A 57,671-nucleotide genomic window follows, 5' to 3' on the forward strand; every position below is an offset into this window, starting at 1 on the left:
GTAATTCATGAGTAACGTAGCAATATTTTGCGCTTACCTTATATATTTCAAAACTTTTCACTTTTTTTATAATAATTTCTTTTTTCTCCGGATCATACTGCACCTGCAGCTGACCTCCCTGCTTTTCATAAAGGGTTGCTGCATTACGACCAGAAAATTTCACTTTCACACTGTTCCCATAATTTTTCTGGACCCACTGCATGATCCGGAACTGTCCCATAGTCTGAGTACCTGTGATAGACTGCTCCGCGCCTTCCAATTCCTGATACATTTTTTGATATCGGTAGTAGGTAGCTATGCTGATCTGCATCGCAGCCATAATCTCTTCCCGGGATTTTCCTGTATTGATCAACGCCCGGAACCGACCATATTGCTGTGCCATTTTTTGGTCAAAGCTTTTCTGTTATCTAAGTCACCCAAGCATTACTACATATTGGAAACTTGAAACTTCCAATGTTGAGTTTTCTGGGGACAGGATAGGCGTTTACTTTAGTTTTATTTATGGTTCATTTCAAGACCATGCATGGGTATATTTTTACCTAAACTAAAATTAAGTTTTACAGTTATTGCTTAAAGCGCAACGCATTTTTTCGTATAATCTAGCATAATTTATAATCATCAAATATATGGTGTGTCAAATTGACACACCATATATTGTTGCTACTACTATATGCAAATAGGCTCATCTTTGAGCTGCTTATCCTTTGCCATACTTCCCTCCCCATTAAGCTACTCTATTATAGAAAGCGCCGTAATGTGTCAATACATTTTTTTTACCTTTTACCTAAAATAACAGGTGCTGACCTCTCTGTCAACACCTCTGAATGCACTGCTTTTTTGTATGTTTATATTTCACCCTCCTCTTCTCCTCTCTGACCTTAAACTTATCAATGAAGTTTTTTTACCTTTTTTCATTAAATTATAACAGGCTCTTTAACTATTTTTCTTTTCCATTGCTTAAAAAAATATTTTTGTATGTCAATTTATTCTAAATTAGCAACACCCCACATTTAATAATACGGTTTAGAGGTTATTTTGTTACATATATTTTTATATCTTTTTTATTTTCTATCTTTTTGATATTTTCTACTGTTTTTTTTGTCTACTTTTGTGAATTGACATTTTTATAAATATATTTTATTATTTCTTTGAACACTTTAAACCATAACAATATAAATAGGTAAGCGATGAAAAAAAAAATTACAAAGTTATTTTTTATATTTGTTTTTGTTTTTCTTATATTCGAGCTTTTTATTATTATATACGGAGTTTCTACAAATATAGAAGTTTGTTCGACTGATAACAATACATATACTCTTCTTTCAGAAAATATTGCTGTTAGCGGAGAAATTTCTCCTCAAGATGGAAACTATTATATTTTTTTCAATATCATATCAAAAAATGTGATTCCTTTTGCCCAAGATGATTATTCTGTTTATTTTGGTTCTGAGCTTTTCATAGACTCGTTTACAAAAACTCAATTTTATAACCTCCCTATTGATTACTCAAATTTGTTTTCTACAAGTCCGGACTCAGCCTATTTTGGTAAAATTGCCTGGACAAACACTAACACTGTTTTTACCAAAACAATTATCACCCAACTGGTATTCATTTATAAAGGAGATCAAAGCACATTCCCTGAGAATATACCAGTTACTCTAATTATTAATGAGCAGTATTATTCAATAAATCTCAAATGTTGTACCCAAAGTAACCATGTAACTATAAACTCTATAAACCCAAAGTAAAGGAGCTTCTTGTATAATTCAAATATAGGGAATTCCGAGAAAGAAGAATGAAATCTCAAACATATCGTTGGGATTTAGGCGATACAACTTTACAGTTAATTATGATGACAGGAGAAACTATTAATCCGTCTGCTACATTGGGTATAGCTGAATTTTGAATTTCAAACGAAGGGAGGCACTATTATGAAAATAAGATATGCCACAGTTTTGTTACCATTGATTCTTTTGGCTGGATGTGCATTCAATGGGGAAAATCAAAGCAGAGAACTGGATTTGAAAGGACTTTGTACAGAAGAACAGGTTTTTCAGTACGAAGATTTTAGTTGGGGAATAGATGCGGAAGAAGTTTTTAAACAAAGTTCTTTAAAATTTGATGAGAAAGATTTGGGGCAGACCAAGGATAGCGCAAAAACATATACAAGTGAAGAGGAATTTTCCCTTGAAAATGAAAAAGCGAACATGGATCTGGAATTTTCCGATGATCAGTTAAATCAAGTTTCATTTACTTTTGAGATTGAAAAAGATGCGAAAGAATGGATTCAGAAAGAAGTCGATGAACTGAATTCTTTATATGGAAGCGGAGAGACAACAGGGTTGGGTAATCAGATTTACCAGTGGAAGGGGGAACAAAATACCGTTCTGCAAGTGACTGCTTTTTCAAAAAATGATGAAAAGGCTACGGTTATTTTGAGTGTAGCATCATTCGAATATTCCGTTGGATCATAATGATGAAGAAGATGTTTCATTATGTGGCCAGTACAATTGTAGATTTTATATAAAATTATTGATGAACAAGAGAGGCATAAGCTGTCGCATTAACGTGCGGCAGCTTATTTTATTCTCCTCTCCGCCTCGAAGTGTTTGCGGGGAGTTTCTACTAAATTTAGATAACAAAAAACTGAAATCACATTGTCTACAGGAAACGGAAAAGCAGTAAACCCTAAAAAGGTTTGCTGCTTTTCTGCATTCGTTTTTAAAACTTTGGCAAATAGCGCCGATGGCTTGCAAACGTCAAACGTAAGCGCTTAAATTTCCGGTATATGTGGGATTAATAAAAGAATAGCCATAAGAAAAGGAAGCTGCCGTCTAGCAAAAATATTTGCTAATGCGGCAGCCCTTTTCTATAGTAGAGGTTTTTTGTGAGAGCTTTTTTTCGGTTGTTTAGTTTGAACTACCTTTTCCGGGGAAAAAAGTTTTTCTAATTTTGGATATGGTGGTTTTGAAAACTGTGAAAGTTCATTCAAGTATTTTTCAGCATTTAAATAAGGAATTTCATTCGTACAGGGGGGCTTTAATTTTGTGATGCAAAACTTCGAAACAGGGAAATGCATGTTTCCGGAAGGTTATCGGATATCGTTCCCTGCTCGTAAGCAATATTTAAAGAAAATAGATGTGAGCCATCCCATATAAGGCATTCGACAATCTGCATTTGCACAGAATCTACAACATACGTAGCTTTTGCAGTGGCTTTTGCATCAGAAGCCTGAAAGCTATTCATCATAAAACTTTGCTTGTCGCTTCCAATTAACTGTGCCATATCTGTTGCGGTCATAGAGGACAGACTGCTGTCATAATCCTGCATCGTTATTGTCATAGACGCATTGCTCGATTGATCCATTGCGACGATCGAATTAGATGATGTTCCTAAGACCCATGTGTCCGGGTATGCAAATTCAAATTGATCTGCTGATAAATACTGCAATGCGTAGCCGTCCGGAATGGGATTTTCTGCGTTCCAGGAAAAAGAATTCAGCATTTTTTCTATATAAGGAAGGATTTTTTCGTAAATTTCATCGTTAAATATGCAGGATAAGCGTATAATATGCTCCCGGTCCCAATAAACTTCTTCAATATAATCGTAAGTGCTATTTTTAAGATCTTGATACATCACTTCATAACTGGATGCGCTTTTTCGTGTAAAATTTTTAAAAGTTTTTCCATCTTGTGTGATTGACGCGGAGAGAGTATCTGCGGCAACGTTATTAATCGCGGGATTATACGCGAAAACCTCCATGCGTATCGTAGCTCCAGAAGGCTTGTGGATGTAAGATACAGTATCGTGGTCTATAACCTGTGTCCAATCTTTCGGAATGCTGATTGAAAAATGATATGTATTATCTGCGTAGATTTGCGTTTCGATATTGTCTTCTTCACTTGAGCTGTCAGAAAGCGTTTCCTGTTGGACGACATCTGTCGAAGTGTATACGGCCAGAGTATTGTTTTGCTTGTTTTGCCCAATGACTGCAGCAACAATAGATATGCCTAAAAAGGCGAAAAGAATTACCTTTCCATAGGTTTTGAAAAAGCCATTCTGCATAATCGTTCCTCCTCATGGCTAAATAGAGTGTATGTTTAAACGTTTTGTAAATACAAAATTCAATTTTTTAGCAGTTAAATTTTGACTTCTAAAATTGCTATTGTAATATTGTTATATTGTCATGTTTTAGTGTAATAATATATAATATATAAATTTTAACTACTAAAGTTGTTTTTTTAATTTTAAAAGTCGATTTTAGCAGTCAAAATTCGACTTCCATTCTGTTTCACTTCTTTTTCTCAAAAGCATAACTTTATCACGTTATATCATTAAAGCGAAGCTTGGATAGAAAGATACACGAATCTTAATCATCTGTTAGCGGTTAAAAGGAGCGATTCCATGTATCCCATGTTATATTGTCTCTGGTAGAAGTTGTTGAATTTATTGCTCTCATCAATGCAATCCTGAAGTTTATATTCTATTCCAGTAATAGCTGGCTGCTCTGTCTCTTCAGTACCAGACGAAGCAGTTTCTTTTGTGGAACAATCACTGTCGTTTAAAGTATGAACTGTAGTGTCTGCTATGGCATTATCCGTGTTGCTTCTTTTGGTATGTTTTTTCGAATGACGGCGGCGATAGGCATTATAATCATTTGCCCATCTGGAAATTATTTTGAGATTCATATATGTAGGTGGATATTTTTTTCGGATTTTTTCAATCTGGTATTTTATGACTTTTGCACCGTAGATATCTACCAGCATTTTGTAATCCTCCAACGGCAAAATATGACCATCGTTGCCAATTATAAGGTTTCCATCAAGAACAGGATATTCGTCAATTTTGGTGATATCCGAGTCCTGTTGTTTTACAGGTGTTTCTTTTTGAATTTTGGGGTTAGATGTTGTAGAAGAATACAATTTTTTTGAAAAAGTTTCCATAAAGGTTTGAATGAAAGCTTGCATAAAATCTGCTTGAGGTTGTTGCAAAGACAAACAATTTTTCGTGGCGTTTGACACTTCTGTAAAGTTTTCTGAGTGAGAGCTTGCAGAATCCACTTCTATGTTTGCCTTTGAATTAGTCTCTGCCAATGTGGATGGTAAAATATCACCTTGGGGTTGAATCGGTTTCCCATCAGTGCCATAAACAGAAATTAAGGTTTCTTTTCTGCGTGCCACGAAACGTTCAATTAATCCTATATCTTGGAGGCTGCGAAGCGCTTTACCGGCAGTGCCTTCTGTGCAGTGTAATAGTTTGGCTGCGTCTTTTTGCGTGCATGATATGTATTCCTGACCTGTAAGGGCTTGTGTATACAAATGCGCATACAGCAATTTTGCATCGGAAGTTAATTCACAATACGGTGCTTTGAAATAAAATTCACTAGAAATAATAATTGTTTCCATAGATAAACCTCCTTAGTACCTTTAATTTTGAACCGAGAATGTGTCCGCAAGACAAATTCATAGTTATAGTATTGAAAAAAAAGTTGAAAAAAGAATTCTCATGTACGAAAAAATTATTTAGAAGCAAATTTACCATTCTACTAAGTGTACGGAGGTGATAGATATGGCAGATAATAAGATAGAGATCCTTACTTCAAATGCCAAACAAGTTATCAATGATTATGTGCTTGGTACAGATACCGATTTTCAGAAGGTTGAAAACGCAATTCAAGAGCTTGCAGAGAATGATATTTCTACGCTTAACTGGAATTCATTGGAAAACTATCCGGATAGATCGCATGATTACCAATTTTCATATAATAATTCAGACGGAACTATAAACATATGGGATACCGAATCTGAAAGCTATCTAAGTCCATCTGAATTTTTACTAAGTGAACACTCAGATCGTCAGATGGCATGTGATCAGTATGCCCAGCATCGTCTGCAGTTTCTTGAGAACACACCTGAAGCATTAAGAGACTGTGTTTCTAACATATTTCAGACTTTAAAAGATTACCATTTGGACGTAACTATTTTGTCTGTACCTAATAAGACAGGCTCTTTGGACGGAAAGGATTTTTTCGCATTTGATGTGAGTGGAGGACGGGAACAGATTTTTCATAGCCAGACAGGTACATCGATCGGACTGAAAGAATTTCAGGAAACATTGGAACAACTGCAATTTTGGGATCATGAAGAGGATTCTACATCAGATGAGCGAATTAATCGTATTCTTGATGCAGCAGCAGATAATCCTGCGCGTCTGCGTATGGAAGTGAATTTCCTTTTTGATGATAAGATTCAGCCGAATGGAGTTGATTTTGATGAAAATGCATCAATTACATGGACAATTCGTGGAAATCATGAAACAGAGACATTTATTTTGACACGAGATCCTGATACGCATGAAATAACGGCATATGAAGCGAACCATGGAGTCTTGAATATCGAACAGTTACAAGAAGAAGCCTCCCGGATTGGCGTTGCAGATGTGTCGCTTTCCAATCGTGTTACTTCAGATGAATACACGCAGTTAGATCATATGCAGACTATGGAAAAAGCGTCAGCCAAAGCAACTATATCGGCGGTAACAATGGAACGTGGTTTGCGCGGAATGGGATCGCTGACTTGGCATATGCATGGCACAAACGGGCAGGAAGATTTCTCCTTAGATGGAAATAGAGATGGATCTCCCATTATACGGGACAAAGCTGGAAAAGAATATGATATAGATTCTATGTATAATAAGCTGGAAGACATCGGATATTTTAAAACAGCAGATCCAGCTCCCGTCGATATGTACGCGCTGCCAGCAAGAGAAGAGTTACCGACTTACAATTCGTTATTTAATTTTTTCCCTCCAGAAGTTCGGAAGAATATGGATGCAGATGAAGTAAAAGAAATACGAGCGTCCAATCCTTATTATGGCATAGTGGATGGAATTGATATGACACGTAAGACAATTCCAATCCATGTGGATAATGCAACGATTCGAAACCTCTTGGGAGAATCCTATCAAGATGCCACTATAGATCGTATGTCCGTGTCTACTCAATACGGAAATTATATCTCAATAGAAGGCGTAAAGTTCGGTATTACAGACCGTATTTATCTTGATGGCGACATCACGAAAAAGGATGGGGAAAAAGAACATATCAATGCTCAATATGCTATCCGGGCAGATGGTGTGTATGTGTATTCAATCGGTCAGGATCAGGTATCAAGTTCGCACAAAATCAGAATTGTTACTGGAAATGATGCTCCTGAGAAGATGGTTCCGTTTGATCGCCTAAGCTTATCACATCGAAAAAATTGGTTTGCAAATGATGTAAAGGCTAGGATAGAACGGTTAGAAAAAGGATCACCAGAGCGGCTGGACCAATTCAAACAAACGCCTATGTATAAAGGCTATGAAAATTATCAGAAAATACAGGAACTATTAGAGGAGTCAAAAACACTCGTGGATTCTGCAAAAGCAGATGGAGATAAGGCTATTGAAGAGTTATCTCCGGAAAAGCAGAAAGAATATGCTTTGGCCGTGCATGATTATCAGGAAGCAGTTTCTGCCGTTGAAAAAATTGTAGAAACAAAATTTGCAGCAGCGGTTAGAGATATTGTTAATAATGCGGTCGATGAAATAAAAGAGAGTGTTATGCTCGGCGGAAACATGGAGAAAAAATTTGATTTCTATCTGGATCAGAGAAATCAAACTATGGATATCCGTGATAAACTGACCGAATATCGAAACACAAAGCTAGATCGAATCCATGATTTTCAAGAGCGTTATACAAATCAAGGAAACAATATCATTGACAGTCTTGATTTTGGGCGTTTTGAAGATGCAGAAAAGGCAGTTGCAGCCTTTGGCGAATTGAGAGAAGAATACGCGGCATATAAAAAAGATTGCGCGGATGTGGAGAGAGTGCAGCCAACGATAGAAAGAGCTGAAAAATATCTTGACTTGTGCGATGCAATTATATCAAGTGCAACCAAACAGGATGCTTTTTCAAAAAGAGATATGGGACAATTTTTGGCGGATCATGGTCCGATGCAGACTTTGCGGGAATATTTATATTTTGAGGCTCGTTTCCCCATGGGATGTGATATGAGAGATTATGCTTCTGCATTGAAAGACTCTTTACGCGATGTGGACAAGCTGGAAGTACAAGAAAAGGTAGATGCTTATAACGAACGGCAGACAGATTCTGCGTATAAGCTTCATATTGGTGATGACGGTGGTATATATACCAGTTTTGGCTATCGTATCAGTTATGACTATCATGATACAACCAGAAATGTAATGCACTATTATACAGAGCGTGAAGACGGCAACACCTATATGCAGATTGATGCGCCAACATACTACTACAAAGAATCAGAAAACAAGATAACGACAGATGTCAGCAATGGACATATTCCCGTCTCTTCGAATGCCCCGCTAATTGGAAGAGAGGTCGGCGTTGATTATACCAATGCCTGGAATGCGCTGCGATATACACTTCCGGAGAGCGGGAATACTACAATGGCAGATATTTTAGAGTCTGTAAGAAGAGATTTTCTGGGAAGTAAATCAGCAAATCAATACGATTACATTCGTAAGGATATGGATGTTATTGGGCATCCGGTGGAACGTTATCGCCCGATAATTGACGATATACTAAAATCCGAAAAATCGTATACATTTGACGAAATCAAAGAAAAATTCATGGACTTAAAAGAAAACACCATGGATAAAGTTGAAAAAAATACACCAGAAAATTCCACGGCGGACTCCGAAAAGAGTGAATCTGGCATAGAAAAAAACAGACAGTATAATCTGATGACGCGGGCTGAGGTGAATTTGGAAGGTCAATTACATTTGACGCAAGAGAAAGTTGAAGCGTTAGAAGTTCAGGCAGAGAAAATAGCATCGTCCAAAGGAACAAGTATTGAAGTAGAAAAAGGAAATTTGATTCAGGAAACGTTCGAAAAAATAAAGCCGTATTTGTCCGGGCTAAAAGAATTGCAAGGGAAAATGGAGGGAATGCAGGATCGAATTGGAGATTCCCGTTTACTCCGAAGCAATACTTTTTACCAAGATTACAAAATGCAATATGATTTTTGTGCTAAAAAGGCACTTGACCTTGGTGCAGCCTATGGAAAGGATCAGGTTATTAAGAATTATATATCCAATAATGACTTAAGAATGGATCGGCAGGAGTATTATAAAACGAACTACTATACCAGTCTTGAGCAAAGAATTCTTTCGGGTGGACAAGAGGGGCTTGAAAAATATGAAACCGAAAACGGAAAGTCCTATACATATGGCACTAAATATGATCTTAGTGCTTGGGAAAAGGTAGGAAACTTTTTTGCATCTACGATATTTCGCCCGTATTTTCGCAATATTGAGAAAACGATTGATCGTGATCCTCATGCAAAAGTTGCTTACGAAACAGTCCCTGCAGTTGAAAAGCCCGAGGAAAATCCCGTTGATACTTCCTCAATGGTAAGCGGAGGAGCGCAGGGAGGCGTTACGACGGAGAATCAAGCTGCTGATGGTATGGACTCGAAAAATTCAGAAGAATCTGGAGCTTTAGCGGATGAAAAGAAAGCAGAAGAGGAGCAGCATATGGATTTAAAAGATGCGATTGAGCGTGAGAATCAGGACACAAAAGACGATGCTATGGTTGCGGAGCAGACCAGAATGGAAAGTCAGGATAACGATCAGGACAATATGACCGAGGCTGCAAATTCAAAGGATAATAGCGAATCCGTAGTGAACGGTGAAGAAGTTCATGAAAACCCGGAATCTGATGTATTGGAAACTGTTGAAATAAGCAGCGCGGATGAGGATGTGACGGCAGATTTCGAAATAAGTCAGTCAAGAGATAAGCCAGAATCTGATTCTGGTGCAATGCCAGAAAGCCTGGATGTTCAAGATAGACAGGAGGAACTGTTAATAGGGAGTGTTGGTGAAGATCATTCAGATAGTGATTCATTTTCAACGGCGGATGCTAAAAATGACACGTTTGAACCAACAACTGATGATGCAACATTAGAACGTGGGGAATCACAGGCGGAAAGCCCAGCGATAGGATCTGAAAATGCAAATAGTTTCCATGAAGAGTACAAAGCACAATTTTCTGACTGTCTTAATGCGGCAAATGCATTAGATGATGTCCTTTCACAAGCAATAGAAGACGTTTTTTCAGATGAAAATCTTGGATATATGGATATTGTAAACGCAGCCGCGGATGCAATCACAGATCATTATAATTCAGATACGCCGTATTCCGAAGCTGCTGAATCGAGTGCAGATCTCGTATATGAGGTTACTGATTTGGACGGTAAGCCAATGGATAATATGGATACGATGGCTGAAAAATTACAGCAAAATGGACTTTCTGCAGAACATGTCGATCATTTATATGAGTTGGCAAGCGACCGATATGCATCTCCAGAAGAACCGTTTGAGCAACCAGATCCATATGAAGGCTTTATGGATCTGGATTCTGGTGTGACAGATTCAGTAGATAGGGTAGATATGTCGCAATCATCATCCGTAGATGCACAGCAGAAACTGGACTTTTATGAACCAAACCAGTTTTTAGATCAAATGAGCAATGATTTGGATTCCTATGTTCAGGCTATTGAGCATGCGGAAAATATAGGAACAGATGTTCCGGATACCGCGTTATCGGATATTGTTGGCTCCAGTTTTTCCGTAGATAGCCTGAAATCAGCAATTGATTTAATAGAAGCGGAAGTCAAAAGCACGGCGGATGATGATAGAGATGCCCAAGAGACTATGGATACAGATCCTGTTTTATCGGAAGATATCCCTGAAAGTTCCATAGAGCCAGAGGTGGATGATAGTTTGGATGCAGACGAGTGGAGGCGATATTTATGATGATTCAGATTCTCTTTGTACTTGTGTTTCTAGTGTTTTTCTTTATTGGCGCAGGAATCTCTATAAAAATAATTGCAGATGCGAAACGATTTAATATTCATTTTGAAAAATGTAGAATGGAAAAGCGAAAACAAAAAGAAAAGGGATACCGAAATAAGCGAGGATCAATACATAACCGTTTTACACGCCGGGAACCATATACTGATTTTATATGTATGACAGAAGGAAAGAATTCAGAAGCTCATGTGAAACATGCTCGTGAAAAAGAAGATTCTGCATATCATTATCCTAAAAAGGATGACTAAAATAGAACTGGGCCAGCATTGTCTGGTCCAGTTTTGTATCTAATTTTGAGAACAATTTTCAATACTATATATATCGGAATAGAAAGGAGGAAATGGTATGCAAAACATTAAGGTATCAAAAGATTGTTATATTCCAAAAGATAACATCAAATTATACATAGCATATGATAGTAATGCTGTGCGGAAAGATGTTCGTATCAAAAGAAAACAGGGGCTTATATACGACTATACAAATGGGAAAAAAACTATGTCGGTTATATATCTTAAAAACGGGGAGCTGGTATTAACCCCTGTTTCCGTAGATACATTGAATCAGCGAATGGAAAAGGAGTGATTGATTTGAATGATTTTTCAACTTTGATTGCGGCTGGCGCGGCAGGTCTTATGCTGGGAATTGTGTCTCCAGTGGCATACTTAAAAGTTCGAAGAAAAAAGAAAAAATATCAGTTCAAGTCAGAACCTGTTTCTAAGAAGATTACGGCGGACCGCAGGTATCTGAATGGCAGGCGTGATCACTCAACAGAGGAATACTAGAAAGGAGTTAAAATGCAGAAAAAAATTGCACGCAAAATAGCATCAATAACGGCAGTCAGTTTGGCTTCTGGACTAATAACTGTTCCGGCAGGGGCCAATGCGGATCTCACGCCAAATTTGCAGATTATGCAGAAGACAGAGATAATAAGCGACGAAGCGTTAGATCAATCATATCAATATGATTATCAATCAGATGGGAACGATCAAAAATTTACGCAGGTCGAAACGTCGTGGGATAACGCTTTCGTGGCTAAGAAATTAGTCGTTGGAGATTGGAAAAACTACGATGGAGATGTCGTTGTTTCGATTCTTAAAGATGATGGAATGGAATATCAGCTTCAAACGACCGAAAACGCTCAAGTCGAACTTTCTGATTATGGAGAAATTTCAAGCATCAAATTGCAGCCGGCAGGTGAAATTGCAAATTCAGATGCTTCAATGTCAGGGATGGTAATTGATGGCGACATTGATATGTCACAAGCGTCTGATACTGTAGAATTAAAAGGGACTATTCGGGAATCAGAAGACGGGGAGAACTTCACATCAAAGGTAGACGAAACAGTCTCAGCAACGGTTTTGAAAACGAGTTATAAAATTGAAACACCAGTATGGAAAACAGAGCAGGACAAGCTTTCTTACGGTCAAACAGCCAAGGTGACATTGGATGGTTTGGCTGGAACCGGAACAGCAGAACTTTCCAGCTATGAATGTCAACTGATCATCCCAAAAGGAACAGAAATTGAGCAGATTGATCTTCCAGAATTTGAACATGCAACAAGTACACTATTTGTTGATGGGAAAGAATATACGGAAGGAATCATTACCTCTGATTCCAAAGTTCTGTTACAAATTTGTCTCGAAAAGGACAATAATAGTTTGATTGAAGACGACAATAGTCAAGATGAAGACAACAATAGTCCTGCATATGACTTCAAACAAACAAAAAGTTTGTCACTGTTATTAAAAAACATTCAACAGGATGCAAAAAGTGAGGATGTTTTGATCCAGGCATACGTAAAAGCGGTCTATGGTGATGATCAGGAAGTAAAAACAGAAGCCTCTCAAAAGATACAGCTTATTTGTGAATATCAGATGGAAAGTCCAAAAGTTTCCAGCTCAGCCACAATAATTCCTGGACAGGATGATGTACAACTTACATTTAATAATATGAATGCAACAGCGACAACATCTGTCACGGGTTATGTGGTAGATTTTTATATTCCATCTGATTTGACAGTGGAAACAATACGTGTCCCGGAATTTGTTGATTCAGAGGGAAACTCCGTAGAACGTTTGATTACAATTAATGGTCAACATCCCAGTATCTTGAACAAAACCATTTTTTTATACGATAAAATAGGTTCTTTTCAAATGGTCGTATATACAAAAGATGGCACGTTTTCGCAAAGCAGAGATATGGTAATCACTGCAAGCAATCAAACTTCTTCTGAAAAAGAGATTGAAATCAAAGCTGTTGCAAATGGATATTATGCAAATAATCTTGTCCAAACGGTAGAATCTAACATTCAAAAGTTGACCTTACAGAAGGTTGTTACCCCGCCGGCTCCAACACCAGAGCCGACAATTGAGCCAACGGTAACACCAGAGCCAGAGCCGGAACCAACACAGACTCCGACACAGGCTCCGGAACCTTCCCCAAACCCGACAACTACACCGATACCAACACCAACGATTACGCCGGAACCAACAACAGTACCAAGCGAAAGTGATTCTGTCAAAAAAGAGGCTGCAAACCTGAAGCCACTCACACCAAATGTATCAGTTTCAAATACAACATCGGGTGATACGTTAAAAGCTGAAAAGAAGCAGGAAACAAACGATATTGTGGATAAATTGCGTCCGACTGCTACTACTGCGGTACAGGAAACTGCAGTTACAGATGATTTTTCGAATAAGCAAACTTCTGAAAAAACTGAAAGTTCTTCTGACGCTGCAAGAGTTACAACAGCCCCGGCAGAAAAAATTGAAAAGACAAGCCCAGAGAAAGTAAAAGATGCTGTAGAAGAAACGGTAAATGAAAACAGAGGAATACAAGTATTATTAATATTACTTGTGATTATCGGCTGTGGAATTGCAGTTCTTATAGGCATGTTTTTACACTTTACTCGAAAGAAGAAACATCTTTTACATCTCGAAGAAAAAATGAATGACTCGAAAAATGTAAAAGGGGATTCTTAATATGCCAAAATATATATGTGGTGCGACATCAGACATTGGGGTTGGACGAGAGCAGCAGGAGGATTTTGTGCAATTCTGCGAGCTTGATGAGGAAACATTGTTGTGCATCGTTGCGGATGGAACAGGTTCTATGCCGCAGCGACCGCAACCAGCATCTATTGTTGCTATGGACATAATTGAAAACATCAAGGATTCGTTTGGGAAAAAACCGGATTTGCTAATAAAGTATCCGAAATTTTTCCTCGAAAAGGCTATGAATGATGCGAATCGGATTTTGGGAGCATTTCAAATGGGAAATGAAGAATTGTTTTCCGGTTATTCGGCAAGTGTAACATGCTGCTTGTTTTTGCCGGACCGCAAAATAGCAATTGGACATAGCGGTAATACCAGGCTGTATATTATCCGCAATGGAAAAGTCAATCTGATTACTCATGATCATACGCAAGCGTACGAACTATTACAGGAAGGGAAGATTGATAGCGAGACATATTATGTGCATGACGGAAGATTAAAGCTAACCAGTGGAATTGGAAAGATCATTAACCCGCGGATTGACACAATTTCCGGAAAATTGCAGGAGCAGGATTTGGTATTGATGACTACAGATGGAATCCATTATGCATTGCGCCCGGATGCAATGTCTGAGATCATCCTAAATTCGCCACCGGAGGGGACGGAAGCTACCAATGCACTTGTTAATGCAGCTAAAAATATTGTTAAATATCCTGACAATATGTCCGCAATGCTGATTTACATGCCATCTGGTTTTCTGTAAATGGATAGTAAAAGAAAAGCTCCCTACGCTTAAATTAGGGAGCTTTTCTCTACTATAGCTATCCATCAGAACATGTTTCTGACGTAAAAAAGTCATATGGCATTATTTTTGGTACTTTTTCATGATTTCCTGTAAATCTTTCGGGTCGAACGTTTCCAAAAGTTGTTGAGACATAATATGCATAATAATCAGAACCGTAAAGTAAAAGGAAATTTGGCCTGTGCGTTTTGATGCCGAACTTACAGAAGTGATGAAACGAGAAATTAACTTTTTGGCTGCCCGCACTTCACTTGGATTAAGCTGTATAGCCGTGTCCTTGAGATGAATGATCATATATTTCCTCCGTTATGTTCCACTATTCAAACTGTATTGGTACGAATAATACTCATAGAAAAAGTCGTTCTGCATTTCACTAGGAAGTGTATTATGAAGAAGTTCTACGGGATTTTCGTATAGATTACGAATAGGCTCTATTAACTTGTGTTCTTTGGCAAAATGGCAGAATTTGCGTTTGTCTGCGAAAAAACCATACAGTTCTTCCACTGAATGAAAGTTTCCAAAGTGATTTAACGCATAGGCAAGGCAAATTTCCAAATTGTATTCTGCGTCTCCAGATAAGAAAAAATTTTTGGGAAATTTTTTGAGTTTTCCCTGTAATACTTTTTCGTAGACAAACAAAACCTGTTTCCGTTTGGAGATACGAATCTGTTCTGGATACACAAAAGCAGCAAGGTAGAAAAGATCTGTCTCTGGATTGCATTCGGATGGAAAGTCGATTTGATGAACAATTCTGGTTAAATGCAACTGTTCGGCTATCTGAGGGGTTAAATAGTCACGGACTTGTTCAGGCGTCCATTCTAAAAGCTCTTCAAAGATGAAACGTAAAATTTGTTTTGCTGTAGTCTTTTCTCGCAAACGGGTTAGGGATAATTGAGAAAATTTTTGAGTATTCCCTAATAAAATGCCTTCATACTCAACAAAAAGTGCATAATTCATAGTTTATGAAACCTCCTTCGTTTTTTCCCTTCAACTTATAGTATTAGAAAACAAAAAACAAAAAACGAATTCACGTACGACAGAAAGGAAATTTGAGTAATGACGAAAAAGAAAATTATTTTATGTGTCACAATAATCGCATTAAGTATTTTGGGGATTTTTGCATTTAAAAGTTTTCAAAAATACCAGAAACAATATACTGGAAAACAATGGTATGAACGGCAAAGCGACTATATTAATGATTTATCTGTATATGCGGGTGAAATGGATGACATTTTTTCTCTCTATATTGCCGAAAGCATTTCTGAGGACGATTTCTTGAATCATGTTAGTTTGCTGCAAAATCAATTAAGCGTAATTCAGGTTAGCTATCAACAGGAAAAGGAAAATCATCCTGTAAGAACTGGATCTTATACATATAATCAGAAATATGCTTGTGAAGGTGTTGAGGAGACATTGACGCATCTTCAGGAGATCTTAGATATGGCTCGTGAAAATAGTGGAGATGTTACCACACTCGCGTACAAATATTTGGCGTTACACCAAAATATCATTGATTCCATGTCAAAATATACAGCAGCACAAACGGCCATTGCCGCCGGAAATCCCTAAATTGTTATGGGATTGATTTATGATACTATAATCGAAAAGTGTTAACCGCGGTATAGTAGTTTAGGAAAGGGGAAGATTTATGAAAAGTACGAGGATATTGCCTTCTGTATTAATTATTGCAACGGTGTTGCAAACATCTAATGTGTATGCACTTAACCAAGAAGCTTCTGCTAATGTATCAAGTGTGGATAGCACTGAAATAGCACGAACATTGCAGACGTTAAAGGCAGACTATATGGATACTATTGTGGATACGGATGATTTTCAGTCCATGTATCAACAGGTTCAGAATCAGATGGCTTCGACAGAACAGCTTGATCTTGCTGAGTATTATGCTCAAAATTATGAAATTACATTTCCAACCGAGAATCTATATGATTTATCGGATGTAGATATCGCAAGTGGCTATGATAGTTCGGCCACAAATGCGCAGTATATTTCTCTGGCTTCGCAATGCATGAATACGTATAGTGATTATGTGGATGCAAGCGGGCAATCCGGAAATAGCATGCAACTCTTTCAAAGTCAATTTGGAGATGTAACGAAAGAATTATCTTTATCAACGCCTACCTTGCCAGAAGGCTATGATATGTCACATCTGGTTAGTAGTGCAGCCTCCAATGTGAGCGATATCTATAAGGATGCTTTGTCAAGTTCTGGTGTTTCTAGTGTCAAAGACAGTATCAATACACAGTGGATTTTTCAAAAGGCGGCTTCTGGACCCGATGCGTATTCAATACAATCATATTCAAAATTGAGTAAAATGAATAGCGGCGGACAGGAAGCACAGAAAACCCAGAAAGATTTATTCGACAAGGCGACAGAAGCCAATCAGAACATTTATAACAATCTGAATACCGATTTGACTCAGAAAACCCAAAAAGAGCTATTAAAGATTGTAGATACCGATTCGTCGGTGTTGTTTGCCGGATCAGACAAACAGGCAGCTAAAAATCAGCTAAAACAAATCAAGCAGGCTACCAATGCCAGCGGTAAGATTACACGAAAAGTCAATGCGATTACAGATGCGGCATCTGATTCTTGGAATAGACTAAAAAATAATGTAACTGCAAAATCCGAAGACGAGATAAAAGAAGCACTGCAATCAAATGTAGAAGCAAACAAAAAAGATAAGTGGGGACTTTGTGGAAAGAAATCCATCACAGGTTTTATTAATTAAGGAAAAGCGCTAACAGTCGATTTGATTGTTAGTGCTTTTTTTTCGTACGTGAAAATTGGAATTTGATAAATTTTGTAATTCTAAATTAAGGAAATAGCTATTTTCCTTTGAATTTCTCATTCTAATAGGGAGGTGTAAAATGTCAAAAATTGTTTGCACGTATGAAGATTACGATAAAATGTGCGAAAAATTTCGAATCATGAGGTTTCAAGCAGAAGATTACGCTCCGACTTTGTGGGATTTTTCAGAATACATTGAAAAAAATCCAGCAAAATATATTGATTTTCTGATCTGGATCGATGTTACTGGCATCACAACAGAAGAAAATAAAGAAGCTCGGAAAATGGTTCGTAAATTTTTATGTGAAAATTTGGTTTTGGTTGATTCTTTGGAAACGGAGGAAACAAAATGATTGCGATTTATGCAGAAAAACCAGATATGGGTACTAAAATCGCGGCGGCATTATTCGGGATTCCGTTGGAAAATGGTGTAGTGGTAACATTCAGCCAATTGGAAAAATACGAACGTCAGATCAAGGCCCAACGGACTAAAAATGGATATTTTAAAATCCGCTATCAGGGGCAGGAAGCTTATGTTACTTGGGGATATGGGCATATGTGTACGCTCAAGGAACTTCCGGACATTGATATACGGTATCAGAATTGGAAAAATATTCCATTACCATATATTCCAGACCATTATGAGCTTAAATTGCTTGGCAACAATACGAAACAGTACAACGTCATAAAAAACATCTTCAATAAAGCAAATCATATTATCTGTGCGACAGATAGTGATCGTGAAGGTGATTTGATTATGGATTATTTGTATCGCTATATGCAGTGTAATACTCCATACTCGCGGGCTATCTTTCATGAACAGTCCCAGGAATCTTTTCAAAAGGCTTTTTTACCTGAAAATCTGGTTAGCAGTACAGATCGGTTATCTGTTATTGAGTCCGGAAGAGCGCGTTCAACAGGAGATTTCATCGTTGGAATGAATCTTACAGTCGCCTGTACACTTAAATATCCGAACAATGGGGTACTGTCAATTGGGCGTGTACAAACAGCGGTCCTGAATATGATTGTGCAACGGGAAAATGAGATACATGATTTTAAGCCAACCCCTTATTTTGTCCTTCAGGGAAAATTTGCGACACAAAAGGGAATCCAATATATCGGAACCCATGTATCACAAAAAATTCCAAACGCTCAGGAAGCACATGAATTATTAAGTAAGCTGCAGAATGGATCACATGTTGGTGTGATATCCAATCTGCACACGGAGCAGATCAAAAAGAAAAAGCCATATTTGTACGATCTGTCCACACTGCAGATGGATGCCAATAAAAAATATGGATTTTCACTGTCTAAGACACTTTCGTTGGCACAGAAGTTGTATGAAAACGGATATATAACATATCCACGTACAGATTCCGTCTATCTGCCAGATGATATGGGGGAAGAAATGCAGCGGACCATCGACCATTTGATGTCTCTTACAGTGTATTCTGAGTACAACACTGGAAGAAGAGTAGATCCCTTAGACAGACATTATTTCGATAGTCATAAAGTTTCCAGCCATTATGCTATTGTACCAACCCCCAAAGCGGGAATGCCTACTGGTGATGAAGGAAAACTATATGACTTAATTGCGAGGTCTGTAATCTGCATGCTGTTCCCGGATGCGGTATTTAACAAAACAAAATTTCAGACAGTTGTTGAGAATGAAGTATTTGAAACAACAGGAATGACGTTGGTGTCGGCAGGCTTTTTAGCTGTTCTTGGTGTTCCAAAAGATAAAATTATCCCAAATGTTAAGAATGGTGAGATAGTTACCGCTGATTTCGAAGCGTTAAAAAAAGAAACGGAACCGCCTAAACGTTATACAGACGCAACTCTGCTGAACGCAATGATCAATTGCGGAAAAACATTAGAGGATGAAGAGCTGCGTAGGCTCATGGCTGGGAAGCCCGGGGAACGTCCGCTAGGATTAGGAAGACCTTCCTCACAGGCATCTATCGTCCAGACGCTGGAAGATAGACAATACATAGAAAAGAAAGGCAAGACAATCATTCCAACTACAAAAGGAATAAATTTGATTGCATGTTTTCCTGTTCAAGAACTAAAATCGGCCGTTATGACAGCGCAATGGGAAAAACGGCTTGATGATATAGAAAATGGAATGGATTCTTATGAATCTTTCCTCAGTGACTTACAAGCATCTGTTCGAAACTGGACAAATCAAGTTATAACAGCCCCTATAAATCCTATTTTAGGCGCTGGGAAAGAAGGAAAAATGACAGATTACACATGCCCTATATGCGGTAAGAAAATGGAAGAATATTTGAATATGTATGGCTGCTCCGGCCATAAAGAAAAAACTTGTGATTTTAAAGTTCCCAAAAAGGTTTGCGGAGTAACATTAAAAACCGCAGATCTGGAACTTTTATTCAAGGAGGGACAGACACAGACAATCAGAGGATTTGTGTCAAAAGAAAAGAAAAAATTTAATGCACGGCTGATCGTTGATCGTGAATCCGGAAAGGTAAAATTCTACTTCCCGCCGGCAGAAGAAACTGAATTAATTTGCCCATTCTGCAACAAGTCGTTGAAAAAGTATGATTGGGGATATGCTTGCCCAGATCGTTCCGGATGCGGCTTTCATTTAGGAACAAACGTTTGTAAACACGAGCTGACAGAAGATGAGGTTCGTCAGATCCTTGTTGATGGCCGAACGGCTAATTATATTTCTTTTGTGTCGAAAAAAGGAAATAAATTCCGTGCAGCAATTGTACTGGACAGGGATAGCAAGCAGACAAAATTTGAAACGGAAGAGTGGTAAGAAATTATGGAAACGAAGGAAAATATGGTAATCACCTCAAGATTGCAGAAGATCTATGAAGAACAGTCTTCTTTTGAACAGTTTAGGAAAAGCTGTATCAAAGAGGGAATTGATGAAAAACAGGCCGAGGTTATTTACTTTAAGTTTGTGGAGCAGGAAAATGCTTCTTCTGATGATACTTTATTAGAGGACGATTTTGATTTAGATTGCACTGATTCTGTTAAGATGTACCTGAACGAACTTGGAAATGATCCTCTTTTGAGTCTGGAAGAAGAGCAAGAACTTTTTAAAAGGTATGAGGCCGGAGACGCTGAGGCAAGGGATAGGATTATTCGTTTTAATTTACGTCTGGTCATAAGTGTTGCTAAACGCTATGTTGGAGGTTCGAATCTTTCCATTATGGATCTAATTCAAGAAGGAAATATGGGACTCATGAATGCGGTCACCCGCTTTGATTACAGGAAGGGATATAAGTTTTCCACTTATGCGACTTGGTGGATTCGACAGGCGATTACACGGTCTATCTGTAATGACAGTCGTACAATTCGTATTCCGGTCCATCTCTTTGATAAATTTAATCAAGCTCGCAGGATGGAAATTAAATTGAGACAGGAACTGCAGCGAGATCCAAAAGAGAGCGAAATTGCAAAAGCTCTTGGAATTTCTGAAGAGGCCTTAGCTGCGTTAAGAAATTATCAGCAACAGCCGGCATCCTTGGATTTACCAATTGGTGAGGAGGAAGATACTTCGATCGGAGATTTTGTCCCGGCTACAAATATGCAGTCAAATCCTGAAAAATCCGCTGTCTATTCATCGTTGTGTGATGCATTGGAAAAAGCAATGGATAGTTTAACAGAGCGTGAGAGAGCCGTGTTGGAAATGCGATATGGTCTTAACGGCGAAAAGCCACAGACATTAGAGGAAATTGGCTCGAAAATGAACGTCACCAGAGAACGAATCCGTCAGATCGAGGCAAAAGCCCTCATGAAAATGCGTTCTCCGCGAAGAAAAGCATTGTTAAGAGATTATTTATAATGGATATCCAAATAAGCGAGACTGTAAAAGGTTTCGCTTATTTTTTTTCGCCTTTCTAATTCTATGAATATCAGATCAAATAAACGATGAAAGGAGTATCGAAACCTATAAGATCTGAAATACATTTTGTCAAAGAGAGGACGACTTTAATGAAAAAATTCAATGAAAAATTTAATGAAACATTGGATACTTTAGGAGAAATTGGATATTGGTTAGGTGTACGGTTCGAAAGATACATCGAAGAAAACAAGGATGATATTTTGGAATTATTAGGGATCTTGGGTGCGTTTTTCGTTATGTGGTGGATTACCGTAGCTATTGAGGCGGATAAGATCTTTAAAGCTATCTTGATCATGGTGATCGGTTACTCAATTGTGATGCTTTACGAAAAATGTATTCATGAATGATTGGAGGAATTTTATGGATTGTTACAATTTTTCAAAAGGAAGTTTTTATTTCAATCTGTTTCAGGATTTTAACAAATTTTTTCGTGAAATGTATACTTCCGAAGATTCAAATGCTTTATTCTCCCAATATTCAGAGAAGTTTATCCAGTTCTACCCGGGAGACTTCTCCTTTGATCTGTTATTTGCACTTGGGCGAGTAACGGAGCAGAAAACATGGAAGACAATTAGCCTGGAACAGTATGTTGACTTTTTTAAGGAATATTATGTTTTATTCCGGAACATGCTTGGACGGGTACTCACGAGCTGCCAATCCAGTGAATCGTTTTGTAAGATGGCATATGATGGCTTGGAAGTTTTGTGGCAGAAGTATCGTGGAATCCAAACAGAAAAATGGCAATTTGGCGTAGATATGCTTGCTGCTGCTACATTTGAATTTGATCGTGCATGTAGGCGTATATGCGCTTAGAAAATCTTTGAGGAGGATTTGCCACCAGATGGCTACGCTGGGAATGATGTTTGCATGGAAGCAAAACGCAATTAAGTGAAATACATGACAGCCTGGGAAATCTCCCAGGTTGTTTTTTTTGCCTTTGATTATAGTCCTACTAAAAACTATAGTCTAAAATAATACAATAGTCTTATATTAGACCATTTTTTTGAATTTAGAACTGAAGCAAGAATTTGCTTTATCTATAGACGTTTTTGAAAGACCTTGTTTATTAGGGATAATATAGGACTCCCTCTAAATATGCCAAAAAAATAAGAAAAATCCAGTAAAAATAGCCTAAAAAAATATATTATCCTACCACTTTCCAACACGAAAGCATTATTTAGCGACCTCTGGCCTATATTTTTCCCTAATTTTGTTACCTGGGATTATCTGCGGACCGTAAAAGGTCATTTTTGAGATCTGGTACATGAAATTCATTAGCAAATTTCAAATAATTATCTGCTTTATTGTCCCAAGTGATTCAATTATCGTCCCTTACGATACAATAATAGTCTTATCTTGTACTATAAAACAATAAGATGATTGTAATTCCGTTGTAGCCGCGGTATAATAAAGAACAGTTTGGGTTACCCGAGATATCCCAATTTTTTCATACGTGAAAACGCAATAGAAATCTTTTTTGGAATACCATATATAACCGAAATACATCCTTAAGAAAAGAAAGGAGATCTTTTTATGAGAAAACGAACGCAAATGTCCTTATTGGTTATGACAGGATTATTGAGTACCGGATTGGGAGGATGCGGGACTCCGAAAACGCAGACTGCTCCAGAAACAGGTAATTCTGAATCCCAGAGTGTTTCCAGTTCTTCCATTGTAAAAGAAAGCCATTCCGTTGTGGATTCCTCTGAAGATATTATCACTGAGGATAATTATACTGAGGAAGATATCAAAGATGCAGTATCTGGAATTCATGATCTGTATATTTTACAAAGCGCTGATTCTCCAAACCTGCTGCATGGAATTTGTTATGATAAGGATATTGTAAATTCCATTTCTGCCAGTGGTTCAGGGATTGATTTAGAAAAAGTTGGGGAATATGAAGTAAAATATGAAGTAGAGATAAATGCAGAGAAGCTGGCTGAATATTTGTCCTCAAAAGAAAACCCGAAGGCAACCCCGGGAGGAGCCAAATATACCACCAATACAAACCCTGTTATTACCATTACCCAGAAAGTATCTGTTGTTTCCGAAACAGAAGCCGAAAAGCTGGCTGATAAAGATACGGTAGTAATTGGGTCCAAAGATGAGATCTGCAAAAAGAGCGATGGAACTGAGGTTGAAGAAAAGACAGAAATTCCGGAGTCCTGTAAAAAAAAGGGAACTACATCAGTTTCGGCTGATTCGGGAAAAGAAGTTTCAAATACGGTAACAACCTCTGACAAAAAACAGGAATCAAATACTTCCGAAAAGAAAGAAGATACAAAGAAAGCATCGCCTACACCTACGGATAAGCCAAAGGAAGAAGCCCAAAAGGATACGGAGTCCCAAAAGAATACCAGCGCAAGCACTAAGACGACCCCGACTCCGACCAAGAGTGTCCCGAAATCTTCTTCAACATCAACGCCTGCTCCAACCAAGAAGCCAAGTACCCCGGCAACGACTGCTGCTCCAACTAAGGCTCCAACCGCCACACCTGCTCCGACTAAGGCTCCTCATGAACATAATTGGGTTGAGCAGTATACGACCGTAAACATCCCAGCGAAAACCCATACCGTCCATCACGATGCAGTATATCAGACAATCCACCATGATGCGGTTACCCATGAGGAACCAATTTATGAATACCATCAGGTATGCAATGTATGTGGGGAAGATTTTGGATATGGTCCAGATGCAATCGAAGCTGTAGGTGATCATTCGGCTGTTACGGATCATAGCTATAGTTCACAAAAAGTTTGTGTTGGAAGCACAACGGTTACGGATCAGGACGCATATGATGAACAGAGATTGGTTAGCGAAGCATATGACGAAACAATTGTAGACGAGCAAGCCAGAACTGAGCAAAGATTGACTGGCTATAAGTGCAGTGGTTGCGGAGCTACTAAAAATTGATATTTCTAGTCGCTGACTTGTCCTTTCCCCCTCTTTGAGGAATAAAGCGCCCAAAGATGTTCGAATAGCTCATTTGCTTCCTTTCGGTTTGGAGCAGATGCCTTCTTTTGGCTGACTGATGATTTGATATTCTCTGCCGCTTCGAATTCATGCTTCGTGTCATCCGGGCCAGATGCACAACAATTATTTTTTACACTGTTTTTGTTTGATCTGTTTTTGTTAGTATACTTGTTTCCCGCAATCGAAAAAGTCGATTCCTCATTTTTGGTAAACGGAAAATCCGTTATTACTACCTCGTGAATTACTTTATAGTGTTGAAAAGGATCATGGAAATTTCATGGTCCTTTCTTTCTATTCTGCGCTTCCAGATCGTCTACCACTTGCCTACCATATGTCTCCGCATCATTTGATCCTCTATATTTCCCTCTTCTTTCGCATTCGTTGCGTACAGCATATAGCAAAAATCAACCCGCCGAAGCACTTTTGAAAAAACGATCAAAAAAAATAGTTGGATTTACAATACTATATACAGGGACAAATAAATATCCCTTATTCGACTCCGGATTCGTCACCCGGGTTGGATAAAAAAATATAGAAAAGGAGATTGCGTGATGATGAAGAAAATGAAGGACTATCTTCGGAAAGTCACTGCCGGATTACTGCTGGTAGCAATGAGTAGCGGTTCGGTTGGCGTAAATACCGTCAGCGCCGCAACAGATGATGACAACGATCCATCCACAACTACGGATATTATTCCGGAAGCAGTGGAACGTGGTACATTATCAATCCAGATTGATAATGCCGGCGGAAGTATTGTAGTCACAACACAGAGTAGTGATGGAAAAGAAAATACGCAGACAATCCGAAAAGAGAACGACAAAACAACAATTACCGATGCAAACGGCAATGTGACGACTGCAGAACCGGAAAATAGTTATGATCTTGTCCTTGAAGCCGATAAAGGTACTGTTGTTAAAACCAAAGTCACGAGCGATGACGGAAATTATATCGCAACGTATCGAGTAACTACAGATGCAGGAGCAGATGATGTTGATCTGCCGGAAAAAACACAGGAGTATTCAAATGATATTGCTGTGGAAGGAGACAAGATTCTTGAAATCGCATTCCAGAGGAGTGCGGATAATGAATCTGCGTCGAATGCGGCAGGCGAAGTAACATCGAATCCTTCGGAAAATGCAGCAGAGACAACGGATACGGTTGATAATTCAATTTTATCCACCGACCCAGGTGCCGACGAGCCTGCGGCTGGTCCAGAAGCCTATAAACTTCCGGATGTATCCGAAATTGCACTGTTTGATCTGTCAAGATCCAGAGCTGAAAGCAAAGAAGTAACAATCAGCACAATGGGATTTGCACATTACGGTGGTAGATCGGTTCCGATTTTTATCATCGATAATAAGAGAGCTTTCTGTATGCAGCAGGAAAAACATACGCCGGATCATAATGGATATACCAACTCCGGTGTTGCTAATCCATTTGATAACAACCTTGCCCGTACAGTTCTCTACTATGGAGAGAGCGGTCAGGGATTCAGCAAAGGTCCTCTTGCTGGTATGGGACAGGAAGAAGCCATTATTCGAACTACATTTGCGCTGAACTATGCGTACAATGGAAATGAGCAGCTGTCTGGCGAAGAGGGAAAACAGAATGGTATTGATCTTGCAAAGCCTATTCTCGATTTTGCAAAAGCACATTTGATCGAAAGTACGGAAGTTGCGTTCAGTAAAACAAAGGCTACTGCTTACATCGATTCTACCGATGGTAAACAGCGTACACCGGATATTACTCTGAATGCGAATGATATGAACAGCGTAACAATGAAAATTCCGCAGGGTGTATACATCCATCTGTATTCTCCCGACAGAGAGTACACGAATCAGAATGTTACCATCAATGGTGGACAGAAATTTTTCTTGTTTGCGAAGGCCGGCACGAATCCGGGAAAAACCTATTCCACCGGAGAGCTTGGCGCATCCATGAATGATTCTCAGGCAATGATCGTTGATACTGGAGATGACTCCGTACAGCATACAACCTATATCCAGATGTTCCCGAATACTTCCTCTACATCGCTGACTGTAACATGGCTGCAGCAGGGCGAAGCAAAGGTAATCAAAAAATCTGCCAATGAATCCCTGACGAATGGTAATAGCTGCTATTCCTTAGAGGGTGCTGAATTTGCACTGATCGATTCAAATGGAAAACAGGTGGCAACAGCAAAAACAAATGCAAAAGGTGTTGCCGATTTTGGCAAGGTTGATGCTGGAACATACAAAGTCAAAGAAATTTCTGCTCCAGAGGGCTTTGAACTTAATACAGAAATGCCTTCTATTAAAGTAGAACCAGAAAAGACAGCAGAAGTTACCATGACAGATGAACCGTTAAATGACCCAGCAGTTATTACGATCAATAAAGTCGATTCTGAAGGAAATAAGGATACTTCTAAAGATCTTTCCGGTACAGAGTTTACAGTAAAATATTACAATAAGATCTATGAAAAAGAGTCTGATCTTCCTGAAAAAGCGACCAAAACATGGGTTATCAAAGCCATCAAGAGAACGGTTGGAGGCAAAGACATTTACCGCGCGCAGTTAAGTGAAACATGCAAAGTAAAAGGCGATGACTTCTATCTCGATGCCAATGGCAGCCCAATTTTACCGTTAGGAACAATTACTATTGAAGAAACCAGTGCTGTCAAAGGCTACAACAAAGACAATAATTTCACCAATGGCGATGTTTCGGTAAAAGGTAAATTTTTCGGTACTATTCAGAAAAAAGGTGATGCAGTTGTACTGCATTATGGTGATACCGTGATTGCAGAGGATGGATTTACTGCTTCGGATAACATCATTCGTGGAGATCTTCATTTCTATAAGATCGATGATGATGGAAGTGCAATGGCAAACATTCCATTCCTGATCACCAATAATGAAACCAAGGAATCCCACGTTGTCCTTTCCAATAAGGATGGTGTTGTAGATACCTCAGAAATCGCACATACAACCAATACCAATGGCCTTGATAAATATCAGGACGGAAAGAAGATTACCGATGAATCGAAACTTTCCGGCCAGTATGGAACATGGTTTGGTGATGGAACCGTAAATAAAGACCGTGGCGCACTGCAGTATGGAACTTATTCCATCCGTGAGCTTGCCTGCAAGGGAAATTATGGAAAAGATCTGATCGAGACTACAGTAACCGTAGATTCCGAGAAGACCAATGCAAGCTTAAACCCGCAGGTCAACCATACAATTGTCCTTAAAACAACCGCAAAAGACACAACCACAGGAACCCACAGTGTTCCAGTTGGTGAAAAGGCTACCGTAGTTGATACAGTTAAATACAGTGGTCTGAAGGTTGGACGTACTTATACGTTAAAAGGACAGCTGGTCAGAAAAGATGACAGAAGCGTAATTGCCACCGGAGAGCAGACTTTTACTGCTGAAAAATCAAGTGGCACTGTGAATATCACCTTCAGCTTTGAGAGTTCGAAACTGAAAGGAAAATCTCTGGTTGCGTTTGAGCATCTGTATTGGGATGGCATTGAAGTCCAGGCCCATGAAGATATCAACGATACCGACCAGACCGTTACGATTCCGAGTCTGAAAACTGTTGCCAAGGATGATGCAACGGCCGATCAGAGTGGTGTACGCAGCAAAAATGACAAGATTACCGATACTGTTTCCTATACAGGATTAGCCTATGACAAGGAATATGTTGTAAGAGGAACGCTTGTAAATCAGTCCACCGGAAAAGCATTAACCGGAGCAGATGGAAAAGCAATTACTGCGTCTAAGAACTTCCACGTACACAGCAAGGAAGGATCTGGTTCTGTCGATGTTACTTTCAACTGGGATTCATCTGACTTTGAGGGAACCGCGGTTATCACACAGACAATGTACCTTGTCAATGACGATAAGAGCGAAACCAAAGTAGCAGAAGCAACCGATCTGTCTGATGCAAACGAAATGGTATATTATCCGTCCATCCGCACGAATGCAGCAGATAGTCAAACAAAGGACCATGTAGGACTTGTTGGACAGACTACGATCATTGATCATGTAACATATAAAAATCTGATCCCAGGCAAAGAGTATACGGTTTCCGGAAAACTCATGGATAAAGACACCGGAAGGGCGTTACTCGTAAACGGAAAAGAAATCACAGCAACAACAACCTTCAAGCCAACCGCCAAAGACGGTACGGTAGATCTGACCTATAAGCTGGATGCTTCTGTGCTGGAAGATAAAACGGTAGTTGTTTTTGAAGATCTGATTCACAATAAGATCAATGTAACATCCCATGCGGATATTAATGATGAGGAACAGTCTGTTCATTATCCTAAAGTCCGCACCACTGCAAAGGATCACAGCACAAAAGATGATGTAGGAACCTCATCCAAAGAAGCACGCCTTGTTGATACTGTATCTTACAGCAATTTGATTGTTGGACAGAAGTACACGATCAAAGGTACCTTGATGGATAAAGAAACCGGAAAAGCCATTGAGCAGAATGGAAAGGCCGTAACAGCCGAAACAAGTTTTACAGCTACGGCAGCCCAAGGAAGCGTTGATCTTACATTTGTATATGACAGCAGCGTGCTGGAAGGAAAAACAACGGTTGCGTATGAAAAACTGTATCATAATGAAAAAGATGTTGCTCGTCACGAGGATATCAATGATGCAGGCCAGACTGTACAGATTCCGAAGATTCAGACAACAGCTACAAGTGTTGAAACTGGAGATCAGGTAGGAACTATCGGTAAAGAAGTACAGATTACCGATGTTGTATCCTATAAAAATCTGGTAGTAGGTAAAGAATACACCATTTCTGGAAAAGCAATGATTAAACCATCTGGATCGGAGCAGGCAGTTCCTGCAAAAGACAAAGATGGCAAAGATGTTGTTCAGAGTGTTACCTTTAAGGCAACAAAAGCGAACGGCGAAGTATCCTTAACCTTTACCTTAGATTCAAGTAATCTGAAAAACCGCACAGTTGTTATCTTTGAAGAGCTGCTCCATAACGGAGTCACCGTTACCACACACGCAGATATCAACGATGATAAGCAGAGCGTTTACTTCCCAGAGATCCGTACGAACGCAGTCGATAAACAGACGAACGATGGTGTCGGAACCGTCGGAAAGACAACGATTATCGACCACGTATCCTACAAGAATCTGGTAGTAGGAAAGCGTTATACCATTTCCGGCGTACTTATGGATAAAGACACCGGCAAACCGCTTGTTGCGAGCGGCAAACAAATCGCAGCGTCTGCAGAATTTGTGGCAGAGACAAAAGATGGAACGATTGACCTTGTATACAAGCTGGATGCTTCTGATTTAGCTGGGGCAACTACCGTTGTATATGAGAATCTGTACCATAACAAGAAAAATGTAACATCCCATGCGGATATTAACGATGAAGAGCAGACAATCCACTACCCGAAGATCGGTACGACTGCTTCTGATGGTTCTACCAAGGATCACGTTGGAACATCCGCAAAAGATGGCCGTTTTGTGGATACGGTTAAATACGAAAACCTTATTATCGGAAAGAGCTATACCGTAAAAGGTACTCTGATGGATAAGGATACCGGAAAAGCCATTACCCAGAATGGAAAAGAAATCACCTCAGAAATGACCTTTACAGCAACCAAAACTTCGGGAACAGTTAATCTGTTATTTAACTACGACAGCAATGCGCTGGAAGGAAAAACAACCGTAGCATTTGAGAAACTGTTCCATAACGATATTGACGTTGCACGGCATGAAGATATTTCAGACGAAAATCAGAGTGTCCATATTCCGAAAATCCATACAACCGCAACCGATGCGTCCACAAACGATAAAGAAGGCGTAATTGGCAGCACAGTAACCATTAAAGATGTAGTCCGCTATGAGAATTTAATTCCGGGCAAAGAATACACTGTAAAAGGAAGCGCAATGGTTAATCCGGGTGCATCCTATCAGTATGGTTTCCGCGCTGAATATGACGGCCTCACCGTTGGAAAGACATATCAGGTAACGGGAACTGCAGTTGATGCAGACGGAAATGATATTCCGGAATTACGTTATTCTGGTACATTAACGCCAACAGAAGCATCTGGAACTGTTATTGCAACTATTAACTCTTCTGAAACTCTGAAAGATGCGAATCCGGTATTTACCTTTGTAATTTCCAGTGGCAGCGAGAAATACACCTATACAGCATCTGAAATGTCGGCTACTGGTGCAATCAGTGGCATCAGAATGGCAACCGATGCAGAAGGAAACAATGTCACTTCCGAAAAAACATTCGTTCCGGAAAAAGCAGACGGCGAAGTAACACTTGAATTTGTCCTGGATTCTACCCAGTTACAGGGAAATGATGTCGTTATTTTTGAGGATCTGTATCACAATGGCGTAAAGGTAACATCTCATGCAGATATGAAAGATGATGGACAGACTGTGCATTATCCGGAGATCCATACCACAAATGTAGATCAGACAACCGATGATCATCAGGGAGCCGTATCTGGACAGACAACACTTGTTGATACCGTACAGTACCGTAACCTGATCGTTGGCCATGAGTATACCGTAACCGGAAAGCTGATGAAGAAAGTTCCTGTAAAGAATGAGGACGAATCGAATGATTCCAATCAGGATGCAGAAACCCCAGATGTTCCGGATGATTCCGAACAGCCTGCAGATGAAGTCACCTATACGGAAGAACCTGTGCTGGTTAACGGAAAAGAGGTTACGGCATCTACAACCTTTACAGCAGAAACCAAAGATGGTTCTGTTGATGTAGTCTTTGTCTTTGATGCAGAATCCGTAGCAGGCGAAACTGTAGTTGCATTTGAAGATCTTTCTTATAAAGGTATTCAGCTGACAACACATGCAGATATTAACGATGAAAATCAGACCGTATATCTGCCGGATATCCATACATCAGCAGTCGATGCTGAAACGGGTATCAAGAACTCTTACCGCGATGGACATATCACAATCACAGATACTGTAACCTACGAGAATCTGATCCCGGGAAATACATATGTATTGAAAGGATCACTGCAGGAAAAAGTAGAAGAAGATGGTGAGATCACCTACAAAGCGGTAGAAGCAAAAATGATCACATCTGAAAATGACGAAGAAACGGTAGCTGATGAAGCCACTCCTGTAACTGGACAAACCACATTTGTCCCAGAGGCAGCGAACGGAACAGTTGACGTTATCTTTACCTTTGATGGAACCGAACTGGAAGATGTTGAACACACTTATGTTGCGTTCGAGGATTTATATTATCAGAAGGGTGATGATGAAATCATCGTTCGTGAGCATAAAGATATCAATGACGCAGAGCAGACCGTGTATGTTCCGCATATCCAGACTGAAGTACAGGATACGGAAAGCAAGAGCCATAATGCTCTCGCAGACGAAAAAGTTACTCTCGAAGACACAGTTTCTTACGAGGGACTGATTCCGGGTAAAGAATATACCATGACGGGAACCCTGATGGACAAAAAAACAGGAAAAGCACTTCTTGTCAACGACAAAGAGGTTACTGCTGAAACCAAATTTGTTCCAGAAAAAGCTGATGGAACCGTTGTTGTTACCTTTACCTTTGACGCAACCGGACTGGAAGGAAAAACTCTGGTAGCATTCGAAACCTGTACCTATGAAGGAAAGAATGTGGCTGTTCATGCTGACATCAATGATGAGAAGCAGACAATCTATGTTCCGGAACTTCATACAACCGCAACGGATAAGGCAGATGGCGATAAGCAGCTCACCTCCAAAGGAACTCTTACCGTAGTAGACAAGATCGCTTATAAAAATTTGATTCCTGGCCAGAAATATACTGTAACAGGTGTATTAATGGACAAGGCGACTAAATCAGCTCTTGTTATTGGCGGAAAAGAAGTTACAGCAACAAAGACATTTGTCCCGAATAAAGCAGATGGAACCGTTGAAATTGAATTTACTTTCAAAGGAGACGGTCTTGAAAGCAAAACTCTGGTAGCGTTTGAGACAATCTCGACCAATGACAGTCCTGTTGGCGAGCATAAGGATATTAATGATACGGATCAGACCGTAACATTAACCCCGCCGCCGATTCCGGCTGTTCAGACAGGTGATACCAATACTATGCCGATTCTGGCAGTGGTTACGGCTGTACTTGTAGTTCTTGGAGCAGGCCTCTTTATTGCAACAAGAAAGAAAAAAAATAAGAAATAATTTTCAAGCCCTCCGGTAATTCAAAAACCGGAGGGTTTTTCAATTTGTTTTTACAATACTATAAGCAGGAGGGAAAAATCATGAATTCAGGACTTTGCGAACATTGTCTCCGTGTGGCCTATTTAGTTACAGATATGACCATATTGTTAGGCATGGACGAAAAGGCGACTATGGATGTCCAGTTGGCAGCAATTTATCATGATATTGGAAAAACTCAAATTCCAGAGCAGGTCCTAAATAAGCCCGGAAAATTAACTCCGGGGGAATACTTCATCATGAAGTTGCATGCTGAAATTGGATACCGTATGATTCAGTGCCATACTTCACCGGAAACCGCCCAAATGGTCCTATACCACCATGAAGATTACGATGGCGGCGGATATTTTGGATTGCAGGGAAATGATATCCCCTATGGAGCCAGAATTCTTCGGATCTGTGATGTATATGATGCTTTGACATCATTCAGATGCTATAGAGAGCCCTGCAGCCCTGAAAAGGCGCTTCAATACCTCAAAAATAACGCTGGAACAAAGTTTGATCCTAAATTGACCGAGGTATTTGCGCGGTTAAAGCCCAACTGAAAAAAACGAAGCTTTTTTTCAGTTGGATTTACAATACTATATATGGAAGAAGAAAAGCCGTAGCATTCTTTTACGTGCTGAACTCAAAGTCGCCTTATGGAACCAATTGTGTTTTATGACTTTAAGCCAGATACAGAAGATCCGAATAATAAAATAGTGATTAAAAAGGCAGATTTTGAAAAACTTCTGAATAAAACATATGCCGCGGGTTATCAGGACGGATTAAAAGAGCCAAGACCAGCACAAGTCTGGATGACCAGCAAAAGAGGTTTTGACACGGAACCTAAAGTTTTAAGTATATGAAAAGCAAAGGAGATTTTGTAATGAAGAGTTTTTCGAAAGCCTTTGGAAGGATCGTCTTGATCTTAACTGTTGTAATTGCTCTTGTGGCTTCTGTCTTTGTCGTCCCGAAATTGTTTGGGATAAATCCTTATGTTGTTCTATCGGGATCTATGGAGCCACAAATACATACAGGCGCAATTGCTTTTGTGAATACGAAAGATACTGCAGTTAAGGTAGGAGATGTAGTAACGTATCGGCTGGCTAATGATGAGCTGGTTACACACCGTATCATCAAAAAAGATCAGTCTGAATATACCTTTCAGGGCGATGCAAACGATAATCCAGATGCTCATACAGTTACACAGGATCAAATTGTTGGAAAGTATCTTTTCAGCATTCCAAAAGTTGGATTTCTAATTTCAGCTTTGGGCAAAAAAGGGATGCCTGTGATAATTGCATGGATTATCATTCTGAACATAATGAGCCTTATTCTGGAGAGTACCTGTTCTTCAGGAGATAAGAAAAAGACAGCAGAGCCTCAAAATGAGGATTGAAATAAAAAAATTTAGAGAGGAGAGCGTATCCTTATCTGCTGTAATAAAGGATATGCGAAAAAGAGAAATGAATAAGAAAAAAGCATTAACAACAATGGCTGCATGTGGACTTGTAGCAGCACTTGGTGTAGGAGGCACAATGGCTTACCTGACCGATTCTGAGCAGACTACCAACACTTTCACCATCGGCAAAGTAAAAATCGATGTGCAGGAGCCGGGTTGGGATACAACCGATAAAAACAACAACAATATCCCGGATAAAGCCGAGGATGTTGTTCCAAATCAGGAACTGGCAAAGAACCCGCTGATCGAAAACACCGGATCGAACAGCGCAGTAGTATTCCTCAAAGTTACCGTTCCGACCAAATATGTTACCCAGGTTGCTGATGACGGCACTGTAAGCAAAGACGGCCGTAAGAGCCAGGAGATCTTCTACTTCAAAGATGTTGCTGATGCTCAGAATCAGGAAAGAAACAACTTCGATGCGAACTGGCAGGAACTGGTTGACGAAGAGGTTCAGGATACCGGCGCAACAGCTTCGAAAGACGGTGTTCGTACTTATGTCTTTGGTTATAAAACCAAACTGCTGAAAGGACAGAAGACATCTTCTCTGTTCGATAAGATCCAGATGAAAAACGTCATCGAGGACGAAATTCTTCCGGATTCCGCAAACGACATCAAGGTTGAAGGCTTTGCAATCCAGTCCGAGGAGATCCTGGACAAGACCGGAAAAGATCTGACCGATGAGCTGACCACAGCAAATCTGAAGACCATCTACGACATCTTCATCAAACAGGGAACAAGCTACGATGCAGCTCACGGTACGACTACCGGACATGACTACAGCGGCAACGAAAAAGACGCGAACACCAACAACAGCAAAGATGTTCATGGCAACAATCGCTAATCAGCGGCGCGCCGCCTGCAATTTTGAAATAATTTTTTAATTCCTCTCAAAAGGCAGACCTTGAACCGTCTGCCTTTTTTGGGAAAGAGAAAGAGGAGAGTGGATATGAGTAAAAAAAGAATGCAAATTTCAGCTACATTACTTGGCATTCTGCTTTCAGCAGGAACGTTTGCCAGTGCATATCCTGTATTCGCCGCACAGTCCGAAGTGTCTGTGGAAAACAATGTAGACATTGGCAATATCAATATCAGTCTGGAAAAACATGGCTTAGACGAAAAGGGAGAAAAAACTGATTTCGATGATGCGCAGGTGGTTGTCCCGGGACAGGTAGTCGATGAGTTAGTTGATATCTTCAATCTGGCCAATGATGCATGGGTGCGAATGAAGGTCACATTTGATGATTCGACCATTGATGGAAATATGCTGGATGATTCGCTGCTGAATCTGGGTGATGACTGGGTTAAATGTGGTGATTATTATTACTACACCAAGCCTGTAAAACATGGCGAAGCTGCAGAATTTCTGAAATCCGTCAGCATTCCTGCGGAATGGACAGAAGCTCTTTCAGAAAAAGATCAGAAAATCAATTTTACTGCGGATGCAGTTCAGGAAAAGAATTTTACTCCGAATTTCAAATCTGATGATCCGTGGTTTGGCACCGTTATCGAACAGAGTGTAACGGATGCATATACAGTTCCGGTTACCAGCAATAACCCGTTTTCCGTTGCATACGAAGGTGGAGCAGCTGGGTTGGTTAAGGTGGGAGATGATTTCTTCTCCAACTGGGGAACCCTTATGCCGGGGGATGTGGTATCTGGAAAAGTCACGATTTCCAACAAATATGCCCAGTCGGTTAAAATTTACTTCCGAACGGACACGATTGCGGATGATAATCTGCTCCAGAAGCTGCATCTGAAGATCGCCTGCGATGGTCAGACATTATACGATGGCAGCATGGCTGGCGAGATTACCAATAAAGTGTTATTGGGTGATTTTGCACAGGGCAGCTCCAAAGATCTTACTTACACGCTTACAGTTCCTGCAGAGCTGGATAATCAGTATGCGATGAATAAGACCAAGACCAAATGGATTTTCACCGCTGAATTACCGGAAACTCCAAATAAGACAGTTGCAACGGGAGATTCTTCTCTTCCATCCGCATTTGCCGGATTAAGCATTTCTATCGGCGCAGCCGGAATCATTATGCTTTCAGCATCAACGAAAAGGAGAAAAGGCAATGAAGAAAATTAACGAAAAAATCAAAAAAGCTCTTTCGTTTCTTCTGATTCTTACTATGGCTATGACATCTGTCGGGGTCAGCACTTTCTCCGCCTTTGCGGATTCAGAAGATGGAACGGGAACAACAGAGCTGAATCTCGATACGGATGCAGAGAACACCGCATCGGATGATACCGTAGATCTTGCTTTTCAGACCGATGGTCATGGAAAATTTCTGATCAACGGTGAAGATAAAACCAATCAGACAATTACTGTAAATAAGGGAACAGAAGTCACTTATGAGGTAACTGCTGATGATGGATATCAGATCCAGAAAATCCGTACATCATATGCTGATGGCACAGAAACGGAAGTAGAAAGCAAAGAATCCGATCTCACGCAGAATGTTGTTGCAGATCAGTCGCTTACGCTTTCTGCTGAATTTGCCGAAAAGCAGGAAGAAGATACTCCGGCAACCGTAACGACTCCGGCTCCTGTAGTGGTTACAACTCCGGAAGATGACAAAAACACTGCTAAAGAAGACGATACCAAAACTTCTGTAGACACTACAACCTCTTCGTCAGAAGAAAATGTTAAGTATAATAACAGACTTTCTGATGTTACCGCCGACTGGGGTGAAAATGAGTTCTTAAAAGAACATTTAAGCGCCAGTGATCTTATTGAATTAAGCAATAGAATCAGTCTTTTCGCAAGCACATCCGGGAAGGTTTCCGCGGGTATGGGGGATCTTAAGTCTGTTGCGACCATGAAAAAAGGAAGTATTGTTACTAAGGATACACCAATTGACGGAAATTATTATTTTACCCCAATTATCGGTAGCAAAACAAAAATCACTTTTGGTACAACCGATAGCAATTATACATGGGATAATGAATTTTGTAAAAACGCCCAATATTATTCTAAAGCTATTTCCAATTGGTGGGCGCCACAGGCTGATACGACCAACTGGAGTAATACACGTTCTTTTATTCCGCATGATGGAGCGCAAGGTCATCTGTATGCAGAATATACCAATGTGGGATATTATGACGGCTCCCCTGTCAACATGAAAATCTGGTTCCTAGATTGGCAAAACACAAAGGTTCCGGATGAATACAAAGCACCACACAAACCAGCTATCGGAGATGACATCGATGCCGTTATTGTTTCTCTTGGCCCGAATAACTCCAAAGATTTATCCAAAGGATATACTCCGTTAATCGACATCAAGGGTTTAAAATGGATTAAAGTCAAGTTTGCATATTACAAACAGAATGGAGATCCTATCTCCTTAATGGGTCATTTTACCATGTCCGACCTTGACTTTGCGCAGGGCTTCCATATTCAGGAAAAAGTAGAAAATATTTATTTGACACAGGAAGCAGACGATCGTCTGGTGTATGATCCGCGAACAGACGCTATCTGGTCTGCTAGAAGAGGTGGTGAAAGTGATGGAGGAACAACTCCTGATAATTCAAATGGCTGGGTAACATATACCTTTGAAGGAGACAGCCAGACCGTTATCTTCTATAATGGAGGCACGATTAGTAAGGTTACAGGTCCTGGAGGAGGATTAAAAGAGGAAGGAATCCAAAAATATCCAGATTCATTTTATAATGGAGAAGGTTCCAAATTTAATGGATGGGAAGGCTCGTCCAACACAACGTCAGCATCACCGAATACTTGGTATACTTCAGAATTTGGTTATACATCCGAATATGTTGGCTCAATGTCGAAAGTAGGTGTGCTTCGTATCAATAAAACTGACTCTGACTCAGGTGCAGTCTTAAAAGGTGCGAAATTTACCGTTTACAAATGGAAGAACAGTAAATGGCAGACCTACGCCAATATGAACTGGGTAGAAGCAGATAAGTGCTACTTACTTAACAACATTCAGGGCGATGAAGCAGATGGCAACAAATTCAAAGTTGTCGAAACACAGAACCCTGACGGCTACACCGGAACTTTTTCACAGGAGTTTACCGTTGACCAGGCTGGCGTTAAAACAATTGTTCTGGATGCCACCAATACACAGAATACCTTTACTGTGACTGTGAATAAGGTATCCGGCAATACAACGATTACAGCAAATAACGGAAACTATGCACTGAAAAACGCCAAATTTGAGATTTATGCTTCCGATAAGACAACAAAAGTAGCCGATGCTTATACCGACGAGAACGGTTCTTTCTCTGTTAAGCTGAAAAATGGAACCTATTGGTTACATGAAACCATTGCTTCTCAGGGATATTCGCTTGCAGAAGATCAGCAGTTTACGGTAGACAAAAAAGACCTTTCCGTTACCGTAAAAGAACCACCGAAAACCGGAACAATCAATCTTGTTAAGAAATCCACCACCGATCTGCATTCGGACTACGAATCCTACTATTTAAAAGGTGCTGAATACGGCGTTTACAATGCCGCCGGCACAAAGGTGGGAACCATCGTTACAGATGCGGAAGGAAAAGGATCTTTATCGAACCTGCCATTAGGAACATATACTCTGAAAGAGTTAAAAGCTCCGGCTGGATATTATCTTTCCACCGATACACTGACAGCCTCTCTGACATCCAGTGTTTCGACTGCCAACGTGACAGGTAAGGATAAACCGGGACAGGTTCCTGCTCCAGAAGTTATTCTTGAAAAAGTGGATGCAGAAACAGGACTTGCTAAACCACAGGGAGCAGGCTCCTTACAGGGTGCGGAATACACCATGAAATATTATGATGTAGTCTCCACAACCGATCCGGCAGCTTCTGGCAGAAAAGCAAAATACACATGGGTATTAAAAACAGATGCAAAGGGACAGATCAAACTGGATGCAGATCATCTGGTAAGCGGTCCAGACTTCTATAAGGAGAACGGAAAAGTTGTATTTCCAGTTGGAACCACAACATTCCAAGAGACAAAAGCACCAAAAGGATATCAGCTGGATTCTAATGTATATGTTATGAATTCTGTGATCGAAAATGATAAGGCTGTATTAAAAAACAAACCAGTATCCAAAGAAAAAATGTATAGAGGTTACATTCGTTTCAATAAAACAGATGAGAAAAACAAGGCCATGGCCAATATTCCATTTAAAATCACGAGTAAAACAACCGGCGAGTCACATATTGTGAATACTGCCAGTGATGGTTATATCTATGAAAAAGATGTGAATTTTGGAAGTGGTAAAGGATTCTTATATGATACCTATCTTGTCGAGGAGCAGTCCTGCACAGCGAATAAAGGTTATATTTTGGAGTCTTTTGAAGTGACCATTAATGAAAATGGAGCAACCGTAGATAAAGGCACTCTTCAGAACTTACCTAAAACTAAGCAGATCACACTTACAAAACGTATCAAAGCATCTGACATCAACTTCAAAAACGGTGATCCAATCTTTATCCTTAAACTGACGGGTACTGATTATGCAGGAAAATCACACACCTATTATCGACAGGTACGATTTGATGCCGCCACCGTTAAGAAAAATACCGGATCAGACGGATATGTATCTCTGTCAGAGGTATTTAAGGATATTCCGATGGGCGATTATGTTGCAACCGAGGAAGAAACAGGACGATATAAGTTGTCTACCCTTACATCTCAAGGTGGTACAGTTTCTGGAGAACATGTAACTTTCAACATGACACCAGCAAATAATACTTACAATGCAACATTTACAAACTTCAAATACGATTGGCAATACTATACGCATACGGATGTTGTAGACAACAAGCTGCAGTCTACCAAAGACAATAGCGTGAAGTATACCTTTACTGCTAAATGGGTTGGTAGCAGTCCTGTATCTGGCGGATCTTCGGTAGATAAAAATCAAATTGAAGCCACATTGACTACCAATGACGGAACCAAGGATTCCAGTGTTATTGTAGATGCAAGCACCTACACGACAAGTATTCAGACGTTCCCGAATAGTAGCGGCAATTGCACGGTAACTGTCACTTACAACAAAGATGGCGTTAAATTAACAGCCTCGTTTACCGTACCTGTTAAAGCGAAATAATTTTGGAGGACACAAAGATGAAGAAAGTAAAAGGTAAGAAACGGTTTTTCCTCATTACTTGTTTGATGCTTCTTTGTGCTGTCGCTGGAATTGGTGGAGTGCTTGCGTACTTCACCGACTCCGAGCAGACAAATAATAAGCTCAAAGTGGCTGTAAATGATACCAACATCGAAGAGGTTTTTCCAGACCCGAGTTTTAAGCCCGGAAGCGTAGTAAAAAAAGAGGTTCGCGTCAAAAATAATGGCAGCGATACATATGTTCGTATGCAGATTTTGTTTTCAGACAGTGATATGCAGCAGTATTGCACTGTAAACTGGAATACGACCGACTGGGAACTTAAAAATGATGGCTACTATTATTATAAGAAGATTCTCCCAAAAGGATCTAAAACAACCCCACTGTTTACTACCGTAACTGTTTCGAAGAATGCACCAGAAGATGAGATGAAAGATTTTGATATCATCGTCCGCGAAGAAAGTCTGCAGGTTGGATACTTCAAATCTGCGGATGAAGCATGGAGTGCATATAAAAAGAACAAATAAGTAAGTGGATTATTGGCAGGACTTTTACCACGACATGATAGAAATTCTGCCAATTCTTTGACTAAAATACAATCAAGTGATTGTTTTTGCAAGGTCAAAGTGGTACACTTAATACAATCATTGTGGAAAACAGTGGTTTTGTAATAATGATTAATTTCTATTTTTTTTCGTACGTGAAAATTCATTTGAATTTTTTTTGTCATACTATGAATGTAGACAAAAACGAATCTAAATGGAATAGGATCGTTGATTATCAAGATTGCTAAGTACAGGAGGAAATAGGACAATGAAAAAAGAAAAAGTAGTTGCAACTCTGGCTATGGGTGTTGTTGCAGGTGGTGTGGCAGTTGGAGGAACATCCACTGTTCATGCTGAAACATTAGATGAAAATACTGAAAACACCGTACAGGCTCCAGAAGAAACCGAAGCTCCGGCAGACCCGGAAACCAAAGAAGAAGCCAAGGATCAGCTGGATCGGGCGCAGGAAAAGGAAAACGAAGCAAAACAGGATTCCGATCAGGCCAAAGCAGATTATGATGCCGCTAAAGAGGACGAAGATAAAAAGCAGGCAGAGGCCGATCAGACGCAGAAAGATATCGACCAGGCTGAAAAAGATGCACAGGATGCTTTCGATCAGGCGCAGAAAGATGCACAGGATGCTGCTGACCAGGCTAAAGCAGATGCAGATAAAGCCGCTGAGGACCAGAAAAAAGCAGAGCAGGCAGAAAAGGATGCACAGGCCGCTTTAGAAGAGCAGGAAAAGGCAGAGCAGGATGCACAGCAGAAAGCAGACCAGACCACGACCGATGAAACACAGGAAAGTGTGGATCAGAAAAAGAATGATCTGGATAAAGCAAATAAAGATCTGGAAGATGCCAAAGCAGAGGATGCCAAAAAGCAGGAAGAGCTGGATGAAGCAAAGAAAAATGAATCTTCTGCAGAGCAGGACAAGGCGGATGCACAGGATAAAGTTGATCAGGCAGAATCCGATGTAAAAGATGCAGAAAAAGACGCGGATGCTGCAAAGAAAGATGCAGAAACCGCAAAAGACTTGTATGATACCGCTTCCAATGCTGCAGATAAAGATTCCAAATATGCACAGGCGAAAAAGGATGCGGAAGAAGCAGATGCCGCTGTAAAGGCACAGCAGACCGTTACAGACAATGCGAAAAAAGATCTGGATGCCAAGAAAAATGCGCTGGAAGATGCGAAAAAGGGTCTGGCAGAAGCAAAAGTGAACGCAGATGCCGCCGCACTTGCAGAACAGCAGAAAAAGGTTGATGCCGCGCAGAAAGAATATTCTGATGCCTTTGATGCGCTGATCGCAGCGAACAGCAAGCTGGACGAGCTTACCGCAGATTACCAGAAAAAAGTATCTGCCGCTGAAACTGCCAAAGCTGAGATGGATGCGGCACAGTCCAATGCAGACCAGAAAGAAAATGCACAGAATACCGCCAAAGCTGAAATGGATGCGAAGAAAGATGCAGTGTCCAAATCCGAAAGCAACATGTCAGATGCACAGAACAGCAAAGCAAATGCTGAGTCTAATGCAGAAAAAGCCAAAAATGAGCTGGATGCAGCAAAAGCAGCTTTAGATGCGGCAAAAGCGGCTGCAGAAGAAGCGAAGAAGCAGGAAGCACTGGGATCAAAAGGATTCTTCGACAGTATCGGTGAGACAGCAGCATCTGATCTGTTTTCACAGGGAGATTATCCAGACAAAACCAACATGGGTGCGGAAGATGATGCAACCAGTCTGAAAAACATGCTGTACGCTCTGGATTTTATTGAAAAATCCAATGAACTCAGAAGAGCAAATAATCTGGAAGAGTTTAAAATTTCTGCAAGAGCAATGGCTGCGGCGCAGTATCAGGCAAATGCTTCTTTACATACAGAAGATCATACTTTCCAGTTCGGTTATGGTGAAAACCTTGCATGGGGAATGGATGATCCGGAAATCGCCTATATGGCATGGTATGACAGTGAAAAAGACAGCACTATTTTAAGCGAAAGACTGCATTATCTTGCTCTCGTCAGCGCCAATAACACAGTTACAGGTTTTGGACTCTGCTATAACAGAACGAATCCGGATTTATACAGTTCTTGTGAGAGTCAGGTGTTTGGCTCTGTAAACGATGAAGACGAGGGTTACTGCTACACAGTAGCTGAGTTCCGCGCTCTCCTGCAGGCCTACATTGACAAACTTACTAAAGCCCAGACCGATCTGGATAAAGCCCAGGCTGATTACGATGCGAAACTGGCGGCTTACAATGCAGCACAGGATGAAGTGGCAAAATGGGATGCACTTCTGAAACAGTATCAGAACGAGAAATCCGTCAACGAAGATGCTCTGAAACAGGCTACCGAAGCATACAACAATGCCGTACAGGAGCTGAATAAAGCAAAAGCGGATCTCGATTCCAAGACAACGGCATATGAAACAGCTCAGAATGCAGTTGCTGAGAGCGCATCTGCAGTGGATGCTGCAAAAGAAAATATCGCATCCTGCAAACAGGTATCCGACCAGAAAGAAAACGCACTTACTGCTGCAAAGGCAGAAAGAGATCAGCTTCTTGACAAGCTGACAGAATCTGTGATCGCAATGACTGGCGATAAGAATGCCAAAGTAGAAACCAACTACGAATACCATCAGGTATGCAATGAATGCGGAGAAGATTTCGGCTATGGACCGGATGCTATCGAAGCGGTTGGTGACCATTCTGCAGTAACGGGTCATTCTTACAGCTCTGTAAAGAAAGCTGTTGGATATAAGATCGTAACCGCGTCCGGAACACAGGTAATCAAGAACCTGTCCAAGACAGATGCAGACAAAGCCCTGGCAGATATCCAGAAAGCCATTGCAGACGGACAGACAGCAGTCGATGCCGCACAGGCTACATATGACAATGCTGTAAAGAAACTGGCAGCAGATCAGCAGACCGCAAAAGAAAAGAATGATTATCTGGCACAGCTGAACAAAAACATTGCCGATCTGAAAAAGGATATGGAAGCAAAACAGGCTGTTGCTGATCAGAAAGCAGCTGCTCTGAAAGAGAAACAGACCGCCCTTGCGGATGCCAAAGCAGAGCTGAAACAGAAAGAGGATGCTCTTGCGAAAGCAAAAGAATCGGTTGAAAAACTGCAGGCTGAGAAAGATACAACCGCACAGAAAGTTGCCGCTAAATCCGCGGCTGTAGCACCGCTCCAGAAAGCATACGAAGCTGCCAAAGCATCCCTGAATGCATACCAGAATGCGCAGAACGCTCTGAAAAAGGCAAAAGAAAATGTTTCCGCTGCGAAATCTGCTGTAGAAGCCGCTAAGAAAGATGTAGCTGCGAAAAAGCAGGCCGTAAAAGAGAAAGATAAGGCATACACCGATGCCTGCGGTGTTCTTGCAATTGCCAAGAATATCACACTGGCAGATGCCATGAAGACCCCGATCACAGAAGAGGGCTTCACCTATCTGAACGATTACGTAACCAAGATCAATTCTGCAAAAGCCGCTTACGAGACAGCAAAAGCTGATCTTGCCAAAGCAAAAGAGAATACGGCTGTGAAGAAAGTTGCTTATGAGGAAGCCGCTGCAAAACATGCCGAGACTCTTGCGGACCTTGTAATTGCAAAAGCAAACTATCAGAAGTTTGTAGATGCAGAGAAAAAGGCAGAGGAAGAGAAGAAAGCAGAAGAGGAGAAGAAAGCGGAAGAAGTCAAGAAAGCAGAAGAAGCCAAAAAGGCGGAAGAAGCGAAGAAGGCAGAAACCGTGAAGAAAGAACAGCAGAGCGGCGGCGCTACTCTGACCGCAAGCACTGGAAGCATTGCAAAAGACAATGAAAAAGGTACCACCATCACCAAAGCCGGAAGCGTAGCAACAGGAGATACGACCCCGATCGGCATCTTAATGGCTCTGGCGGCAGGATCTTTCGGTGTTCTGGAAGAAACCGTCCGCAGAAAAAAACGCCAGTAACACGGTGGTAATTTAAGAAATATGGAAACGAGGAACGGTATGGCTTAACGGCTATGCCGTTCTTTGCTTTTTTGTATACGTTAGAAACCCGGGCAGTTGAAGTTTGTATTGGAATAGCATCTTCCTGTAAAAAGCGCTCGTATAGAGCGTTTAGACCTTCTTCTGCGTTCGGCTAATACCCCGTGGCATCTGACAACCACACATTATTTTCGAGCAATTTAATGTGTGGTTGTCAAGAATGTTTATAAATCTAAACGTCATAGTGTTCTTCAGTTGATTTTTGTTATATGGAAGATGGGCGCAAGCAATATTAGTTGACGAGGTTGAAGATACGGTGGTGGCTCAATGACGGACAAACACATTAGGTTATTTGAGAAAGATGACAGATATGTATAAGGTTTGCAAAAAAATTGGATTATGGTTACACAAAACGAATCAAAAAAGGAGATTGGCTTCATGAGTTTAATTTAAAACCAAATTTCTTGATGAATTTATTATATCATTATTCCTGGCAGAAGCAATAAAAATTCAAATAATTTCGTGCCAAAGATTATTTTTTTGTAAACAATTTGCAGTTTATGCTTTTGTAATGTATAATAAATTTATCTACATAGTTGCACGAAACGAATCAAAGAGGAGGACGACTTCATGAGTTCAGAACAATTTAGTTTATTATTCTATGCTTGCATGCTGATTGACGCAATTGGATGGTTTGGATTCGTTGCACTTCCGCGAATTCGAAAATTGCTTTCCTGTAAAGAGAGAGCTGATGGTATTGTGGAAGATGTAGTGGAAATCAAAAACGCCAAAGGGCAGCCGCTTTTCCATGCTGTTGTCCGCTATCAGGCGGGACTTGCTTCTTACACATGTGAAACAGTGAATGCAACGAAAGCAGTTTGGGAAAAAGGAGAGCCTGCGATCGTTTATTATCAGAATTCCAAACCGGAAAATGCATTTGTCAAAAACGCGGCATGGACAGGCCGTTTAATATTAGGAATTATGCAGTCACTTGTTGCGGTGGCTATCGGGATTGCCTACTATGTAGGTACTCATTAATTTCTGCTTTTTATCTGCTCCGGCATGACCAGCATATATGTGCGCGCTGATCTGTCGGAGATTTTCTTGTCCTTTCATTCACATATAAATGCAACTTAAAACGCAAAAAATTTGTAATACTAAATATAGGGAAAATATTTTTAAGGAAAGAAGGATGATATATGTCTGTAAGTGCTGCTCGCTTGTTTTTAGGGGGCGGAGTGGTAATCAGCCTATTTTTCTTTTGTATGGGATGTATTCTAAAAATCTGCGTTCTTCATAAGAAAAGACGTTGTACGCAAAAACTTCAAGGACGTATTGCTTCCATAGAAGGTTTTCGAACCTCGAACATGCCAATGGTTTTGATCGAATTTTTCTGGCCGGAACGATATCTGCTCCCTTGTTTGTTAGAATCCCCCAGTCAACCCCTATGGATCGGAATGCCGATAGAAATCTGGATCAACCCACAAAATCCCTATGATTTTCGAATTTCTGGTCAGAAATACAAAAATTTTTCTCGACTATGTGCGATCGGACTGGTGGAAATGCTGATTTTACTTTTTTTCATGATTTTTATACAAAAATAGGGGAATATAAGGAAAAGAAATTCGTGAAATATGAGGGCTTGTATAGGATTTTTTAACATGATACAATTTTTGAAGAGGAGCGATAAATATGAAAGTTTTGATGAAAAGCAGAGTCCCAAACTCTCTTACCATATTGTTATGCGAGCAAGAAAAAGATGATGTACCCACTGAAACAATCCGCATGAAAGATTTGGATTTTCATATAGAAAACATTGATTATGGAGATACAACGGCTCCGTATCCGCATCAGATTGTGATTTTCTTTCGAACCTCGGAAGTAGCAAGAGGAAACGAGGCATTTTTTGTGTAAGGGCAGCATTTTTGTGTAAAAGCATAGACATATGAATGAGAAAGAGGGATTTTCCCTCTTTTCTTTTTGTCTTTTTCTCTTGTACGCTAAAATCGAGATTTTAATTTTTTCACATACTATTAGTGACCAGATAATTGTGTTGTGCTTGGAAAAGAAAGAGGTGGTTTAATTGAAAGTATGGACACTGATAACCAGAGAGACGCTTCGATTGTTGCAGGAAGGCATTCCATATTATGGGGATAAAAAGATATGCCCTGTTGTGGATTTTCCGTATACCCCCGGCGGTTATTCTTTGCTCGTCAATAAGATGATACAAACAATTGGGTTTCCGCCAGATCCTTCCGCTGCGCCTATTTGGGGATATTATCTTTATGGCGGCGAAAACAATATCCCTGAGAACTTGGATTTTGACAATTTCCCTGAAGAGGCCTCCGTCTGCCTTACACTGGAAGTTCCGGATCGAAAATTGCTTTTGAGTGATTCTTTAATGTGGGATAGCATTTCGCTTGGAGAATACATTCCGCATGGAGATACACCGGAAGAATTGGATAGCGACTATGAAGCATATAGAAATGCTGACGCTGCCAAACAAGCATTCATGAGGGTGTTATCCTGGCATCAGGTATTTAACATCATACATTCAGATTATGTTTATGTCCATTTTTGGGAGATCCGGAAGGAAATGATCCGCGAAGTGCTATTCTTATAGCCAATTTTTAAAATAATAGAATATTTACCGCAAAAGGAGATGCCTGATACTGCAGAAAGGGCATCTTCTTTTTTATGATTGTAGCATCCGAGTCTACTTAGAGGGTTGATACTGCTTTTTTGTACGTGAAATACGATTTAACATTTTTTTTCTAATACTATATGTGAAAAGATTTTATCCAATGCGTCGTAAAACCCCTTGCTTCAGCTATGGGGATATAAGACGCGTCCATCGAATTTACGCAAGTAATTGAAGATGGACAAAATAACAATCGTGTTAATTGATAAAATATTGTATAATACAAACATGAACACAACATATAAATCAAACAATAATGTCGTCTATTCCTGCAAATACCATGTAGTATGGTGTCCTAAATATAGACGAAAAGTATTAACGAACGGTGTAGATGTCCGGCTGAAGGAGCTGCTCACAGAGTATGCTGCAAATCTTTCTGTAGACATTCTGGAAATGGAGATCATGCCAGACCATGTTCATATGCTGCTGGAAGTAGATCCTCAGTTTGGAATCCACAAAGCTGTAAAATCGTTCAAAGGCTATACGTCCAGAATTTTAAGACAGGAATTTCCCTGTCTCAAAACGAAAATGCCGACGCTCTGGACAAACAGCTATTTTGTATCTACCGTTGGCGGTGCCCCGCTGGAAGCAGTAAAACAGTATATCGAAAACCAGAAAACATCGCAGAGACAAAAGGATAAGATGGGCTAATGCAAAAAGGGATCAAATTCAGGATCTACCCGAACAGAGAACAGAAAAACTTCATCCACCAGACGCTGGGATGCTGCCGGCTGATCTACAACCGGGGACTTGCCATGCGCAAGGAAAGCTATGAAGAAGGGAAGAAGATTGGATATACCCAGACTTCCGCCATGCTGACCGAACTGAAAAGACAGGAGGAGTTTGCTTTTTTGAAAGCAGCAGATTCCATTGCCTTACAGCAGTCTCTGCGGGATCTCGACCGGAGCTTTGTGAGTATCCACGAAGGAAAACAGAAACAATAATCGTCATTAAATGGTTCAGATATACGTCGGATAAAAACTGACCAAGTTTTAGAGTTTTAAAGTACTTGTAAATTTTGTTAGAATGATGTATACTATTCGGAAAACATTATAGATACAAGGCATTACTACGAAGTTTGGTACAAATAAAAAATAGTTGCTTTTGGAGGTGTAAGCAGAGATAAGAGCCAAGAAAAGCAATGTTACTTTACCGCTATTTTTGTAAATCCCGATTTTTGCAAGAAAGGTATAGGCAAAAAAATAGTGGAATTTCTTGAAAACGACGAATGGTGTTTGGATAGCAAATTGATAGAAATTCCTTCTTCGAAGAGTGCCCATAAGTTTTATTATAAATGTGGATATTGTTATTGAGATTATCCGCCTACTTTTAGAAATGGGACAACAATCATGTATAAAAAACGATGAAATTCCAGTTTGACATACTGGAAAGTCGGGATTTATGGAGGTACATATATGCAAATTGGATTGAAAGGAAGAACTGTTTTAGTTGAGCCACATAGGATTGAATGGGAAATAGCAGCGCAGGAAACTATTAGCAGTTTAAAAAAAATATTAAAAGATGATATTATAGACGCACAGCATATCGGAAGTACTGCAATAAAAAACATCTGCGCAAAACCTACGGTGGATATAGTTGTGGGCGTGAGTAACTTTGATAAAATTATAAAGCATAATGACGATTTGATGAAAAATGGTATTGTTTATCATATGCAATACCCTTCTGGGCAATATTTGTATGTCATGGGCGATTTGGAAAATAATATACGGACGCATTATATCCATGTAGTCATTTGGGGACAAGAGGCATGGAATAATTATATAAATATGCGTGACTATTTGAATACCCACGAAAAGGAGGCTAAGGAATATTCAGAATTAAAAGAACGCTTAGCAAAAAAATATCCAGAGGATAGAAGTGCCTATACCAATGGTAAAAGTGCATTTATTGAAAAAATTTTACTAATGGCGGCTAAGTGGCGTGAACAGTTATAAAAATACCTGCTTGTTGGGAAGTTGCAGAGAGTGAAAAATCGAAATCTGAGAGGGAAAACATTATGAAAAAACATTTGGGTATTTTGTGTTCTTTAATATTGGTTTTATCATTAGCAGCGTGTGGAACAGATTTTGACGGTAGCCGAACAGGAAATAATAATGAGTTTGTGATGGACTATAAGGTATTTCCTGAATCCGTGAAGTTCATCCTTTTTTATAACCAGTTTCTAAAATGAAACTGGTTGTCGATTACTTTTGTTGTTAATAGCGGTATTTTTTAAGCAGTTCCCTTATTAGAGGTCGTTTTGATCAGGATTTTTGTAAAAATGGGTACACGAAATAAAACTTTTATATGAACTTATTAGTTATCTCATTACACGGCGACACTGTTTTCACAATAATCTGCAAAAAGATGACGCCATACATTGCTTTTCCCGAGTCCCATTATCAATTGACGTGCATGTGTTGTGACATGGCTTGCCATCATGATCAGATTGCTGATTACAGTGTGGAGTCTCCGGCGGTTGACATTCCGTTTTTGACGGGGTGACCGGCCTCCGATCGTACCCTGACCAATCATTCGAAGAATGTTGTAGGCGATCAGTCCTAATTCCAGTACCAATGCATTTGTTGTAAATTTACCGGATGGAAGACGCTCCAGATCCATATCTGTTTTAATCTTGCTATGGAACTGTTCACATTCCCCATGGGCATGGTACAGCTGAATGATCTCCTCGTCTGTTGCCCCAAGATTTGTCCACCAGGTTTCGACTTCAACCTCAGGAATCAGAAGAATCTGGCCATATTTGTCCATGGTACGCTCAGTGATTTCATATCTGGTGCGCAGTGTAAATTCTTTTTTAAACTGCTTACTGCAAACATCTTTCCAGTTACTTCCGACATATACGGTTTTTCCGGCTCTGGGCGTTGTGATGTTTTTGCAGCATTGTTTGGCCATATCAAACCATCCATCCTTGCTTTCCCGGCGAAGATTGCGTTTGATGATGAAATAGCAGCCTGCATCGATCAGAACCGCAATATTGTCAATGGAATCATTTCCGGAATCCAGGTGGACCAGTAATGGCTGATCCGTAAGCTTTTTACAGAAGCGGATGGTTTCCTGCAGGAATTCTATCGTTCCATTCTGGCAATGCTGCTTTCCCTCGTGTAGTTCAAAATTAATGGAATCCATCTCATGGACTGCCTCAAAGTATGGTTTTCCCATACAGAGCATCCCGATATAGGTGAGGATGATGTCCCCATTCTTAATCTGATGCTGGGAACGGTTTTTTGTTACATCCATGCGATTGAGTTTTTTGGCAAAATCACTTTTCCCAAGAAGTGCACCGACAACAGCAAGTCCGCTGGCAGGGATAATGTGCTCATTTGTAAATTCGACAATAATGTTTTGGTTCGTATTCAGGGTAAATCTTCGGTTGTTGTTCATGGCAAAACACTCCTTCATAAGTGATTGATGAAATAAGTATACCATGAAATTCATTCACCCAGCAGGTGAAAACGGAAAAACTTGTAAAAACACTTTGAACACTTAAAAATACAGGCTTTTGATGAACTAGCGTGCATTGAATTTCACGGATTCAGGAATGTTACAGAATTAACCGGATTTCGATCCCCGAGCGAGCAAGAGCAGATAGGACGTTATATGCAACGTAAATATCAACGCAGCATTAAATTCGATAAGGTGATGGGTATTTCTTGTGTTATTGTCGGATTTCTTTCGGCGGTATTATCCTTCGGAAATATCGCTGCAATTGCCGTAGCAGTCGCTTTTTTGATTGCTGGCTTTCTTGATTAATACAAGAAATAATAAAACAGCAATGACTTTTGGGGGCAATCGTGATATGATACATATTGAGCTGTAACAGTACGAAACACCACGAAACACTACAAAACGAACTGTAACGGGAGAATATGATACAGACTAAATTGTTGAAGAAAGATAAACGAGGAAAAACGTATGGAGAATTTTGATCAGAAACCTATTTTCCGGTGCCTGATTTGCAATGGACACTTTGGAACTTTGGAGGAAAATGAATATGGACTTTGGGGACATATCATAGATCCAGAAGAAGCCGAACAGGCTGCCCGCGCCGCGGAGCAGAATGGTATGCAATCTGGTTCGAATACTGAGATGAGTCCTTTTTACTATGGCGGCACTACATTTTCAGAATGTTTTCGGGATTTTTTGGATACCGTTGAGGACTATAATTTTGTGCATGATCATCTGGATGACCCTTACGATGAGGACGACTATGATGATTATGATGAGGAGGAAAAAGATTTCTTCCCGGAGATCGTGGATCTGACAGCGGAAGAAATCGAAACTATGTTTGAACATGTTTTAGAAAGTTTCCGAAAAAAATATCCTGAAGAATAAGTTCTCCTTTTAAAAGAAAATAAATATTCGCAAAGCGTGGAATTTTAACAGAATTCCGCGCTTTTTTTCGTACGTGAGAAATTTTTGAAAGTGGATTTGCAATTCTATATAAGAGAGTGTAAATCAGCTCTCTAACGTTTGAAAAGGAGATGGAAGGTTATGGCACTTACACTTGGTGGAATTATTGGAGCTTGTGGACTTTTTTTCGGATTTTTGAGCTTGGTCTTGATGTGTCCAGGTCATCCAAGAGATCCGGAAGAGGATATGGAGCAGATGCGGTATCTTAGTGAGCAGATGCGGAAGAGGGCTGCCAGAAAAAAAAGCAAAAAAACGGTATTTCAAGATGAGCAGTGAAAGAGTAATGCAAGAAATATGTACAGTAACAGCATTAGGCGAAAACGCGCTAACCAGTATATCCTATGCCAAAGTGGCATTGCAGATGGCGGAAACGCAAAATGGTTGCCGCAAGATTGGTTTGGGATATTCTGGTGATAACGTACAATGTCATCTATGGATTAACACGGAGACATATTTGGCAAATGCTGAAGAATCAGTAACAAAGTTCTTCAGGTATCTCAAATGCTGTTTTTTACCTGAAATCGTGAAAGTGGGTACGAAATCATATTCTCGAAAGGAATGTCTGCAAGCTTTTTCAAAGGATACAGCAGAGCTAAGTAATTTAGAAATCCTGAGTACGAACATTTCAGAACTTTTGCAAATACTAATATCTCTTGGCGGATAGTTTCTTCATATAAAAAGAGGGATCTGAAAGCCTTGATTTTAGCGGGCTGAAGATTCCGAGAGATTATAAAATGTATAGTGACTAATTGTTAAGTAACCAAAAACATAGAAATATGCATTCAAATATAGATAAGAGTGGACACATGAAGTCTCTTATCTATAGCTTAACAATAGGTCTCAAGCCTAAGTGACTGCTACTGTCGAAAGACATGTTGCAGATAGGAACTATGTTAAGCAGTAAGGTAAAGACACACCTTTAGATGTAATCTTCAGTCTGAAGCTCTGTGAGTGCAAACCAGGAAACAATGCTAATGTCCTGCATTGATAACAGGGAACCACAGATCCTCTGCTTGACTTTGGCACGAAGAGAAATTCTCCGTAAGGAAGGTGTCAGAAATGACAAGTTATGCTTTTGTATTAGATGCGAATGGGAAACAATTAGCACCGGCAAAAGAACAAAAAGCATGGTTTCTTATCCGCAAGAAACGAGCAGCATTGGTTAGTAAATATCCAATGGTAATACAATTGAAGAAAGAAATTCCAGAAAATGAAATCTGTAAAGATGAGATTCGTTGTGGAATCGATGATGGTGGGCTTCATGTGGGTATTGCTCTGGTTCAGAAATGTAAAACGAAAAATAAAGTTGTTTTCAAAGGAACCATTGAGCAGCGCAATGATGTAAAGCATCTTATGGAAGTCAGGAGAAGCTATAGACACTATCATCGTTATCACAAAAGATATAGGCCGGCAAGATTCGACAATCGTAAATCGTCTAAAAGAAAAAAACGAATTGCTCCAAGTATCTTACAGAAACGACAAGCTATAATAAGAGTGATCCATTGGCTTAATAAGTGGATAAATATAACAAATTATTGGTTAGAAGATGTTTCTATTGATATTCGAGCATTGACAGATGGGTATAAACCTTATCGTTGGCAATATCAAAAATCTAATAGACTGGATGAAAATATCCGTAAAGCAGCTATTCTAAGAGATGGCGGCAAGTGTATGGAATGCGGAAAATTGAATTGCAGGTTAGAAGTTCATCATATTAAACCAAGAAGACGAAATGGTTCTGACACGTTAGATAATCTAATTACATTATGTAAAAGCTGCCATCAGAAAACGGAAGGCCAGGAAGAATTATATATGGATAGATATTTCTCTCTATTAAAATCTTCTGATCATAAAAACCTGAATTATGCACAACATGTAATGATTGGTAAAGAGTGGCTTAGAAAACAATTGTCCAGTTTGGGAGTATTATATCTGACAAACGGCGGAGATACAGCCAATAAACGCATTGACTGGAATATTGAGAAATCACACGCCAATGATGCTGTCTGTATTACGAATTTGCAGCCTGACACCTATGATATGAAAGAATGGACAGTGAAACCCATGCGTAGACAAAGCAAAGCGAAAACCGACAATGTTTTAGGAATTAAGCATAGAGATTTGGTTGAGTATACATTAAAAAATGGCGAAACTCACAGAGGATATGTAACAGCACTATACCCGGAACAAAAAGCGATTAATTTTCAAAGCCCAACAAAACATTGTAAAAAAGTTAATGCGAGGAAGTGCAAATTACTATGGAAATATTCAAAAATCTATTGGTTTGAGAATGCGAGCTAAACACGTTTGTCTATACTTAGACGTAATTAGTTATATTATTTCAAGGAGGTTTTTTATGTTATTAACAATCAAAACGCCGTATACCTGTATGGAATTTCAGGTTACATCCATGCAGGCACGACAACTTATCGACGAAGCATATCAGATGGCTGTTTCAACTCTGAATGAGGAGGATTCAAATAACCCGTTATTTTGTCCCCCGTTTGATCTTCCGGACGTTTCGGAATTCGATGAAGCCCCAGACAATTCAGAATTCGTTATCGGTCCGGCAGCGAGTAAAAACATTGAAGCTTTACCAGCAGTAGAGGATCTTTTCCAGCAGGATGTACCTTTTAGCTCTGAGATTGAATATCCCGATCCACTTTCAGAGGACCCTGCTCCGGTGGAACCTATTTCAGATCCAGATTCGCTTACCTATCCATTATCAGATGTTTTGAAAAAATTCCAACCGGAAACCGCAAAAGAAAAAGCTCCGGCAGCATCAGAAGAAGGAATTGAAGCTGCTACAAAGTCAGATGAAGATACAAAAACTGCTCCCGTTTTTTATAAGGGCATGTTGCTCATCCGGTGTCCAAAATGCGGGAATACCTGGGGTGCATGTTACCATGAAGCGATAAAGCAATGCCATTGCAAGTGTGGGAATGCAATTCCGCTGAAAGATTTGAAAAAGGTCTTCTTAAAATGTACTTGCGGAATGGCATATAAATACATGACAAATATTGAAGAGGAGCAGTTCCGTTTTCCGTGTTATGGATGCAAAAAAGAAATCCAGCTCTTCCGGGACAAGGACGCTTATTATACCGCTGGAAGAGAAGACACTGCGGAGTGATGTTAAAAATAACAGCTTCAAATCGCCAAAAGCAATCATAAACAAATATAAAAGGCTCAGCTTTTTTTCGTACGTGAAAACGAATCTAAAAATTTTTTATAATACTATGTAAAGAAGAACTTGTTGAGCCTTCTATCCATTACTGGGGTATGGCCAAGCGGTAAGGCACAGCACTTTGACTGCTGAACTGTGTCGGTTCGAATCCGACTGCCCCAGCTTTTCTCGCGCATCATAAATAGTCGCAATTTCGACTACTTTAGTCTTGGCTGATACTACAATATATGATGCAGAGAATACGTTTGATTCTGTCACAAATTCAGCATTAAGCAGAAGGAAATGTAGTATTTTCATATTAAATTCCAATCAATCAGTGTATGTTGGCGTATTTTTTGCAACATAACAGCCTTTTACGCAAGACTGCAGAACAAATATGCTGGCATAAATGCTGATACAAATGCGTTGCCATATAATATGGATGAAATTTATTTATCGAAAATGGTAATGGAATTGACTACATAGTCTTTACGCATACAATAAAAAGGAGGCGACTTATGATTATTGATGTTACCTATGCATGCAATATGGGCTGTTCCCACTGCATGTCAGATTGTACTCCGGATGGACTGCATATGCCCATACAGACCTTTCGAGATTCCTTAAACTTCCTGCAGACCTATAAGATCCCAACATGGAATTTTTCCGGCGGAGAAATGTTTGAGCATCCGCAGATCATGGAAATTCTGGATGTTTTAGAGTTCAAATGGACCCAGCTGGCATTTAGATGTCCCATATGTTTTATCACGAATGGGCGTAAATTAGCCCGGGACAGAGAAGTATATGCAAGGGTGACGCAGTTTATCAAAAGATATGGGAATCGTTTGGTACTGATTCAGGTTACAGATGATCCGCGCTTCTATCCAGATCCACTGTCTAAACAGGAAAAATATTGGTTGAATAAGCTGGGAGCCATCATTGAGGCGGTCCCGGGAAACCCGCAGAATCCGCAGAAGTGCTTATACCCGCAAGGCCGCGCCCTTCAGAATTTTCCAAATGCTGACTGGAATGTTATAGGCCCTAAGTGTGCAAATTGCAGGCTTCTTACTTTGCAGAATGTAAACTCCATTTCTCAGATGGTAACCTGCCTGCTCCAGCACGGTAAGGTTTGCACGCCGGTGATTGCTCCGAATGGCGGTATCAAACTGGGTGAATCGGCATTATGTCCTGAAGTGTCTAACATATATAAAAGTGAAGCGGCAATCATTCAGGACATTAGACAATGCACTTGCCAGAAATGCGAAATTGCATGGGATAACTTAAAGAAAGTTCATCCTACTGCGTACTATCTTTGTGGAGGAAAATAGGATAATATGGGAAGTAAAATGGACATTTTTTCAAAGGTTTCAGATGACAAAATGCTGAAAATCTATCATGATATGCTGGAAAGCAACATGATTGGTTCGAAAAGTACAATGATTAGGGCATATGCTAAAGAATTAGCAAGCGTGTATCCTTTCGAGACGAATGCACAGGCAATTGATTTGGCTGAAAAGCTGTTTTTTGAAGAGACAGCCAAAAGATTTTATGGTAGCATGGTGTCAGATAGGGAAAGACATATTTAGATTCCGGAAAGTATAGGAGCTGCAATGGGAAAGGCAAAAAGAAAAATGCGGCCGCAGCCGCCTTGGTGGTGGACGCTTGACAATGATAATTGCTGGTTCTGCAAAAACCGGAATAATTGCGGCGGATGTAAATTGTTAAAGCAACAAAGATCAGAATCCAGAGAAAAGCGTAGAAAAAAGTACAAGGAGAATCGATGAATTTAAGTAAAAAGTCGGAAAAGGCTATTGATATTGCTGGTCGTATAATGAGTGCCGTCCTAAGTTCCGGCATCGACAGTGACGAAGACGGATCTATTTCAGAGGCAATAGAAGAGTTATCACTCTTAAAAAACAAATGTTCAAAAGCAAAAGGACATGCTAAAAACGAAATATAATAATTTCAAGGAGGAATTGCACATGTATTTGGTAAAAACAACTAACGGTGATAAAATTTTAAATTCTGCAGATGCAGTAAAAAGCATAAAGAAAGAGGATATTGAAAAAATATATTTCTTAACGGAAGTTAATTACGATTCTGTGATTTCCAATGCTGACATAAGAGACTGTATTTATTCCTATTTGAAGGGTAAACAACTGTCTAAAGAAACCGTCGTGGACTATGTGGCCAGCGTATTAGACGTTAAGAAAAATGAAGTTTCAAAAGTAATTACTGCAATGAAGCGTGAAAAGATTATCTATGTTGAGAGAGATTATGGCAGTATAGGCATTGACTAAATTTGCCTTCTAAAGGAAGTGATTTTTATCAAGAAAAGCGATAAAGTAAGAATCATTCAATGGTATATAGCAGATCGTATCTATACGGAGAAAAATTTCAAAGAGATCCATGATCTGAAGCAGCTTGAGGAACTCGTCAGAACGGAAAAGAATATCTGGGGACTACGTTCAAGATGTAATCAGTGCATTTCTTCCAATACAGACTATTCTAAAAGATGTTTGGGTTGCACCGGATCTTACACCGGCGGACGCTCCGAAAAATCCGTAGATAACTATAAATTTTGCTATAGCTATTGGAAAAAATTTGCAGAAAGAGGTGAATCTAATGAATAATAAGCGTGCATCAATAGAGCTGATTGATGAGATGGCGAAAGTCAAAGACGACTTCAAAATTTTGCCTAAAGACATAATTGAAAGTATGCTGGAAGATATGACTGCCGAAGAAAAGGACATGTTGCTGCGGCTGTAT

General features: G+C 39.9%; 51 protein-coding genes and 1 tRNA gene (1 of these 52 running past the window's edge). 46 read left to right on the top strand and 6 right to left on the bottom strand.

Annotated elements, in window-relative coordinates:
• On the bottom strand, window positions 1-319 hold a 319-nt coding region (locus PGS38_RS05595; protein ID WP_270476017.1), incomplete at its 3' end, for a hypothetical protein.
• Window positions 320-1,187: 868 nt separating this feature from the next.
• Here PGS38_RS05595 and PGS38_RS05600 point away from each other — a divergent pair.
• Window positions 1,188-1,748, top strand: coding sequence for a hypothetical protein (locus tag PGS38_RS05600; RefSeq protein WP_227094294.1), 561 nt, complete (start codon window positions 1,188-1,190; stop codon window positions 1,746-1,748).
• 183 nt (window positions 1,749-1,931) lie between these two features.
• A complete protein-coding gene (locus PGS38_RS05605) occupies window positions 1,932-2,474 on the top strand; it encodes a hypothetical protein (protein ID WP_270476019.1) in 543 nt (180 codons plus the stop codon).
• 565 nt (window positions 2,475-3,039) lie between these two features.
• Here PGS38_RS05605 and PGS38_RS05610 read toward each other — a convergent pair.
• Together PGS38_RS05610 and PGS38_RS05615 are read right to left on the bottom strand one after the other, a co-directional pair.
• A complete protein-coding gene (locus PGS38_RS05610; RefSeq protein WP_270476020.1) occupies window positions 3,040-4,065 on the bottom strand; it encodes a hypothetical protein in 1,026 nt (341 codons plus the stop codon).
• Window positions 4,066-4,373: 308 nt separating this feature from the next.
• Window positions 4,374-5,405, bottom strand: coding sequence for a hypothetical protein (locus PGS38_RS05615; protein ID WP_117802230.1), 1,032 nt, complete (start codon window positions 5,403-5,405; stop codon window positions 4,374-4,376).
• Between the two features lie 163 nt (window positions 5,406-5,568).
• Here PGS38_RS05615 and PGS38_RS05620 point away from each other — a divergent pair, with 163 nt between their 5' ends.
• The 6 genes from PGS38_RS05620 to PGS38_RS05645 all read left to right on the top strand — a co-directional run bounded on the left by PGS38_RS05620 (window position 5,569) and on the right by PGS38_RS05645 (window position 14,652).
• Window positions 5,569-10,839 carry a hypothetical protein gene (locus PGS38_RS05620; RefSeq protein WP_270476021.1) on the top strand — a complete coding sequence of 1,757 codons (5,271 nt, stop codon included), beginning with the start codon at window positions 5,569-5,571 and terminating at the stop codon, window positions 10,837-10,839.
• Window positions 10,836-11,144, top strand: a complete 309-nt coding sequence (locus tag PGS38_RS05625; protein ID WP_117802228.1) for a hypothetical protein — start codon at window positions 10,836-10,838, stop codon at window positions 11,142-11,144. Before PGS38_RS05620 ends, PGS38_RS05625 begins: the two co-directional genes overlap by 4 nt.
• A 97-nt stretch (window positions 11,145-11,241) precedes the next feature.
• Window positions 11,242-11,478, top strand: coding sequence for an extracellular matrix/biofilm biosynthesis regulator RemA family protein (locus tag PGS38_RS05630; protein ID WP_117802227.1), 237 nt, complete (start codon window positions 11,242-11,244; stop codon window positions 11,476-11,478).
• Between the two features lie 5 nt (window positions 11,479-11,483).
• Window positions 11,484-11,678 carry a hypothetical protein gene (locus tag PGS38_RS05635; protein WP_117802226.1) on the top strand — a complete coding sequence of 65 codons (195 nt, stop codon included), beginning with the start codon at window positions 11,484-11,486 and terminating at the stop codon, window positions 11,676-11,678.
• Between the two features lie 12 nt (window positions 11,679-11,690).
• Entirely contained in the window at window positions 11,691-13,877 is a 2,187-nt protein-coding gene (locus PGS38_RS05640) for a hypothetical protein (RefSeq protein ID WP_270476023.1), read from the top strand.
• A gap of 1 nt (window position 13,878) precedes the next feature.
• Window positions 13,879-14,652, top strand: a complete 774-nt coding sequence (locus PGS38_RS05645; RefSeq protein ID WP_117802224.1) for a PP2C family protein-serine/threonine phosphatase — start codon at window positions 13,879-13,881, stop codon at window positions 14,650-14,652.
• Window positions 14,653-14,754: 102 nt separating this feature from the next.
• Here the strand turns inward: PGS38_RS05645 and PGS38_RS05650 are convergent, their stop codons facing one another.
• Window positions 14,755-14,985, bottom strand: a complete 231-nt coding sequence (locus PGS38_RS05650; protein WP_117802223.1) for a hypothetical protein — start codon at window positions 14,983-14,985, stop codon at window positions 14,755-14,757.
• Between the two features lie 12 nt (window positions 14,986-14,997).
• Window positions 14,998-15,648 carry a DUF4046 domain-containing protein gene (locus PGS38_RS05655; RefSeq protein ID WP_117802222.1) on the bottom strand — a complete coding sequence of 217 codons (651 nt, stop codon included), beginning with the start codon at window positions 15,646-15,648 and terminating at the stop codon, window positions 14,998-15,000.
• Window positions 15,649-15,747: 99 nt separating this feature from the next.
• Here PGS38_RS05655 and PGS38_RS05660 point away from each other — a divergent pair, with 99 nt between their 5' ends.
• The 26 genes from PGS38_RS05660 to PGS38_RS05785 all read left to right on the top strand — a co-directional run bounded on the left by PGS38_RS05660 (window position 15,748) and on the right by PGS38_RS05785 (window position 49,499).
• Window positions 15,748-16,260 (top strand): hypothetical protein, encoded by a 513-nt coding sequence (locus PGS38_RS05660; RefSeq protein ID WP_117802221.1) that lies wholly within the window; start codon window positions 15,748-15,750, stop codon window positions 16,258-16,260.
• Window positions 16,261-16,339: 79 nt separating this feature from the next.
• Complete coding sequence (locus tag PGS38_RS05665) at window positions 16,340-17,440, top strand: hypothetical protein (protein WP_117802220.1); 1,101 nt, start codon at window positions 16,340-16,342, stop codon at window positions 17,438-17,440.
• 139 nt (window positions 17,441-17,579) lie between these two features.
• Window positions 17,580-17,852 carry a hypothetical protein gene (locus PGS38_RS05670; protein ID WP_117802219.1) on the top strand — a complete coding sequence of 91 codons (273 nt, stop codon included), beginning with the start codon at window positions 17,580-17,582 and terminating at the stop codon, window positions 17,850-17,852.
• Complete coding sequence (locus PGS38_RS05675; RefSeq protein ID WP_117802218.1) at window positions 17,849-20,284, top strand: type IA DNA topoisomerase; 2,436 nt, start codon at window positions 17,849-17,851, stop codon at window positions 20,282-20,284. Before PGS38_RS05670 ends, PGS38_RS05675 begins: the two co-directional genes overlap by 4 nt.
• A 6-nt stretch (window positions 20,285-20,290) precedes the next feature.
• The gene (locus PGS38_RS05680) at window positions 20,291-21,319 is read left to right on the top strand and encodes a sigma-70 family RNA polymerase sigma factor (RefSeq protein WP_117802217.1); all 1,029 of its coding nucleotides are present in this window, start codon (window positions 20,291-20,293) and stop codon (window positions 21,317-21,319) included.
• Between the two features lie 149 nt (window positions 21,320-21,468).
• Entirely contained in the window at window positions 21,469-21,726 is a 258-nt protein-coding gene (locus PGS38_RS05685; protein WP_117802216.1) for a hypothetical protein, read from the top strand.
• 13 nt (window positions 21,727-21,739) lie between these two features.
• Window positions 21,740-22,192 (top strand): hypothetical protein, encoded by a 453-nt coding sequence (locus tag PGS38_RS05690; protein WP_270476025.1) that lies wholly within the window; start codon window positions 21,740-21,742, stop codon window positions 22,190-22,192.
• Between the two features lie 720 nt (window positions 22,193-22,912).
• Window positions 22,913-24,292, top strand: a complete 1,380-nt coding sequence (locus PGS38_RS05695; protein ID WP_118640151.1) for a TFIIF alpha subunit family protein — start codon at window positions 22,913-22,915, stop codon at window positions 24,290-24,292.
• A gap of 611 nt (window positions 24,293-24,903) precedes the next feature.
• Window positions 24,904-32,535, top strand: a complete 7,632-nt coding sequence (locus PGS38_RS05700) for a VaFE repeat-containing surface-anchored protein (RefSeq protein ID WP_270476026.1) — start codon at window positions 24,904-24,906, stop codon at window positions 32,533-32,535.
• An 80-nt stretch (window positions 32,536-32,615) separates the two neighbouring features.
• Window positions 32,616-33,116 (top strand): HD-GYP domain-containing protein, encoded by a 501-nt coding sequence (locus tag PGS38_RS05705; RefSeq protein WP_119208467.1) that lies wholly within the window; start codon window positions 32,616-32,618, stop codon window positions 33,114-33,116.
• A gap of 96 nt (window positions 33,117-33,212) precedes the next feature.
• Window positions 33,213-33,419, top strand: coding sequence for a hypothetical protein (locus PGS38_RS05710; RefSeq protein WP_117802211.1), 207 nt, complete (start codon window positions 33,213-33,215; stop codon window positions 33,417-33,419).
• A gap of 20 nt (window positions 33,420-33,439) precedes the next feature.
• Window positions 33,440-33,952, top strand: a complete 513-nt coding sequence (locus tag PGS38_RS05715; RefSeq protein ID WP_158568361.1) for a signal peptidase I — start codon at window positions 33,440-33,442, stop codon at window positions 33,950-33,952.
• Window positions 33,953-34,019: 67 nt separating this feature from the next.
• Window positions 34,020-34,859: a SipW-dependent-type signal peptide-containing protein gene (locus tag PGS38_RS05720; RefSeq protein WP_158568360.1), complete on the top strand. Its 840-nt coding sequence runs from the start codon at window positions 34,020-34,022 to the stop codon at window positions 34,857-34,859.
• A gap of 105 nt (window positions 34,860-34,964) precedes the next feature.
• The gene (locus tag PGS38_RS05725; protein WP_270476027.1) at window positions 34,965-36,110 is read left to right on the top strand and encodes a hypothetical protein; all 1,146 of its coding nucleotides are present in this window, start codon (window positions 34,965-34,967) and stop codon (window positions 36,108-36,110) included.
• Entirely contained in the window at window positions 36,097-40,086 is a 3,990-nt protein-coding gene (locus PGS38_RS05730; protein WP_270476028.1) for an MSCRAMM family protein, read from the top strand. The genes PGS38_RS05725 and PGS38_RS05730 overlap by 14 nt, the downstream gene beginning before the upstream one ends.
• A 17-nt stretch (window positions 40,087-40,103) precedes the next feature.
• Complete coding sequence (locus tag PGS38_RS05735; RefSeq protein ID WP_118640157.1) at window positions 40,104-40,628, top strand: BsaA family SipW-dependent biofilm matrix protein; 525 nt, start codon at window positions 40,104-40,106, stop codon at window positions 40,626-40,628.
• 286 nt (window positions 40,629-40,914) lie between these two features.
• Window positions 40,915-44,589: a CAP domain-containing protein gene (locus tag PGS38_RS05740; RefSeq protein WP_270476029.1), complete on the top strand. Its 3,675-nt coding sequence runs from the start codon at window positions 40,915-40,917 to the stop codon at window positions 44,587-44,589.
• Window positions 44,590-45,237: 648 nt separating this feature from the next.
• A complete protein-coding gene (locus PGS38_RS05745) occupies window positions 45,238-45,645 on the top strand; it encodes a DUF3592 domain-containing protein (protein ID WP_117802204.1) in 408 nt (135 codons plus the stop codon).
• Between the two features lie 161 nt (window positions 45,646-45,806).
• Window positions 45,807-46,211 (top strand): hypothetical protein, encoded by a 405-nt coding sequence (locus tag PGS38_RS05750; protein ID WP_117802203.1) that lies wholly within the window; start codon window positions 45,807-45,809, stop codon window positions 46,209-46,211.
• An 88-nt stretch (window positions 46,212-46,299) separates the two neighbouring features.
• On the top strand, window positions 46,300-46,521 hold the full coding sequence (locus PGS38_RS05755) for a hypothetical protein (protein ID WP_117802202.1): 222 nt from the start codon (window positions 46,300-46,302) through the stop codon (window positions 46,519-46,521).
• A 169-nt stretch (window positions 46,522-46,690) separates the two neighbouring features.
• Window positions 46,691-47,230: a DUF3841 domain-containing protein gene (locus tag PGS38_RS05760; RefSeq protein ID WP_117802201.1), complete on the top strand. Its 540-nt coding sequence runs from the start codon at window positions 46,691-46,693 to the stop codon at window positions 47,228-47,230.
• A gap of 306 nt (window positions 47,231-47,536) precedes the next feature.
• Complete coding sequence (gene tnpA / locus PGS38_RS05765) at window positions 47,537-47,959, top strand: IS200/IS605 family transposase (RefSeq protein ID WP_173827612.1); 423 nt, start codon at window positions 47,537-47,539, stop codon at window positions 47,957-47,959.
• Window positions 47,959-48,252, top strand: a complete 294-nt coding sequence (locus PGS38_RS05770) for a helix-turn-helix domain-containing protein (protein ID WP_270476030.1) — start codon at window positions 47,959-47,961, stop codon at window positions 48,250-48,252. The genes tnpA and PGS38_RS05770 overlap by 1 nt, the downstream gene beginning before the upstream one ends.
• Before the next feature lie 150 nt (window positions 48,253-48,402).
• Window positions 48,403-48,621, top strand: coding sequence for a GNAT family N-acetyltransferase (locus PGS38_RS17760; protein ID WP_270476084.1), 219 nt, complete (start codon window positions 48,403-48,405; stop codon window positions 48,619-48,621).
• Between the two features lie 102 nt (window positions 48,622-48,723).
• Entirely contained in the window at window positions 48,724-49,263 is a 540-nt protein-coding gene (locus tag PGS38_RS05780; protein ID WP_118640164.1) for a GrpB family protein, read from the top strand.
• Between the two features lie 62 nt (window positions 49,264-49,325).
• Window positions 49,326-49,499: a hypothetical protein gene (locus PGS38_RS05785; RefSeq protein ID WP_270476031.1), complete on the top strand. Its 174-nt coding sequence runs from the start codon at window positions 49,326-49,328 to the stop codon at window positions 49,497-49,499.
• A 137-nt stretch (window positions 49,500-49,636) separates the two neighbouring features.
• Here the strand turns inward: PGS38_RS05785 and PGS38_RS05790 are convergent, their stop codons facing one another.
• Window positions 49,637-50,710, bottom strand: coding sequence for an IS1380 family transposase (locus PGS38_RS05790; protein ID WP_173816278.1), 1,074 nt, complete (start codon window positions 50,708-50,710; stop codon window positions 49,637-49,639).
• Between the two features lie 216 nt (window positions 50,711-50,926).
• Here PGS38_RS05790 and PGS38_RS05795 point away from each other — a divergent pair, with 216 nt between their 5' ends.
• From PGS38_RS05795 to PGS38_RS05850, 12 genes are all read left to right on the top strand, one after another.
• Window positions 50,927-51,079 (top strand): hypothetical protein, encoded by a 153-nt coding sequence (locus tag PGS38_RS05795; RefSeq protein ID WP_158581766.1) that lies wholly within the window; start codon window positions 50,927-50,929, stop codon window positions 51,077-51,079.
• Window positions 51,080-51,241: 162 nt separating this feature from the next.
• Window positions 51,242-51,661, top strand: a complete 420-nt coding sequence (locus PGS38_RS05800; RefSeq protein ID WP_118640166.1) for a hypothetical protein — start codon at window positions 51,242-51,244, stop codon at window positions 51,659-51,661.
• Window positions 51,662-51,820: 159 nt separating this feature from the next.
• Window positions 51,821-52,015, top strand: a complete 195-nt coding sequence (locus tag PGS38_RS05805) for a hypothetical protein (RefSeq protein ID WP_119208490.1) — start codon at window positions 51,821-51,823, stop codon at window positions 52,013-52,015.
• Window positions 52,005-52,403: a hypothetical protein gene (locus tag PGS38_RS05810; protein WP_147399554.1), complete on the top strand. Its 399-nt coding sequence runs from the start codon at window positions 52,005-52,007 to the stop codon at window positions 52,401-52,403. The genes PGS38_RS05805 and PGS38_RS05810 overlap by 11 nt, the downstream gene beginning before the upstream one ends.
• A 395-nt stretch (window positions 52,404-52,798) precedes the next feature.
• Window positions 52,799-54,040: an RNA-guided endonuclease IscB gene (gene iscB / locus PGS38_RS05815; RefSeq protein ID WP_119208494.1), complete on the top strand. Its 1,242-nt coding sequence runs from the start codon at window positions 52,799-52,801 to the stop codon at window positions 54,038-54,040.
• A gap of 88 nt (window positions 54,041-54,128) precedes the next feature.
• Window positions 54,129-54,869 (top strand): hypothetical protein, encoded by a 741-nt coding sequence (locus PGS38_RS05820; RefSeq protein ID WP_270476032.1) that lies wholly within the window; start codon window positions 54,129-54,131, stop codon window positions 54,867-54,869.
• A 143-nt stretch (window positions 54,870-55,012) separates the two neighbouring features.
• Window positions 55,013-55,085: transfer RNA gene (locus PGS38_RS05825), tRNA-Gln, on the top strand.
• Window positions 55,086-55,420: 335 nt separating this feature from the next.
• The gene (locus PGS38_RS05830; RefSeq protein ID WP_238033634.1) at window positions 55,421-56,230 is read left to right on the top strand and encodes a radical SAM protein; all 810 of its coding nucleotides are present in this window, start codon (window positions 55,421-55,423) and stop codon (window positions 56,228-56,230) included.
• Window positions 56,231-56,236: 6 nt separating this feature from the next.
• The gene (locus tag PGS38_RS05835) at window positions 56,237-56,488 is read left to right on the top strand and encodes a hypothetical protein (RefSeq protein ID WP_117802191.1); all 252 of its coding nucleotides are present in this window, start codon (window positions 56,237-56,239) and stop codon (window positions 56,486-56,488) included.
• Window positions 56,489-56,682: 194 nt separating this feature from the next.
• Entirely contained in the window at window positions 56,683-56,862 is a 180-nt protein-coding gene (locus tag PGS38_RS05840; protein ID WP_118640171.1) for a hypothetical protein, read from the top strand.
• A gap of 22 nt (window positions 56,863-56,884) precedes the next feature.
• Entirely contained in the window at window positions 56,885-57,202 is a 318-nt protein-coding gene (locus PGS38_RS05845; RefSeq protein ID WP_117802189.1) for a hypothetical protein, read from the top strand.
• A gap of 325 nt (window positions 57,203-57,527) precedes the next feature.
• Window positions 57,528-57,671, top strand: the 5' portion of a protein-coding gene (locus PGS38_RS05850; protein WP_270476033.1) for a hypothetical protein. The gene runs 27 nt beyond the window's last position; the window shows 144 of its 171 coding nt (coding positions 1-144); its start codon is at window positions 57,528-57,530; the stop codon falls past the right edge of the window.

The sequence above is a fragment of the Fusicatenibacter saccharivorans genome, assembly GCF_027667425.1.
GTDB lineage: Bacteria > Bacillota > Clostridia > Lachnospirales > Lachnospiraceae > Fusicatenibacter > Fusicatenibacter saccharivorans.

Coding starts and splice junctions, on each gene's coding strand:
- PGS38_RS05600 (WP_227094294.1), top strand. CDS start 1,188: ATGAAAAAAAAAATTACAAAGTTATTTTTTATATTTGTTTTTGTTTTT.
- PGS38_RS05605 (WP_270476019.1), top strand. CDS start 1,932: ATGAAAATAAGATATGCCACAGTTTTGTTACCATTGATTCTTTTGGCT.
- PGS38_RS05610 (WP_270476020.1), bottom strand. CDS start 4,065: ATGCAGAATGGCTTTTTCAAAACCTATGGAAAGGTAATTCTTTTCGCC.
- PGS38_RS05615 (WP_117802230.1), bottom strand. CDS start 5,405: ATGGAAACAATTATTATTTCTAGTGAATTTTATTTCAAAGCACCGTAT.
- PGS38_RS05620 (WP_270476021.1), top strand. CDS start 5,569: ATGGCAGATAATAAGATAGAGATCCTTACTTCAAATGCCAAACAAGTT.
- PGS38_RS05625 (WP_117802228.1), top strand. CDS start 10,836: ATGATGATTCAGATTCTCTTTGTACTTGTGTTTCTAGTGTTTTTCTTT.
- PGS38_RS05630 (WP_117802227.1), top strand. CDS start 11,242: ATGCAAAACATTAAGGTATCAAAAGATTGTTATATTCCAAAAGATAAC.
- PGS38_RS05640 (WP_270476023.1), top strand. CDS start 11,691: ATGCAGAAAAAAATTGCACGCAAAATAGCATCAATAACGGCAGTCAGT.
- PGS38_RS05645 (WP_117802224.1), top strand. CDS start 13,879: ATGCCAAAATATATATGTGGTGCGACATCAGACATTGGGGTTGGACGA.
- PGS38_RS05650 (WP_117802223.1), bottom strand. CDS start 14,985: ATGATCATTCATCTCAAGGACACGGCTATACAGCTTAATCCAAGTGAA.
- PGS38_RS05655 (WP_117802222.1), bottom strand. CDS start 15,648: ATGAATTATGCACTTTTTGTTGAGTATGAAGGCATTTTATTAGGGAAT.
- PGS38_RS05660 (WP_117802221.1), top strand. CDS start 15,748: ATGACGAAAAAGAAAATTATTTTATGTGTCACAATAATCGCATTAAGT.
- PGS38_RS05665 (WP_117802220.1), top strand. CDS start 16,340: ATGAAAAGTACGAGGATATTGCCTTCTGTATTAATTATTGCAACGGTG.
- PGS38_RS05670 (WP_117802219.1), top strand. CDS start 17,580: ATGTCAAAAATTGTTTGCACGTATGAAGATTACGATAAAATGTGCGAA.
- PGS38_RS05675 (WP_117802218.1), top strand. CDS start 17,849: ATGATTGCGATTTATGCAGAAAAACCAGATATGGGTACTAAAATCGCG.
- PGS38_RS05680 (WP_117802217.1), top strand. CDS start 20,291: ATGGAAACGAAGGAAAATATGGTAATCACCTCAAGATTGCAGAAGATC.
- PGS38_RS05685 (WP_117802216.1), top strand. CDS start 21,469: ATGAAAAAATTCAATGAAAAATTTAATGAAACATTGGATACTTTAGGA.
- PGS38_RS05690 (WP_270476025.1), top strand. CDS start 21,740: ATGGATTGTTACAATTTTTCAAAAGGAAGTTTTTATTTCAATCTGTTT.
- PGS38_RS05695 (WP_118640151.1), top strand. CDS start 22,913: ATGAGAAAACGAACGCAAATGTCCTTATTGGTTATGACAGGATTATTG.
- PGS38_RS05700 (WP_270476026.1), top strand. CDS start 24,904: ATGATGAAGAAAATGAAGGACTATCTTCGGAAAGTCACTGCCGGATTA.
- PGS38_RS05705 (WP_119208467.1), top strand. CDS start 32,616: ATGAATTCAGGACTTTGCGAACATTGTCTCCGTGTGGCCTATTTAGTT.
- PGS38_RS05710 (WP_117802211.1), top strand. CDS start 33,213: ATGGAACCAATTGTGTTTTATGACTTTAAGCCAGATACAGAAGATCCG.
- PGS38_RS05715 (WP_158568361.1), top strand. CDS start 33,440: ATGAAGAGTTTTTCGAAAGCCTTTGGAAGGATCGTCTTGATCTTAACT.
- PGS38_RS05720 (WP_158568360.1), top strand. CDS start 34,020: ATGAATAAGAAAAAAGCATTAACAACAATGGCTGCATGTGGACTTGTA.
- PGS38_RS05725 (WP_270476027.1), top strand. CDS start 34,965: ATGAGTAAAAAAAGAATGCAAATTTCAGCTACATTACTTGGCATTCTG.
- PGS38_RS05730 (WP_270476028.1), top strand. CDS start 36,097: ATGAAGAAAATTAACGAAAAAATCAAAAAAGCTCTTTCGTTTCTTCTG.
- PGS38_RS05735 (WP_118640157.1), top strand. CDS start 40,104: ATGAAGAAAGTAAAAGGTAAGAAACGGTTTTTCCTCATTACTTGTTTG.
- PGS38_RS05740 (WP_270476029.1), top strand. CDS start 40,915: ATGAAAAAAGAAAAAGTAGTTGCAACTCTGGCTATGGGTGTTGTTGCA.
- PGS38_RS05745 (WP_117802204.1), top strand. CDS start 45,238: ATGAGTTCAGAACAATTTAGTTTATTATTCTATGCTTGCATGCTGATT.
- PGS38_RS05750 (WP_117802203.1), top strand. CDS start 45,807: ATGTCTGTAAGTGCTGCTCGCTTGTTTTTAGGGGGCGGAGTGGTAATC.
- PGS38_RS05755 (WP_117802202.1), top strand. CDS start 46,300: ATGAAAGTTTTGATGAAAAGCAGAGTCCCAAACTCTCTTACCATATTG.
- tnpA (WP_173827612.1), top strand. CDS start 47,537: ATGAACACAACATATAAATCAAACAATAATGTCGTCTATTCCTGCAAA.
- PGS38_RS05770 (WP_270476030.1), top strand. CDS start 47,959: ATGCAAAAAGGGATCAAATTCAGGATCTACCCGAACAGAGAACAGAAA.
- PGS38_RS05780 (WP_118640164.1), top strand. CDS start 48,724: ATGCAAATTGGATTGAAAGGAAGAACTGTTTTAGTTGAGCCACATAGG.
- PGS38_RS05785 (WP_270476031.1), top strand. CDS start 49,326: ATGAAAAAACATTTGGGTATTTTGTGTTCTTTAATATTGGTTTTATCA.
- PGS38_RS05790 (WP_173816278.1), bottom strand. CDS start 50,710: ATGAACAACAACCGAAGATTTACCCTGAATACGAACCAAAACATTATT.
- PGS38_RS05795 (WP_158581766.1), top strand. CDS start 50,927: ATGCAACGTAAATATCAACGCAGCATTAAATTCGATAAGGTGATGGGT.
- PGS38_RS05800 (WP_118640166.1), top strand. CDS start 51,242: ATGGAGAATTTTGATCAGAAACCTATTTTCCGGTGCCTGATTTGCAAT.
- PGS38_RS05805 (WP_119208490.1), top strand. CDS start 51,821: ATGGCACTTACACTTGGTGGAATTATTGGAGCTTGTGGACTTTTTTTC.
- PGS38_RS05810 (WP_147399554.1), top strand. CDS start 52,005: ATGAGCAGTGAAAGAGTAATGCAAGAAATATGTACAGTAACAGCATTA.
- iscB (WP_119208494.1), top strand. CDS start 52,799: ATGACAAGTTATGCTTTTGTATTAGATGCGAATGGGAAACAATTAGCA.
- PGS38_RS05820 (WP_270476032.1), top strand. CDS start 54,129: ATGGAATTTCAGGTTACATCCATGCAGGCACGACAACTTATCGACGAA.
- PGS38_RS05830 (WP_238033634.1), top strand. CDS start 55,421: ATGATTATTGATGTTACCTATGCATGCAATATGGGCTGTTCCCACTGC.
- PGS38_RS05835 (WP_117802191.1), top strand. CDS start 56,237: ATGGGAAGTAAAATGGACATTTTTTCAAAGGTTTCAGATGACAAAATG.
- PGS38_RS05840 (WP_118640171.1), top strand. CDS start 56,683: ATGAATTTAAGTAAAAAGTCGGAAAAGGCTATTGATATTGCTGGTCGT.
- PGS38_RS05845 (WP_117802189.1), top strand. CDS start 56,885: ATGTATTTGGTAAAAACAACTAACGGTGATAAAATTTTAAATTCTGCA.